The organism is Solirubrobacter phytolaccae (assembly GCF_027587195.1).
GTDB classification, from domain to species: Bacteria; Actinomycetota; Thermoleophilia; order Solirubrobacterales; family Solirubrobacteraceae; genus Solirubrobacter; species Solirubrobacter phytolaccae.
The window spans coordinates 1-54,460 of the sequence record NZ_JAPDDP010000040.1 but is presented as its reverse complement, the minus strand read 5'-3'; the positions used below and the strand labels follow the sequence as shown (position 1 = coordinate 54,460).

Annotated in this window: 59 protein-coding genes (1 of these 59 cut by a window edge); 33 read left to right on the top strand and 26 right to left on the bottom strand. The window is 71.1% G+C overall.

The window, feature by feature from the left end; translation table 11 throughout:
- From OJ997_RS20730 to OJ997_RS20715, 4 genes are all read right to left on the bottom strand, one after another.
- Positions 1-983, bottom strand: the 5' portion of a protein-coding gene (locus OJ997_RS20730; protein ID WP_270027137.1) for a hypothetical protein. It extends 16 nt beyond the left edge of the window; only the first 983 of its 999 coding nucleotides appear in the window; its start codon is at positions 981-983; its stop codon lies beyond the left edge, outside the window.
- A gap of 24 nt (positions 984-1,007) precedes the next feature.
- Complete coding sequence (locus OJ997_RS20725) at positions 1,008-1,427, bottom strand: hypothetical protein (protein WP_270027136.1); 420 nt, start codon at positions 1,425-1,427, stop codon at positions 1,008-1,010.
- A gap of 88 nt (positions 1,428-1,515) precedes the next feature.
- On the bottom strand, positions 1,516-1,959 hold the full coding sequence (locus tag OJ997_RS20720) for an SRPBCC family protein (RefSeq protein ID WP_270027135.1): 444 nt from the start codon (positions 1,957-1,959) through the stop codon (positions 1,516-1,518).
- Positions 1,956-2,867: an NAD(P)H-binding protein gene (locus OJ997_RS20715; RefSeq protein WP_270027134.1), complete on the bottom strand. Its 912-nt coding sequence runs from the start codon at positions 2,865-2,867 to the stop codon at positions 1,956-1,958. Before OJ997_RS20715 ends, OJ997_RS20720 begins: the two co-directional genes overlap by 4 nt.
- A 318-nt stretch (positions 2,868-3,185) precedes the next feature.
- On the opposite strand from OJ997_RS20715, the gene OJ997_RS20710 reads away from it, so the two are divergent.
- Genes OJ997_RS20710 through OJ997_RS20695 form a run of 4 tightly spaced genes read left to right on the top strand, consistent with a single transcriptional unit; the run spans position 3,186 to position 6,274 of the window.
- Positions 3,186-3,341 carry a hypothetical protein gene (locus OJ997_RS20710; protein WP_270027133.1) on the top strand — a complete coding sequence of 52 codons (156 nt, stop codon included), beginning with the start codon at positions 3,186-3,188 and terminating at the stop codon, positions 3,339-3,341.
- A 12-nt stretch (positions 3,342-3,353) separates the two neighbouring features.
- Positions 3,354-4,445 (top strand): Na+/H+ antiporter NhaA, encoded by a 1,092-nt coding sequence (gene nhaA / locus OJ997_RS20705; RefSeq protein ID WP_270027132.1) that lies wholly within the window; start codon positions 3,354-3,356, stop codon positions 4,443-4,445.
- Positions 4,446-4,451: 6 nt separating this feature from the next.
- Positions 4,452-5,216 (top strand): MBL fold metallo-hydrolase, encoded by a 765-nt coding sequence (locus OJ997_RS20700; protein WP_270027131.1) that lies wholly within the window; start codon positions 4,452-4,454, stop codon positions 5,214-5,216.
- 32 nt (positions 5,217-5,248) lie between these two features.
- On the top strand, positions 5,249-6,274 hold the full coding sequence (locus OJ997_RS20695) for an EAL domain-containing protein (protein WP_270027130.1): 1,026 nt from the start codon (positions 5,249-5,251) through the stop codon (positions 6,272-6,274).
- On the opposite strand, the gene OJ997_RS20690 is transcribed toward OJ997_RS20695, so the two are convergent.
- Positions 6,271-7,107: a hypothetical protein gene (locus OJ997_RS20690; protein WP_270027129.1), complete on the bottom strand. Its 837-nt coding sequence runs from the start codon at positions 7,105-7,107 to the stop codon at positions 6,271-6,273. The genes OJ997_RS20695 and OJ997_RS20690 overlap by 4 nt on opposite strands.
- 85 nt (positions 7,108-7,192) lie before the next feature.
- On the opposite strand from OJ997_RS20690, the gene OJ997_RS20685 reads away from it, so the two are divergent.
- The 5 genes from OJ997_RS20685 (at position 7,193) to OJ997_RS20665 (ending at position 11,968) form a co-directional block, all read left to right on the top strand.
- A complete protein-coding gene (locus OJ997_RS20685; protein WP_270027128.1) occupies positions 7,193-7,591 on the top strand; it encodes an Hsp20/alpha crystallin family protein in 399 nt (132 codons plus the stop codon).
- Positions 7,588-9,960, top strand: a complete 2,373-nt coding sequence (lon, locus tag OJ997_RS20680) for an endopeptidase La (protein ID WP_270027127.1) — start codon at positions 7,588-7,590, stop codon at positions 9,958-9,960. Before OJ997_RS20685 ends, lon begins: the two co-directional genes overlap by 4 nt.
- Before the next feature lie 22 nt (positions 9,961-9,982).
- Entirely contained in the window at positions 9,983-10,438 is a 456-nt protein-coding gene (locus tag OJ997_RS20675) for a hypothetical protein (protein WP_270027126.1), read from the top strand.
- A gap of 73 nt (positions 10,439-10,511) precedes the next feature.
- Positions 10,512-11,402, top strand: a complete 891-nt coding sequence (locus OJ997_RS20670; RefSeq protein WP_270027125.1) for an aldo/keto reductase — start codon at positions 10,512-10,514, stop codon at positions 11,400-11,402.
- Positions 11,402-11,968, top strand: coding sequence for an O-methyltransferase (locus OJ997_RS20665; protein ID WP_270027124.1), 567 nt, complete (start codon positions 11,402-11,404; stop codon positions 11,966-11,968). The genes OJ997_RS20670 and OJ997_RS20665 overlap by 1 nt, the downstream gene beginning before the upstream one ends.
- On the opposite strand, the gene OJ997_RS20660 is transcribed toward OJ997_RS20665, so the two are convergent.
- The gene (locus OJ997_RS20660; protein WP_270027123.1) at positions 11,955-12,878 is read right to left on the bottom strand and encodes an AraC family transcriptional regulator; all 924 of its coding nucleotides are present in this window, start codon (positions 12,876-12,878) and stop codon (positions 11,955-11,957) included. The two genes, OJ997_RS20665 and OJ997_RS20660, sit on opposite strands and share 14 nt — an antisense overlap.
- A 75-nt stretch (positions 12,879-12,953) precedes the next feature.
- Here OJ997_RS20660 and OJ997_RS20655 point away from each other — a divergent pair, with 75 nt between their 5' ends.
- Entirely contained in the window at positions 12,954-13,751 is a 798-nt protein-coding gene (locus OJ997_RS20655; RefSeq protein ID WP_270027122.1) for an NAD(P)H-binding protein, read from the top strand.
- A gap of 40 nt (positions 13,752-13,791) precedes the next feature.
- Here OJ997_RS20655 and OJ997_RS20650 read toward each other — a convergent pair whose 3' ends face one another.
- Genes OJ997_RS20650 through OJ997_RS37695 form a run of 3 tightly spaced genes read right to left on the bottom strand, consistent with a single transcriptional unit; the run spans position 13,792 to position 15,974 of the window.
- Complete coding sequence (locus OJ997_RS20650) at positions 13,792-14,346, bottom strand: ester cyclase (RefSeq protein ID WP_270027121.1); 555 nt, start codon at positions 14,344-14,346, stop codon at positions 13,792-13,794.
- Positions 14,347-14,391: 45 nt separating this feature from the next.
- Positions 14,392-14,790, bottom strand: coding sequence for a PGPGW domain-containing protein (locus OJ997_RS20645; RefSeq protein WP_270027120.1), 399 nt, complete (start codon positions 14,788-14,790; stop codon positions 14,392-14,394).
- On the bottom strand, positions 14,787-15,974 hold the full coding sequence (locus tag OJ997_RS37695) for a M23 family metallopeptidase (protein ID WP_270027119.1): 1,188 nt from the start codon (positions 15,972-15,974) through the stop codon (positions 14,787-14,789). Before OJ997_RS37695 ends, OJ997_RS20645 begins: the two co-directional genes overlap by 4 nt.
- 59 nt (positions 15,975-16,033) lie before the next feature.
- On the opposite strand from OJ997_RS37695, the gene OJ997_RS20635 reads away from it, so the two are divergent.
- From OJ997_RS20635 to OJ997_RS20625, 3 genes are all read left to right on the top strand, one after another.
- Entirely contained in the window at positions 16,034-16,978 is a 945-nt protein-coding gene (locus tag OJ997_RS20635; RefSeq protein ID WP_270027118.1) for an ATP-binding cassette domain-containing protein, read from the top strand.
- A 1-nt stretch (position 16,979) separates the two neighbouring features.
- Complete coding sequence (locus OJ997_RS20630; protein ID WP_270027117.1) at positions 16,980-17,732, top strand: ABC transporter permease; 753 nt, start codon at positions 16,980-16,982, stop codon at positions 17,730-17,732.
- Positions 17,733-17,828: 96 nt separating this feature from the next.
- On the top strand, positions 17,829-18,683 hold the full coding sequence (locus OJ997_RS20625) for a trypsin-like serine peptidase (RefSeq protein ID WP_270027116.1): 855 nt from the start codon (positions 17,829-17,831) through the stop codon (positions 18,681-18,683).
- A 49-nt stretch (positions 18,684-18,732) separates the two neighbouring features.
- On the opposite strand, the gene OJ997_RS20620 is transcribed toward OJ997_RS20625, so the two are convergent.
- On the bottom strand, positions 18,733-19,236 hold the full coding sequence (locus OJ997_RS20620; RefSeq protein ID WP_270027115.1) for a cupredoxin domain-containing protein: 504 nt from the start codon (positions 19,234-19,236) through the stop codon (positions 18,733-18,735).
- A gap of 106 nt (positions 19,237-19,342) precedes the next feature.
- Between OJ997_RS20620 and OJ997_RS20615 the strand changes: the two genes are divergently transcribed.
- Entirely contained in the window at positions 19,343-19,912 is a 570-nt protein-coding gene (locus OJ997_RS20615) for an MBL fold metallo-hydrolase (protein WP_270027114.1), read from the top strand.
- Here the strand turns inward: OJ997_RS20615 and OJ997_RS20610 are convergent.
- The 5 genes from OJ997_RS20610 to OJ997_RS20590 are packed head-to-tail and all read right to left on the bottom strand — an operon-like array spanning position 19,878 to position 24,513.
- Positions 19,878-20,633 (bottom strand): ABC transporter permease, encoded by a 756-nt coding sequence (locus OJ997_RS20610; protein ID WP_270027113.1) that lies wholly within the window; start codon positions 20,631-20,633, stop codon positions 19,878-19,880. The genes OJ997_RS20615 and OJ997_RS20610 overlap by 35 nt on opposite strands.
- Positions 20,630-21,385, bottom strand: coding sequence for an ABC transporter permease (locus OJ997_RS20605; RefSeq protein WP_270027112.1), 756 nt, complete (start codon positions 21,383-21,385; stop codon positions 20,630-20,632). The genes OJ997_RS20610 and OJ997_RS20605 overlap by 4 nt, the downstream gene beginning before the upstream one ends.
- Complete coding sequence (locus OJ997_RS20600) at positions 21,382-22,131, bottom strand: ABC transporter ATP-binding protein (RefSeq protein ID WP_270027110.1); 750 nt, start codon at positions 22,129-22,131, stop codon at positions 21,382-21,384. Before OJ997_RS20600 ends, OJ997_RS20605 begins: the two co-directional genes overlap by 4 nt.
- Positions 22,132-23,133 carry an ABC transporter substrate-binding protein gene (locus OJ997_RS20595; RefSeq protein ID WP_270027109.1) on the bottom strand — a complete coding sequence of 334 codons (1,002 nt, stop codon included), beginning with the start codon at positions 23,131-23,133 and terminating at the stop codon, positions 22,132-22,134.
- 42 nt (positions 23,134-23,175) lie between these two features.
- Entirely contained in the window at positions 23,176-24,513 is a 1,338-nt protein-coding gene (locus OJ997_RS20590; protein WP_270027107.1) for a glycine--tRNA ligase, read from the bottom strand.
- A 38-nt stretch (positions 24,514-24,551) separates the two neighbouring features.
- Between OJ997_RS20590 and OJ997_RS20585 the strand changes: the two genes are divergently transcribed.
- The 4 genes from OJ997_RS20585 to OJ997_RS20570 all read left to right on the top strand — a co-directional run bounded on the left by OJ997_RS20585 (position 24,552) and on the right by OJ997_RS20570 (position 27,953).
- The gene (locus OJ997_RS20585) at positions 24,552-24,896 is read left to right on the top strand and encodes an FmdB family zinc ribbon protein (RefSeq protein ID WP_270027106.1); all 345 of its coding nucleotides are present in this window, start codon (positions 24,552-24,554) and stop codon (positions 24,894-24,896) included.
- 73 nt (positions 24,897-24,969) lie between these two features.
- Positions 24,970-25,884 carry a DMT family transporter gene (locus tag OJ997_RS20580; protein WP_270027105.1) on the top strand — a complete coding sequence of 305 codons (915 nt, stop codon included), beginning with the start codon at positions 24,970-24,972 and terminating at the stop codon, positions 25,882-25,884.
- Positions 25,885-25,905: 21 nt separating this feature from the next.
- On the top strand, positions 25,906-27,030 hold the full coding sequence (locus OJ997_RS20575) for an acyl-CoA dehydrogenase family protein (RefSeq protein WP_270027104.1): 1,125 nt from the start codon (positions 25,906-25,908) through the stop codon (positions 27,028-27,030).
- A complete protein-coding gene (locus OJ997_RS20570; RefSeq protein WP_270027103.1) occupies positions 27,027-27,953 on the top strand; it encodes an acyl-CoA dehydrogenase family protein in 927 nt (308 codons plus the stop codon). Before OJ997_RS20575 ends, OJ997_RS20570 begins: the two co-directional genes overlap by 4 nt.
- Before the next feature lies 1 nt (position 27,954).
- On the opposite strand, the gene OJ997_RS20565 is transcribed toward OJ997_RS20570, so the two are convergent.
- From OJ997_RS20565 to OJ997_RS20555, 3 genes are all read right to left on the bottom strand, one after another.
- Positions 27,955-28,110, bottom strand: a complete 156-nt coding sequence (locus OJ997_RS20565) for a hypothetical protein (RefSeq protein ID WP_270027102.1) — start codon at positions 28,108-28,110, stop codon at positions 27,955-27,957.
- Between the two features lie 38 nt (positions 28,111-28,148).
- Complete coding sequence (locus OJ997_RS37690; RefSeq protein WP_270027101.1) at positions 28,149-31,433, bottom strand: BTAD domain-containing putative transcriptional regulator; 3,285 nt, start codon at positions 31,431-31,433, stop codon at positions 28,149-28,151.
- Between the two features lie 118 nt (positions 31,434-31,551).
- Complete coding sequence (locus OJ997_RS20555) at positions 31,552-32,700, bottom strand: LCP family protein (RefSeq protein WP_270027100.1); 1,149 nt, start codon at positions 32,698-32,700, stop codon at positions 31,552-31,554.
- Positions 32,701-32,724: 24 nt separating this feature from the next.
- Here OJ997_RS20555 and OJ997_RS20550 point away from each other — a divergent pair, with 24 nt between their 5' ends.
- Positions 32,725-33,714, top strand: a complete 990-nt coding sequence (locus OJ997_RS20550; protein WP_270027099.1) for an ROK family protein — start codon at positions 32,725-32,727, stop codon at positions 33,712-33,714.
- Complete coding sequence (gene rsmI / locus OJ997_RS20545) at positions 33,711-34,514, top strand: 16S rRNA (cytidine(1402)-2'-O)-methyltransferase (RefSeq protein WP_270027098.1); 804 nt, start codon at positions 33,711-33,713, stop codon at positions 34,512-34,514. Before OJ997_RS20550 ends, rsmI begins: the two co-directional genes overlap by 4 nt.
- On the opposite strand, the gene OJ997_RS20540 is transcribed toward rsmI, so the two are convergent.
- Positions 34,493-35,425, bottom strand: coding sequence for a multicopper oxidase domain-containing protein (locus tag OJ997_RS20540; RefSeq protein ID WP_270027097.1), 933 nt, complete (start codon positions 35,423-35,425; stop codon positions 34,493-34,495). The two genes, rsmI and OJ997_RS20540, sit on opposite strands and share 22 nt — an antisense overlap.
- Positions 35,422-36,477 (bottom strand): cupredoxin domain-containing protein, encoded by a 1,056-nt coding sequence (locus tag OJ997_RS20535; RefSeq protein WP_270027096.1) that lies wholly within the window; start codon positions 36,475-36,477, stop codon positions 35,422-35,424. Before OJ997_RS20535 ends, OJ997_RS20540 begins: the two co-directional genes overlap by 4 nt.
- A 148-nt stretch (positions 36,478-36,625) precedes the next feature.
- Between OJ997_RS20535 and OJ997_RS20530 the strand changes: the two genes are divergently transcribed.
- The 3 genes from OJ997_RS20530 to OJ997_RS20520 are packed head-to-tail and all read left to right on the top strand — an operon-like array spanning position 36,626 to position 39,064.
- The gene (locus OJ997_RS20530; protein WP_270027095.1) at positions 36,626-37,471 is read left to right on the top strand and encodes a plastocyanin/azurin family copper-binding protein; all 846 of its coding nucleotides are present in this window, start codon (positions 36,626-36,628) and stop codon (positions 37,469-37,471) included.
- Positions 37,472-37,475: 4 nt separating this feature from the next.
- Positions 37,476-38,426 carry a ketopantoate reductase family protein gene (locus OJ997_RS20525; RefSeq protein WP_270027094.1) on the top strand — a complete coding sequence of 317 codons (951 nt, stop codon included), beginning with the start codon at positions 37,476-37,478 and terminating at the stop codon, positions 38,424-38,426.
- Positions 38,423-39,064, top strand: coding sequence for a DUF2314 domain-containing protein (locus OJ997_RS20520; protein WP_270027093.1), 642 nt, complete (start codon positions 38,423-38,425; stop codon positions 39,062-39,064). Before OJ997_RS20525 ends, OJ997_RS20520 begins: the two co-directional genes overlap by 4 nt.
- Here the strand turns inward: OJ997_RS20520 and OJ997_RS20515 are convergent.
- Genes OJ997_RS20515 through OJ997_RS20500 form a run of 4 tightly spaced genes read right to left on the bottom strand, consistent with a single transcriptional unit; the run spans position 39,022 to position 41,472 of the window.
- A complete protein-coding gene (locus OJ997_RS20515) occupies positions 39,022-39,438 on the bottom strand; it encodes a DUF350 domain-containing protein (protein ID WP_270027092.1) in 417 nt (138 codons plus the stop codon). The genes OJ997_RS20520 and OJ997_RS20515 overlap by 43 nt on opposite strands.
- 17 nt (positions 39,439-39,455) lie before the next feature.
- A complete protein-coding gene (locus OJ997_RS20510; protein WP_270027091.1) occupies positions 39,456-40,631 on the bottom strand; it encodes a glutathionylspermidine synthase family protein in 1,176 nt (391 codons plus the stop codon).
- A complete protein-coding gene (locus OJ997_RS20505) occupies positions 40,631-41,020 on the bottom strand; it encodes a hypothetical protein (protein ID WP_270027090.1) in 390 nt (129 codons plus the stop codon). The genes OJ997_RS20510 and OJ997_RS20505 overlap by 1 nt, the downstream gene beginning before the upstream one ends.
- Positions 41,017-41,472: a potassium channel family protein gene (locus tag OJ997_RS20500; protein ID WP_270027089.1), complete on the bottom strand. Its 456-nt coding sequence runs from the start codon at positions 41,470-41,472 to the stop codon at positions 41,017-41,019. The genes OJ997_RS20505 and OJ997_RS20500 overlap by 4 nt, the downstream gene beginning before the upstream one ends.
- Before the next feature lie 70 nt (positions 41,473-41,542).
- On the opposite strand from OJ997_RS20500, the gene metG reads away from it, so the two are divergent.
- The 7 genes from metG to OJ997_RS20465 all read left to right on the top strand — a co-directional run bounded on the left by metG (position 41,543) and on the right by OJ997_RS20465 (position 48,520).
- Complete coding sequence (gene metG, locus OJ997_RS20495; RefSeq protein WP_270027088.1) at positions 41,543-43,057, top strand: methionine--tRNA ligase; 1,515 nt, start codon at positions 41,543-41,545, stop codon at positions 43,055-43,057.
- Entirely contained in the window at positions 43,054-43,803 is a 750-nt protein-coding gene (locus OJ997_RS20490) for a TatD family hydrolase (protein WP_270027087.1), read from the top strand. Before metG ends, OJ997_RS20490 begins: the two co-directional genes overlap by 4 nt.
- Positions 43,800-44,621, top strand: coding sequence for a 16S rRNA (adenine(1518)-N(6)/adenine(1519)-N(6))-dimethyltransferase RsmA (rsmA, locus tag OJ997_RS20485; protein ID WP_270027086.1), 822 nt, complete (start codon positions 43,800-43,802; stop codon positions 44,619-44,621). Before OJ997_RS20490 ends, rsmA begins: the two co-directional genes overlap by 4 nt.
- Positions 44,618-45,403, top strand: a complete 786-nt coding sequence (locus OJ997_RS20480) for a 4-(cytidine 5'-diphospho)-2-C-methyl-D-erythritol kinase (protein ID WP_270027085.1) — start codon at positions 44,618-44,620, stop codon at positions 45,401-45,403. The genes rsmA and OJ997_RS20480 overlap by 4 nt, the downstream gene beginning before the upstream one ends.
- A 76-nt stretch (positions 45,404-45,479) precedes the next feature.
- The gene (locus OJ997_RS20475; protein WP_270027084.1) at positions 45,480-47,051 is read left to right on the top strand and encodes a bifunctional DedA family/phosphatase PAP2 family protein; all 1,572 of its coding nucleotides are present in this window, start codon (positions 45,480-45,482) and stop codon (positions 47,049-47,051) included.
- On the top strand, positions 47,048-47,275 hold the full coding sequence (locus tag OJ997_RS20470; protein WP_270027083.1) for a hypothetical protein: 228 nt from the start codon (positions 47,048-47,050) through the stop codon (positions 47,273-47,275). Before OJ997_RS20475 ends, OJ997_RS20470 begins: the two co-directional genes overlap by 4 nt.
- Positions 47,276-47,284: 9 nt before the next feature.
- Entirely contained in the window at positions 47,285-48,520 is a 1,236-nt protein-coding gene (locus OJ997_RS20465) for a PucR family transcriptional regulator (protein WP_270027082.1), read from the top strand.
- Positions 48,521-48,680: 160 nt separating this feature from the next.
- On the opposite strand, the gene OJ997_RS20460 is transcribed toward OJ997_RS20465, so the two are convergent.
- Positions 48,681-51,080 carry a glucosidase family protein gene (locus OJ997_RS20460; RefSeq protein ID WP_270027081.1) on the bottom strand — a complete coding sequence of 800 codons (2,400 nt, stop codon included), beginning with the start codon at positions 51,078-51,080 and terminating at the stop codon, positions 48,681-48,683.
- Positions 51,081-51,152: 72 nt separating this feature from the next.
- On the opposite strand from OJ997_RS20460, the gene OJ997_RS20455 reads away from it, so the two are divergent.
- Together OJ997_RS20455 and OJ997_RS20450 are read left to right on the top strand one after the other, a co-directional pair.
- Entirely contained in the window at positions 51,153-52,181 is a 1,029-nt protein-coding gene (locus OJ997_RS20455; protein WP_270027080.1) for a LacI family DNA-binding transcriptional regulator, read from the top strand.
- A 10-nt stretch (positions 52,182-52,191) separates the two neighbouring features.
- Positions 52,192-52,986: an MTAP family purine nucleoside phosphorylase gene (locus OJ997_RS20450; protein ID WP_270027079.1), complete on the top strand. Its 795-nt coding sequence runs from the start codon at positions 52,192-52,194 to the stop codon at positions 52,984-52,986.
- Between the two features lie 57 nt (positions 52,987-53,043).
- Here the strand turns inward: OJ997_RS20450 and OJ997_RS20445 are convergent, their stop codons facing one another.
- Positions 53,044-54,138 carry a hypothetical protein gene (locus tag OJ997_RS20445; RefSeq protein ID WP_270027078.1) on the bottom strand — a complete coding sequence of 365 codons (1,095 nt, stop codon included), beginning with the start codon at positions 54,136-54,138 and terminating at the stop codon, positions 53,044-53,046.
- Between OJ997_RS20445 and OJ997_RS20440 the strand changes: the two genes are divergently transcribed.
- On the top strand, positions 54,116-54,460 hold a 345-nt coding region (locus tag OJ997_RS20440), incomplete at its 3' end, for a hypothetical protein (RefSeq protein ID WP_270027077.1). The genes OJ997_RS20445 and OJ997_RS20440 overlap by 23 nt on opposite strands.

Here is a 54,460-nt window from a genome sequence, read left to right as displayed (position 1 = left end):
AGGAACACGTTGCCCGGACCGGTCGGGTGGTCGTAGATGTCGCGCTTGACGCTCCACGCCACCCATCGGTCCGTGAGCGCGATCTCGCCCTCGGGCCAGCGGCGCTTGCCATAGCGGTCGAGGCGCTCGAGGACCTTGCCCCTGAGGTCGGTGAGCAGCAGGCGCTCCGGCCCGACGTTCTCGTCGACGGTGATGAACGCGGCGCGGCCATCGGCGGTCGCCACGGTCGAGCTCCAGCTCTTCTTCGCCAGCACGTACCGGCGTGGGTCGGCGAGCGAGAAGGCGACGACGCGCTCACCCTCGGCGGCGACGATGTTGCCGCTCTCGTCAAGGTCGAACACACCCCAGGTGCGTACGCCCTTCGCCGGTGTGAGTGAGGCGACCACCGCGCCACTCACCCGGTCGGCGACCGTGATCGTCGCGCTGCCGCCGCACGGGCTGGTGCGCCAGGCGACGTAGGGACCGGCGATCCGGACCTGGCAGGGCTCCGCCTCGGCGATCTTGCGCCCGTCGACGTACACGCCGCCACACGGTGGCTCGTCGTCGACGCCGAGCACGACGGTGTCACCGTCGATCGCGGTGGTCACATACGCGGCGTCGCAACCGAGTGGGTTGGTGAAGGGCGAGCCGTCGACGGAGACGAGCGGTTGGACGCTCACCGTGCTCGCCCCGGAGTCGCCGTCGCCGCCGGGCAGTTGGCGCGAGTCGTCGAGTGTGTAGGCCATGCGTGTGGGTGAGGCGCTCACGGCACCCGGCGTGCCGCCGAACTGGCGTTTCTCGCCCTTGCCCGTCATGCGCTCGAAGCGCGCGACGATTCGGCCGCCGACCTTCACCGCGCCGCTGCCGTCGCTGTACTCGGTGCCCCACACGACGCTGTCGCCGGAGATCGTCGGCCCGGCGAACGCCATGCCGTTGTAGGTCTTGGCCTGCGCGGGCGACGCGACGATGCACAGCGCGGCGCAGATCAGTGTGAGTCCCCTCATCGCGGGGACTCACATACCCCTACGTCAGCTTGCGACACCCTCGCGCAGGTGCCAGCCGCGGCCGGACTTGGTGACCTTGCCCTCCTCGGCGAGGCCGGGCAGGACGCGGTACAGGTAGTTCTGTTGGATGCCCATCGCCTCGGCGAGCTCCGGGATGGTGATGCCGGGGCGCTCCTTGACCAGGTCCAGCGCCTGCGCGGCGCGCGTGCCGCCGCCGCCCTTGGGCCGGCCGCGACGGCCGGTACCGGCGGCGCCCTTCGGCCGTCCGCGACGCGCCGGTGCCGCCGTGGAGGCGGCGGGCTTGGCCGCCCGGGGGGTCCCGTTGCCGATCCCGCTCAGCGCGCTCTCGGCCGCCTGGAGCAGTTCGTACTCCTCGACGTAGGGCTTGAGCTCCTTCAAGCGCGCCTGGATCTCTTTGCGCTTCTCGTCGAGAAAGTCAGCCATCTGAGTGTGACTCCGAGCTAGGGCATTAACTGGATGTCCCGGAACGGTAGACCACTACCGGGGTTAACGCCGCACGGACCGTTGCCGATCAGCGTTCCAGGAGCGCTTTGAGTTGCTGAAGTGACGCTTTCGCCTCACGTTCAGGTACGCCGCCGACGACCACGCGACTCGCCGCCGCGCCGAGGAATCCCCCCGGTGCCTTGAACTCGTTCTCGTACTCGAAATGCGTGCCTTCACCCTTCGCGACGAGGCGGTAGGCGGTGCGGGCGTAAGAGCCCGCGGGGCCTTTGCCCTCCCAGGTCGCGGCGTGTGGGCGGTCGGCCTGGGTGAGCGTCCAGTGCACCTTGAAGTTCGCATGACGCAGGCACAGCGTCTGGTCCATCTCGTACCCCTTGCGCGGTGTACCGGAATCCGTGCGATTGACCTTGCGGTGAATTGTCACCCACTCATGCAGGCGCTCGGGGTCGAGCATGACCTCATACACCGCCTCCGGGGGTGCATCGATGTCGATCTGCGCACGTACCACGGTCATCGGGGTTGCACCTCCATGTCGCGCAGGGCTCGTTCCACCGCCGCCTCGAAGCGGTGCAGTCTCACCCCGAACGCCTCGGCGGCGCCATCGTCACGGGGGATGAGGTCGTATTCGAGTGATTCCATCAGCGGTTCGATCAGCCCCGGGTCCTCGCCCGCCACCGCCGCGGCGACCACGGACGCCACGGGGGTGAAGTTGAACGCGAGGCCAATCGCGGGTCGGTCGACCATCATCACGTCAGCGATACGGCGCATGAGGTCCTGGTAGCTCATCACGTCCGGGCCGCCGAGGTCCCACGCCCGGCCCGCGTGGCGGGCGTCGAGCATCGCGCCGGCGGCCAGGAACTCGAGCACGTCGCGGCCGTCGATCGGCTGCGTGCGGTGCACACGCCAGGCGGGGAGCGCCAGCACGGGCAGGCGCTCGATCAGCCGCACGAGGAAGCGGAACGAGCGCGAACGCGCGCCGACGACGAGCGAGGCGCGCAGGGCGATCGACTCCGGCACCGCGTCGAGGAGGGCCTGCTCGACGGCCAGCCGCGAGGCGAGGTGGCGCGAGATCGAGCCGTCGTGGGGCACGAGCCCGCCGAGGTAGACGATCCGCCGCACGCCGGCCGCCGCGGCCGCCGCGGCGAACGCCTCGGCCTGCCGGCGCTCGACGTCCACGAACGCGCCGTCCACGCCCTCCATCGAGTGGATCAGGTAGTAGGCGACGTCGACGCCGTCGAGCGCGCGCTCGAGGCCGGCGCCGGTCGTCGCGTCCCCGAGCACGAGATCGTCGAGCTCGGCGCCGGCGGCGCGCACGCGGTCAGCCGAGCGGGCGAAGCCGCGGACGTCATGGCCATCGCGGACGAGGCGCGGCACGAGCGCCGCGCCGACGTATCCCGAGACGCCGGTTACCAGGGTTTGCAAGCCGCCGCCCATCCTCTCCAGCCTGACAGGCGCGAAAACCACGGAGATTGCGGGGTGGCAATCCCGCAAACCGCGCATAAAACCTGCAAAAAGTCCGTATTTGCGGGGTCTTCATGGAATCCTTGCGTTTTGCGGGAGAGCCGCTTGGCAAGGCCTTGAACGACCCCCGTGGCTCCGCTTTGATCGACCACGTCCTGTGACCGAGTCGTGAACGAGGGGTCCTTCCGGGTGTCAGCAGTTGCCACGCCGCCGCGTGCCAAGAGGTCGAAGAAACCGTCGTGCGAGGATTGCTTCTTCGCTCGCAACGGCCTCTGCGCGTTGAACCTCGACGAGGCTTGCCCGACGTACCGCCCCGACCATCCGGACGGGCTGCGGCCCCCGAGCCAGATGCGCTTCGTGTTCCGCCAGGAGCGCCGCCGTCAAGTCGGCTGGGCGTTCCCGTCCGCCCAGGAGCAGGCCGCGCTCCACGAGTAGGGTGGGCGGCTCGTGGTCCGAGCCGTCAAGGAGTTCTTACGCGAGGAGTCGGCGAGTGGGCTCGCGATCCTCGCGGCCACCGTCGTCGCGCTGATCTGGGCCAACGCGGGCCTCGACTACGACGGGTTCTGGAGCACCGAGCTCGGCCCGCTCGACCTGCACCACTGGGTCAACGACGCGCTGATGGCGCTGTTCTTCCTCGTGGTCGGCCTCGAGATCAAGCGTGAGCTCGTCGACGGGCGGCTGCAGAGCCCGCGCACGGCCGCGCTGCCGGCCGTCGCGGCGGTCGGCGGGGTGCTCGCGCCGATCGTCATCTTCGTCGCGCTGATCGGCGGCGGCGAGGGCCTCGACGGCTGGGCGATCGCGTGCGCGACCGACATCGCGTTCGCCGTCGGCCTGGTCACGGTGCTCGGCGACCGCGTGAGCGAGGGCGCGCGCGTCTTCCTGCTGGCGATCGCGATCGTCGACGACATCATCGCGATCGTGATCATCGCCGTCTTCTACGCCGAGGGCGTGTCGGCGTTGTGGCTGCTCGCGGCCGCCGTGCTCGCGATCGCGCTGTGGTGGCAACCGCGCTTGTGGATCCCGCTGGCGATCGCGCTCTGGATCGCCGTGCATGAGTCGGGCATCCACGCGACGATCGCCGGCGTCGTCGTCGGCCTGCTGCTGCCGGTCGCGCGGGGTGAGCACGTGCAGCACGGCCTGCACCCGTGGAGCGCGTTCGTGGTCGTGCCGCTGTTCGCGCTCGCCAACGCCGGGGTCGACTTCGGCGGCGGCGTCCTGAGCGACGCGCTCTCGAGCCGGCTGACGTGGGCGATCGTCGCCGGCCTCGTGGTCGGCAAGCTGCTCGGCATCTCCGGCGCGACGCTCGCGGCGCTGCGGGCCGGCGGCGCGCTGCCGGAGGGCATGCGGCGCTCGGAGCTGGCCGGGATCGCCGCGACGGCGGGCATCGGCTTCACCGTCTCGCTGTTCATCGCCGAGCTCGCGTTCGACGATCGGGCGCTCGTGGACAGCGCCAAGGTCGGCATCTTCGCCGGCTCTGTGATCAGCGGCATCCTCGGTGTGCTGGCGCTCGCTGTAGCCTCTCGGCGCAGGAGGGTCTGACAGAAGGTGCGCATCACGGTCCTGGGCAAGTCCCCGGCCTGGCAGGACGCCGACGGCGCCTGCTCGGGCTATCTCGTCGAAGGCGGCGGGCAGTCCGTGCTGCTCGACTGCGGCCCGGGCGTGTTCGCCAAGCTGCGCACGCGCCTCCCGTACGAGCGGGTCGACGCGGTGGTCATCACCCACCTGCACGCCGACCACGTGATGGACCTCGTGCCCTTCGCGTCCGGCATCCGCTACCGGCCGTGGGAGGGCGCCGCGCCGCGCCCGAAGCTGTACGCGCCGCCTGGGGCGCGGGAGGTCTTCGCGCGCCTGTGCGAGGGCGGCAGCATGAGCGCCGACCACATCGAGCTGGCGTTCGACCTGACGATCTACGACCCCGCGGCGGCGCTGACGCTCGGCGGGCTCGGCGTGCGCTTCCAGCCCGTCCCGCACTACATCCCGGCCAACGCGGTCGAGTTCTCGGACGGCGGCGCGCGGTTCACCTTCGGCGCCGACTGCGGTCCGAGTGAAGACCTGGTCGCGTTCGCCGCCGGCACCGACGTGCTGATGGTCGAGGCGACGCTGCTCGAGCCCGAGCCGCCGGACGACCGCGGGCACCTGACGCCCTTCGAGGCCGGCGAGCACGCGGCGGCCGCCGGCGCGAAACGGCTGGTGTTGACGCACTTCGCCGAGGAGGCCGGCCCGGACTGGGTCATCTCCGAGGCCGCGCGGGCCTACGACGGGCCGATCGAGCCGGCCCGCGAAGGTCTGATCTTCACCGTCGGAAAGTAAAGATTCGCTTACCTGCGGCCGATGAGGTGGTTGTGACCTCTGCCACGGCCGCCATGGACGGCGTGCGACTGCTGTCGCACCGCCCGTCCGTCCTCTACAAGGTCGAGCACCTCGCCACGGAACCCGCGGCGGGGGACATCGCCGTGGAGGGGCTGCTGCTGGCCGGGCCGGGCTGGGACGAGCGCCTGCGGACGCTGATCAAGGCGCTGTCGGTCTCCGAGCGCGCGTGCCTGTTCGCGATCCGCCTCGCGGACGAGCAGAGCCTCCCGGTGCCCGCCGAGACGCTGCTGGACCGCACCCGCACCGACTGGTTCCCGGAGTTCCTCTCGCACGGCCGGATGCGGCCGCACTTCCAGCCGATCGTCGACCTGACGACCGGGCTGGCCTACGGCCGCGAGGCGCTGATGCGCGGGATGCTCGGCGCGGTCGAGCTGCGCGGCGGCGAGCTGCTCGCGGCCGCCGAGGCCCACGACGCGCTCTTCTCCTTCGACTACCGCGCCCGCACCGCGGCGCTCGAGGTCGGGCTGCCGCTGCTGCCGCCCGGCGAGATCCTCTTCGTCAACGTCGACCCGCGTGCGTCGCTCGACGTCGAGTCGACGATGCGCACCACGTGGCCCGTCGTCGGCCGGCTCAACGCCGACCCGTCCCGCATCTGCCTCGAGCTGGTCAAGCCCGAGCGCTGCCTGGACCGCGACCTGCTGCTCGCGATCACGACCGAGCACCGCAAGCGCGGCGCGCTCGTGGCGCTGGACGACCTCTCCGGCGGCCCGGACTCGCTCGCCTGCCTGGAGCTGATCAAGCCCGACGTGGCCAAGATCGACACCGCGCTGACCTCCGGCATCCAGCACTCCGTCGGCCGCCGCGCGCTCGTGAAGGCGCTCGTGGAGTGCGCGCACGAGCTGGGCGCGAAGGTCGTCGCCGAGGGCGTCGAGCGCGTCGACGAGTTCCGCGCGATGGCCGAGCTGGGCGTCGACCTCGGCCAGGGCTTCTACTTCGGCCAGCCGACCGAGAAGCCGATGGCGGTCGACACCCGCCTCGTGCGTCCTTCCGCGTACTAGCGCAGCGTGATGACGACGCCGGGGTAGCCGGCGACCGTGAGCCGCAGCGACTGCGGCTTCTTCTTGAGCGCCGCACGCGCCGCCTTCGTGAGCTTGAGCGTGAGCTTCCCGCTCTTCTTCGAGCCGACCGTCACGCGGCCGGAGCCGTAGCTCTTGCCCGCCCGCGTGAGCGAGACGCGCAGCGAGCACGTCTTCGGCAGCGGGCAGCGCGCGGTCATGGTCAGCGCGCCGACCTTCGACGCGCGCGGGCGCTTCGGGATGCTCAGGAAATCACGGGTCGTGTAGCGCGTGGCCTCGTCGCCGAGGATGCCGATCTCGCCGAGCGGCATCGGGGTCGGCGTGGGCGTCGGAGTCGGGCGGTCGTGGGGCTGCTGCACGGTCGGCGTCGGGGAGGGCGTCGCGGTCTCCTCCGGCGTGACCGTCGCCTCCGGGGTCGGCGTCGGCGTGGGCGTCACGTCGGGGTTGTCGAACGTGATCGACATCCCGTAGGTGAAGCTGCGGTTGCCGTCGGTGTCGGTGACGTGGACGTCGACATCGCGCTCACCGCTGGGGTACTTGGTCGTGTCGATCGAGAGCTTCGCCGTGCACGCGCCGTCGTCGCCACACGTGGTGAACAGCGCGGTCGCGGCCTGCTTGCCGTCGATCGCCGCGACGGCCTCCCCCAAGCCGTTGTCGTCCGTGGCCGTCACCGGAACGGTCACCGTGCCGCTCGCGGGGCTCGTGAACGCGACCGACTTGATGACGGGTGGCTGCGAGCTCAGCTCCTCCGCGTGGATGGGCGCGACGAGCACGAAGAATGGGAGCAGGGCAAGAGCCGCCAACGACCGGAGCATCCGGGCACCGTACAGGGATCAGCGCCCGTTAGCCTTGGACATTCGTATGGCTCAGGAGCGAGATCTCTTTGCGAACTTCGAACGAATGCGCCGTCAGATGGACGAGCTCTTCGATCGTGGCTTCGCGCCGCAGCGACGTGGCGGCTTCTCGCCGGCCGTCGACGTGTACTACGCGAGCGACCCGCCGCGGGCGATCGTGCGCGCCGACCTGGCGGGCATCGACCCGGGCCAGGTCTCGCTCGAGGTGCAGGGCCGTGAGCTGCTCCTGTCGGGCCAGCGGGAGCCGGACACGCCGTCCGACGACCGCGTGTACCAGCAGATGGAGATCGAGCGCGGGCCGTTCCGGCGCGTCGTCGCGCTCGGCGCCGACGTGGACGCCGACGCCGCCGACGCCACCTACGAGGACGGCATCCTCACCGTCGAGCTGCCGTTGAGCCGCCCGTCGAATCCCCGCACCGTCCCGATCCGCGGGACGGAGCGGTGAGCGCCACCGAGGACGAGCTCCCCCAGGGCCTCCCCGACCGGCTGCCGGTGCTGCCGCTCCGGGACACGGTCACCTACCCGGACACCCTGACGCCGCTGGCCGTCGGCCAGGAGCGCTCGATCCAGCTCGTCAACGACGTGCTGGCGGGCGACCGCACGCTCGTGATGCTCGGCTCCAAGGACCCGGACCTGGACACGCCCGGCCCGGACGAGCTGCACACGGTCGGCGTGGCCGGCACCGTCGCGCGGATGCTCAAGGTCCCGGACGGGTCGCTGCGGATCCTCGTCCAGGCGGGCCAGCGCGTGAAGATCGAGTCCTGGGAGGGCGAGGAGCCCTACCTGGTGGCGAAGGTCTCCGAGCTGCCCGACGTGGTCGAGGAAGGCCCGGAGCTGACCGCGCTGATGCGCAACGTCCAGCAGACGTTCACACGCATCATCGACGAGGTCCCGTACCTGCCCGAAGAGCTGCAGATGGCGGTCGCGAACGTCGAGGAGCCGTCCTCGCTCGCGCATTTGATCGCCGGCGCGCTGCGGATCAAGGTCGAGGAGAAGCAGGCGCTGCTGGAGGAGGTCGACGTCGGCAAGCGCCTGCGGATGCTGACCGAGGTCCTGGCTCGCGAGCTCGACATCGTCGCCATCGGCTCCAAGATCCAGAACCAGGTCATGTCGGAGATGGAGAGCTCGCAGCGCGAGTACGTGCTCCGGCAGCAGCTGAAGGCGATCCAGGAGGAGCTGGGGGAGAAGGACCCGGCGGAGGCCGAGGTCGACGACCTGCGCGGCCAGCTCGCCGAGCTCGCGCTGCCCGAGGACGTGCGCAAGCAGGCCGACCGCGAGCTCTCGCGGCTGGAGAAGCTCCCGCAGGCGGCCGCCGAGCACGGCGTCATCCGCACCTACCTGGAGTGGATCGCGTCGCTGCCGTGGGGCGTGCACACCGACGACAACCTCGTGATCGCGCACGCTCGTGAGGTGCTCGACGAGGACCACTACGACATCGCCAAGGTCAAGGAGCGGATTCTCGAGTTCCTGGCGGTGCGCAAGCTCAAGCCCGACGCCACCGGCTCCTCGATCATGTGCTTCGTCGGCCCGCCCGGCGTCGGCAAGACGTCGCTGGGCAAGTCGATCGCGCGGGCGATGGGTCGCAAGTTCGAGCGCATCAGCGCCGGCGGCGTGCGCGACGAGGCCGAGATCCGCGGCCACCGGCGCACCTACATCGGCGCGATGCCGGGCACGATCATCCGCGCGCTGCGCGACGCGGGCGCCGCCAACCCGCTGTTCATGATCGACGAGATCGACAAGATGGGCGCGGACTACCGGGGCGACCCCGCGTCGGCGATGCTCGAGGTGCTCGACCCCGAGCAGAACTCGACGTTCCGCGACCACTACCTCGACGTCCCGTTCGACCTGTCGGGCGTGCTGTTCATCACGACGGCGAACACGCTGGACACGATCCCGGGCCCGCTGCGCGACCGGATGGAGATCATCCAGCTCGCGGGCTACACCGAGGAGGAGAAGCTCCAGATCGCCAAGCGCTACCTGGTGCCGCGCCAGATCGACCGCTCCGGCTTGAAGAAATCGCAGGTGGCGTTCTCGGACACGGGGCTGAAGGCGATCATCAGCGAGTACACGCGGGAGGCCGGGGTGCGCGGGCTCGAGCGCGAGATCGCGTCGGTCTGCCGCAAGGTCGCGCTCAGCGTCGCCGAGGGCAAGCACGCCAAGAAGGTCTCGGTGAGCGCGCCCAAGGTCCGGGAGCTGCTCGGGCGCCCGCGCTTCACCCCCGACGTCAAGCGGCGCACGCAGCCGGCGGGCGTGGCCACGGGCCTCGCGTGGACGCCGGTCGGCGGCGACGTGCTGTTCGTCGAGGCGACCGCGATGCCCGGCAAGGGCAAGTTGACGATCACCGGTCAGCTGGGCGACGTCATGCGGGAGTCCGCGCAGGCGGCGATGTCCTACGTGCGCGGGCACGCCGACGCGCTGCCCGACGGCTGGTTCGCCGAGCACGACGTGCACATCCACGTGCCGGCGGGCGCGATCCCGAAGGACGGACCGTCGGCCGGGATCACGATGGCGACGGCGCTGATGTCGCTCGTCAGCGGGTCTCCGGTGCGCGACGACGTGGCGATGACGGGCGAGCTGACGCTGACCGGCCAGGTGCTGCCGATCGGCGGCCTGAAGGAGAAAGCGCTGGCCGCGCAGCGGGCGGGCGTCAAGCGCGTGCTGGCGCCCAGTCGCAACGAGCGGGACGCCGAGGACTTCCCTCCGGCGCTGCTGGAGAACCTGGAATTCGTGTGGGTGAGTGAGATCGGCGATGTGTTCGACGCCGCACTCGTAAACGGCCGGGCGGGGTATGCTCGGCCCCAAGACTTCAGTTAGAAAGCGAGGCAAGCGAGGAGCCATGGCGAACAAGAAGGTCAAGAAGGCCGGGCAGGCTGCCCAGTCGGCCCGCTCCAACCCGTACGTCCAGCGGCTCATCGACGACGAGGATCTGCGGCAGAGCCTCGTCACGAGCTTCGAGTCCGCTCGTGACGCGTACGGACGGCTGAGCAACGGCAAGAGCCCTGCGAAGCAGCTCTTCGAGGACAAGAAGCTGCAGAAGCACATCCGCGAGACGGCCGGCGGCGTGCGTGATGCAAGCGTGGCCCTCTACGAGGCGCCCAAGAAGCAGAAGAGCGGCGGCGGCTTCGGTCGTGTCCTCCTGCTCGGCGTCGTCGGCGGCGCGGTCGCGCTCGCCCTCTCCGAGGGGCTGCGCAAGAAGGTCCTCGACGCGCTGTTCGGGGCCGAGGAGGAGTTCGAGTACACCTCGACCACCTCGTCGCCGTCGAGCACTCCGACCGCGGGCACCGCGGCGTAGACAGCGTCAAGAAACGAGTGTTGTAAGCGGGCGCCCATCGGGCGCCCGCTTTCGTTTCGTACGCTTGTCGCTAATGGCTCTCGACGTCTACGGACTCTGCCTGGGTGGCAACGTGTTCGGCTGGACCGCGGATCGCGACGAGTCGTGGGCCGTGCTGGACGCCTACGTGGAGGCCGGTGGCAACTTCATCGACACCGCCGACACGTACATGCGCCCGAACATGGGCATCTCGGAGACGATCATCGGCGAGTGGACGGCGGCGCGCGGCAACCGCGACCAGCTCGTCCTCGCCACCAAGGTCGGGTCGGACGGCGGGCTGTCGGCGGAGAACATCGCGGCGCACGTCGACGCGTCCCTGGCACGGCTGCAGACCGATCGCATCGACCTCTACTACGCCCACAAGGACGACGGCTCGGTGGCGGTCGAGGAGACCGTCCGCGCGTTCGACCGGACGGTGCGTGACGGGAAGGTCCTCAACGTGGCGGCGTCCAACGTGCCGCCGGACCGGCTCGTGGAGTCGCTGGAGCTGGCCGAGCGCGAAGGCCTCGCGCCGTACGTGTGGCTGCAGCCGCACTACCACCTGATGGAGCGCGAGGGCTACGAGCGCGACTACGCGCCGATCGTGGCTTCCCGCGGCCTCGCGGTCGCGCCGTACTACGCGCTCGCCGCAGGCTTTCTGACCGGCAAGTACCGCAACGCGTCCGCCGAGGGCGTGGCCCGCGAGGGCATGGTCTCCAAGTACCTGTCCGATCCGCGCGGCGAGCACGTGCTGGACGCGCTGGACGAGATCGCGCTCACGCGCGGCGTCACGGTCGGCGCGGTGGCGATCGAGTGGCTCCGCTCCAAGCCCGGCATCGTCGCCCCGATCGCGAGCGCCCGCACGGTCGAGCAGCTGCGCGGCATCCTCCCGTCCTTCACGCTCGATCCGAGCGAAGTCGCCAAACTCGACGAGGTCTCCGCCTGATGGACGCGAATCGCCAAGCTTTCCTGGACGAGCTCTACGCGCACGGCCGCGACGTGCCCGAGGCCCTGCGCAACGTCGAGCCGGAGGCCGCCGAGCTGCTGGGCGTGCTCGTCCGCACGCTGGGGGCGCGCCGTGTGCTGGAAGTCGGCACCTCGAACGGCTACTCGACGATCTGGCTCGGCGACGCCGCCGAGGCCGTCGGCGGCACGGTCCTCAGCCTCGACATCGACGCCGACCGCACCGCGCTCGCGCAGAAGAACCTCATCGAGGCCGAGGTCGACCGCTGCGTCGAGGTCCGCACGCAGAACGCCGCCGAGGCGCTCGCGGCCTTCGAGGACGGCTCGTTCGACCTGATCTTCCTCGACGCCGAGCGCCGCGAGTACGCGTCCTACTGGCCGGACCTCGTGCGCGTGCTGCGCGACCGCGGCCTGCTCGTCGTCGCCAACACGCTCTCCAACGCCAAGGAGCTCGTCGAGTTCTCCGAGCTCGTCTACTCGGCCGAGGGCGTCACGTCGACGCTGCTGACCGTCGGCGCGGGCGTGCTGCTGATCGTCAAGTCCCCGTAGCCGTTCGATACTGCTGCGGGGAGATGCCCCGCAGCCGCTTGAAGGCCGTGGAGAGCGCGAACGACGAGCCGTAACCGACCTGCGGGGCGACGGAGCCGACCGTCGCGCCCGGCTCGAGCAGCAGGTCGGCGGCGAGCGCGATCCGCCAGCCCGTGAGGAACGCCATCGGCGGCTCGCCCACGAGGTCGTTGAAGCGGCGGGCGAGCGCGGCGCGGGAGACGCCGATGCGGTGCGCGAGCTCCTGGATCGTCCACGGGTGCGCGGGCTCGGAGTGGAGCATCCGGATCGCCGGGCCGACGACCGGGTCGGCGTACGCGCGGTACCAGCCCGGGGCTTCGGGGCGGGCGAAGTACGCGCGCAGGACGGCGATCAGGATCAGGTCGAGCAGGCGGTCCAGCACGGCTTCCTGGCCCTGCTCGTCCTTGACGATCTCGTCGGCCAACAGCGCGATCAGCGGCGAGTCCAGGCGCTGGACGAGCAGCGGCGGGAGCGCGCGCAGCAGGCGGGAGGAGATCTCGCCGGCGGACTCGTAGACACCGGTCATCAGCACGGCGGCGCCGTCCGCGGCGTTGCCCCAGGTGCGCGTGCCGAGCGCCCACGCGAGCTTGAGCTCCTGGCCGTCGGGCGTCTTGCACTCCTGGCCGGGATGGACGATGGCCTGGACGGGCGTCCCGGTGGCGTCGGCGATCGTGTAGGGCCGCGGGCCACGCGCGACGGCCACGTCGCCCGGCTCGAGGCGGATCGGCTCGTCGCCGTCGCCGAAGATCAGCGCCGCGCCGCGCACGACCGAGATGACCGCGATCGGCGACTCGTCCTGGATGCGCACGGACCACGGACCGTCGAACGCGAGCTTCAGCAGGAACGCGCCGCGGGCGCGAGGTCCGTCGAGCAGGCCAGCGATCGCGTCCATGCCGTGGACGATGACGCATGGATACGCGCACTTCAACTATGGATCGTCCAGCGCCAGGCCGGTTCAATCCGGTCCATGACCACGCTGATCACCGGCGCCACCGGCAAGACCGGCACGCGCATCATCGAGCGTCTCACCGCCGCGGGCGTCGCCGTCCGCCCCGCCTCCCGCGCCACCGGATTCGACTGGGAGGACCGCTCCACCTGGGCCGCCGCGCTCGCGGGCGCCGACGCCGCCTACCTCGCCTACTACCCCGACCTCGCGATGCCGGGCGCGGCGGACATCCTCGGCGCGTTCGCCCGTCAGGCGGAGGCGGCGGGCGTCGGCCGGCTCGTGCTGCTGTCCGGTCGCGGCGAGCCGGAGGCCCAGCGCGCGGAGCAGGAGGTGGCGGGCGCGGGCGTGCCGTGGACGATCGTCCGCTGCTCCTGGTTCGCGCAGAACTTCAGCGAGAGCTTCATGCTCGACGGCGTCCTGAGCGGCGACGTGGCGCTGCCGGCCGGCGACACGCCCGAGCCGTTCGTCGACGCCGAGGACATCGCCGACGTCGCGTTCGCCGCCCTGACCGAACACGGCCACGCCGGCCAGGTCTACGAGCTCACCGGCCCGCGTGCGCTGCGCATGGACGAGGCCGTGGCGGAGCTGGCCGCGGCGACCGGCCGCGAGCTGCGCTTCACCCGCATCACGCCCGAGCAGTACCGCGCCGCGGCGCCGCCCGAGCTCGCCGACTTCGTCGTCTTCCTGTTCACCGAGCTGCTCGACGGCCGCAACGCCCAGCCCCAGGACGGCGTCCGCCGCGCGCTCGGCCGCGCGCCGCGCGACTTCGGTGAGTTCGCCCGCCGCACGGCCGCGACGGGCGTCTGGGCGACAACCTAAAGACCCAAGGCCTTAACTTAAACGTCCTGGACGTTTAAGTTCAGGCCTGCCACGGCGCCGTGCCGCGGTCGACCGCGCGCTGGGTGCGGCGCTTGGCCAGCGCCATGCCGACGAGGTACGGCGGCTTGGGCGGGACCCAGCCGAGCTGGACCGCCATGCCGAGGTCGTCGCGCACCGCCCGGTGCTCGAGCGCGAGGCCGTCGCGGATGGTGAACCAGTGCGACTGGAAGATCGTCGCCTCGCGCCCCGTCGGCGGGAAGGCGTCCTTGACCCGGCCGGCCGGGTCGAAGAACGCGAAGTCGCCCGTGTGGTGGACGGTCACCGCGCACCGGAAGGCGACGAGCTCGCCGTCGGTCACGACGTCCAGCGGCTCGATCTCGAAGCGCGAGAAGGCCGCGCGCAGCCAGGCGCGGGTGGCGAGCAGCCCGCGCGGGCCGCGCGCTCGGCACTCCAGCGGCTCGTTGTGGGCCTCGTGGTTGACGTGGTCGGGTGAGACGACCCGCTCGGCGTCGGCGAGCGTGACCGACTCGGCGGTGATGAGCTCGAAGTTGGCGAGCGCGATGTCAGTGGGACTGCTGGTGAGGGGCGACGTCATGTCCCGCAAGACGCCGCCGCGGCGCCCGCGCTTCCCGCCCGCCGCTCAGAGCCAGTCGCCGATGACGGGCACCCAGCCGGGAATGCCCCACACCAGCACGGCCGCGGCGATCGCGCCGACGGCCAGGACGGTCGCGACCGCGACCACGATCCGCTGCGTCTTCGTGGTCTCCTTCGCGCTCTGCTTGGCCTTCTCGGCCTGCTCGAGCGCGACTTCGAGCAGCCGGGCGGCCCAGGCGAACTCCAGCGAGAGGATCGCGAGGCCGATCGGGATGACGGCCAGCGCCGGGCCGGGCAGGACCATCATCGCGATGCCCGCGAGCAGGACCGTGAAGCCGACGATGACGAAGCCGACGCGCACGATCTTCGAGCGGTCGCGGTGGGTCTCACGTTGGTCGCGCAGGCGCTCGATCAGCGACGGCTTGGCGGCGTTCTCGTCGCTCATTGCTCCTCGATGAAATCACGGACCTCGACGAGCGCTCCCGGACGTTCGGCCGTGTCGGGCCGGGACGTCGCGCCGGCCCGCTTCTGCCAGGCGACCAGGAACGCGTTCGGGTCCACGGCGTCGCCGCCGTTGGGGTGGATCTCGAAATGGACGTGGGGTGGGGTCGGCTCCGCGTCGCCGGTGTTGCCGACGTAGCCGAGCACCTCGCCCGCCTCGACGCGGCGGCCGTTGACGGCGTTGGCGGAGAACGCGGACAGGTGCGCGTAGAAGAACTGGTCGCCGCTGTCGGCGTAGACCCACAGGCGGTTGCCGGAGATCGGCAGCGTGCCGACGTTGGCCAGCTCGCCGTCGGCCACGGCGACGACGGGCGTGCCGAAGTCGGCGAAGATGTCGTTGCCCTCGTGCGGGCGACCCGTGCTCGCGCGCGGCGCGCCGAACGGGCCGCCGATGTCCGCCGGCCCGCCGACCGGGAACACGAAGGCGGTGCCCATCAACCGCTGGCGCCACGTCCGCTTGGGCTTGCTGGGCTTCGGGGTGGCCGTCGCCTTCGGCGTGGCGGTGGGGGTGGGCGACGCGGTCGGTGTGGCCGTCGCATCCGGGTCGGGCGTGGACGAGCCACCGCTGCCGGAGGCGCTCGCGGACACGTCGGCCACGACGACCTTCGTCCCCGCGGGGATGCCGTCGACCTCGGTCGTCAGCTCGACGATCAGCCCGGCGCCGCCCTTGTTGGCCGTGATCCGGCCTTCGAGGAATTGGTAGGTCTTCGTGCCCTTGACCTCGTCGATCTCCTCGTCGCCGAAGGTCAGCCCGCGGACGGTGCCGCTGTATTTGACCTTCCCGCCGGTCGTCACCGCCTTGCGTGAGACGATCGAGGCGGTCACGAGGCCGCCGAAGAGCTCGAGGTCGTCGGCTTCCGCCTGCGCTTCCGCGGAGAGCGTCGAGACCGACGTGGAGACGGATACGAAGCCGTCGCCGAGCACGATCCCGTCCGGCGTGTCGGCGGGCACGCTGCTGGACGCCGAGTCCTCGCCGGAGGAGCGCACACGCGCCACGCGGCCGAGGTCGCCGGTGATCACCGCGGCGGTCGCGGTGGCCTTCGCGCTGCCCTGCGCGGGCGCCGACGCGACGGCGACGCCGGCCGCGATCGCGACACCCAGCAACGCGATCAGATAGCGAACCGGCACCCAAAGAGTGTGCCAGACCGTACTCCTTGGCCGACCGGGCTCCGGTACGGTCCGCCGCTGTGCCGGACCCAGCGATCATCGCGGAGGGGTTGCAGAAGTCCTACGGCAAGGTGCACGCGCTGCGTGGCGTGGACCTGCGTGCCGAGGCCGGGTCCGTGCTGGGCCTGCTCGGGCCCAACGGGGCCGGGAAGACAACCGCCGTCCGCATCCTCACCACCCTCCTCGAGGCCGACTCGGGCTCCGCGCGCGTCGCCGGGCTCGACGTCAAGGCCGACGCGAAGGCGCTCCGGGGCCAGATCGGCCTCGCCGGCCAGTACGCGGCCGTCGACGAGAACCTGACGGGCTTCGAGAACCTCGACATGGTCGGGCGCCTCTACCACCTCGGCAAGCCGACCGCGCGTGAGCGCGCGAACGAGCTGCTCGAGCGCTTCGAGCTCACGGACGCCGCCGACCGTCCCGCCAAGACGTACTCCGGCGGCATGCGGCGCCGGCTGGACCTGGCGGCCGCGCTCGTCGCCCACCCGCCGGTCGTGTTCCTCGACGAGCCCACGACGGGGCTGGACCCGCGCTCGCGGATCGGCCTGTGGGAGACGATCGAGGCGCGAGTGGCCGAGGGCACCACGGTGCTGCTGACGACGCAGTACCTGGACGAGGCCGACCGGCTCGCGGATCGGATCGCGGTGATCGACCACGGGCTGGTGATCGCGGAGGGCACGAGCGACGAGCTCAAGGCGCGCATGGGCGGCGAGCGGCTCGAGGTCAAGCTGCGCGACACCGGGGACGAGGCCAAGGCCGTCGAGGCGCTCAGGGGCATCTGCGAGGACGTCCACGCCGAGTTCCCGCTCGTCACCGTGCCGGGACACGTCCCGATCGCCGACGCCGTGCGCGCGCTCGACGACGCGGACGTGACGATCGACGACATCGCCGTCCGGCGGCCCACGCTCGACGACGTGTTCCTCTCTCTCACCGGCAAGCCCGCCGAGGAGGTGACCGACGATGAGTGAGATGGTCGCCGACGCGCTGGTGATCCTCAAGCGCAACCTGATCAAGTTCCGCCGCCAGCCCGAGATGCTGATCGGTTACACGGTGCAGCCCATCATGTTCGTGCTGCTGTTCGTGTACGTGTTCGGCGGTTCGATCCAGACCGGGATGGACTACGAGGACTTCCTGATCCCAGGCATCATCGTCCAGAACATCACCTTCGGCGGCGCGCTGACCGCCGTGGGCCTGGTGGAGGACCTCAACAAGGGCCTCATCGACCGCTTCCGCTCGCTCCCCATGGCGCGCTCCGCGGTGCTCGCGGGCCGCACCCTCGCCGACATGGTCGTGAACCTGTTCGGCGTGATCATCATCATCGCCGTCGGCCTGGTGGTGGGCTTCCGCTTCAACTCGAGCGTGCCCGAGGTCGCCTACGGCATCGTCCTGCTGCTGCTGTTCGGCTACGCGTTCAGCTGGATCTTCGCACTCGTCGGTCTGTATTCCACGAGCGCTGAGAGCGCGCAGCAGATCGGGTTCACCGTCATCTTCCCGCTCACGTTCATCTCGTCCGCGTTCGTGCCGGTGGAGAACATGCCAGGGGCGCTGGAGGCGTTCGCGAAAGTGAACCCGTTCACCATCACCGTGGACGCGATGCGCCATCTCTTCGTCGGCACTCCAGCGGGCAATTCCGTGTGGTTGGCGACGGTGTGGTCGATCGGTCTGGTCGTCGTCTTCGCGCCGCTGGCTGTACTGAAATACCGTCGCGTTTCCGCGCGCTAGTCTGGACTCGTCACTTAAATCACGTGCTCGTGCAGGGGTGCTTGAGCGCGTGGAGACGGGAGGCAGTTCGTTTTGCGACGTTTCACTACGCCGGCGGTGCTGGCATGCCTTTTGCTGACCGCGTCCTCCGCTGAGGCACGCGTCGAGTCCAAGGAGGTCAGCCAGTCGGCGAGCTCGGTGGCCAACTACTGGACACCCGAGCGGATGCAGGCGGCCAAGCCGGCCGAGCAGCGGTTCGGGGGAGCCGCCGCCAGGACCGAAGCCGAGGCCGCCCCGCTGCCGTGGACCTCCGCGGAGGTCACGACGCCCTACACGCAGGCGCCGACATCGACGCACGGCAAGGTGTTCTTCACGCTCGGCGGCGGCGACTACGTGTGCTCCGGCACCGCGCTGCTCAGCGGCAACAAGTCCGTGGTCTGGACCGCGGGCCACTGCGTCAACGAAGGCCCCGGCGCCTTCGCCACCAACTGGGAGTTCGTGCCCGCCTACAAGGACGGCTCGGCCCCGCTCGGCGTCTACGTCGCCGAGAACCTCTTCACCACGTCCGGCTGGGGCAACTCGGGTGACTTCAGCTACGACCTGGGCGCGGCGGTCGTCGCACCCGCGGGCGGCACCGCGTTGACCGACCGCGTCGGCGGGCGCGGGATCGCGTTCAACTACAGCCGTTCGCAGACCTACAACTCCTACGGCTATCCGGCCGCCCCGCCGTTTAGCGGCGAGCGCCTGTGGCGCTGCAACTCGACGTTGCAGACGCAGGACACCGGAGCCAACCCGGCCACGCTCGGCATCGGCTGCGACATGACCGGCGGCTCCTCGGGCGGCGGCTGGATCGTCGGCTCGAGCGTGTACAGCGTCAACTCCTACGGCTACGACAACCAGCCGAACGTGATGTACGGCCCCTACCAGGGCTCGGTCGCGCAGTCGCTCTACAACGCGGCCTCCGCGGGCTAGGGCCGCGCCAACCCGGCGGGCGCGGCTTCGTCGCGCCCGCCGGCCTGCGCTAGGAGACCTTGATCTCGCCCAGCATCCAGGGGTGGATCACGCACACGAACGCGAGCGTCGTGCCCTTCTTGGCGGTGACCTTGAACGTCACCTTGCCCTTGGGCGCGAGGAAGATCGAGTCGCCGGCGGCGTCGAAGCCGTCCGCGCCTGCCTCGACGAGCTCCTTGCCGACCTCCATCGTCTCCGGGTTGGCCTCGTGCGCCTCCATCAGCGGACCGCAGGCCTCGCAGCCCATGATCTGGGCGGGCGTCTTGGGCAGCTTCTTGATCAGCGACAGCGTGTGCGGCTGCTTCTCGGTGGACTTGTCGCGCAGCGTGACGGTCGCGCCGGACTTGACGGTGTACTTGTCCGCGTCCCAGCGCTGATCGTCCTGGACGTAGGCGTTGGACTTGACGTTCATGCCGCCGATGGCGGTGATCGTGTTCGCCTTGGGAGCGGCGAGGGCGGGCGCGGCGAGGGCGAGCGTGCCCAGCGCGGCCAGCGCAGTGATGCGACGGATCATGGGCGCCATCCAAGTCGCGCCGCGGCCCGCGTGCATCAGGGATTCCCCTAGTCGTAGGGCGAAAGGCGGATCGAAAGCGGGCGGGGTCGATCTTACGGTTGACGCCATGCTCAACGGACTTCGACCCACACGTGGCGAGCCGCTTCCGTTCGCCGACACCATCCACATGCGCTCGTTCACGCTCGCGAACGGCTTCGTCGTCTACGCCGCGCCCGGCGCGGAAGGCGCCGCCGCCCCCGCGCAGTACCTCAACCACTGGCACGAGGCCGGCTTCGGCACGGGCTTCGCCGACGCGCCGCTCCACATCCACGCGGACGACGCGAAGTGGGTCGAGCGCCCCGTCACCACGTTCTCGGGGCGTCAGACGGTGGACGACGACTTCGAGCTCATCCCGATCCCGGGGCACACGCCGGGTGCCACCGCGTTCCTGTGGAACGGGTACCTGTTCACCGGCGACTCGATCATCCTCGACGGCGACGAGTGGCGAGCGGCCGTGCTCGGCGACAGCGACCGGGCCGCCTACATCGACAGCCTGGAGCTGCTGAAGACGGTCGAGTTCGACGTGCTCGTGCCGTGGGCGTCGAGCGCCGACGGCCCGTGGCACAGCGACGCCGCCGACCGGGTCGCCCGGCTGGACGCGATCATCGAGCGGCTACGGCGCGGCGAGGACCGCTAGCGGCCTGCTCCCAGCGCAGCAGCAGCGCGTTGACCACGAACGCGATGACCACGAGGGTGGCGACGATCCCGTACATGCGCGGCATGTCGTGCAGCGTGATCGCCTCCACGAGCTCGTAGCCGAAGCCGGCGCGGGAGGCGAACATCTCACCCAGGATCACGCCGAGCAGCGTGAGGCTGAAGCCGAGCCGCAGCCCGGTCAGCAGGGACGGGTAGATGCTCGGGAAGATCACCTGCTTGAAGGTCTGCGTGCGACTCAGCCGCAGCGAGCGCGCGACCTTCAGGTGCACGACGTTCACCTCGCGGGTCGCGTTCATGGCGATGATCAGGATCGGGAAGATCCCGTGGAACATCCCGAAGGCGACCTTCGAGCCCAGCCCGAAGCCGAACACCGTCAGGAAGATCGGGAACAGCGTCACCTTCGGGATCGAGTAGACGCTCAGCGTCACGGGCTCGAGGACCTTGCCCCAGAAGCGGGTGAGGCCGAGCGTGACGCCGATCCACAGCCCGGCGGCCGCGGCGATCAGGAAGCCGACGAACGCCGCGAGGAGCGTCGCGCCGAGGCTGTCGAAGAACCAGTCGCGGTCGAGCGCCGCGAACGCGTCGGCGGGCGTGGCGATGTAGAAGTCGCCGGCGAGCATCGCGCTGACCTGCCAGAGCGCCAGCAGCACGAGCGGGATCGCGGCCTGGCCGATCAGGATCGTCGTGCGCTGCGCGGTCATCCCTGCCGCCCGTAGAGCTTGCGCTCGAGCGCGAGCAGCCCCGAGTTGAGCGCGACGGCGAACACGAGGATCAGCAGGATCGCCGCGTACATGTTCTGGATCGCGAAGTTGTTGTAGGAGAAGCCGACGAAGAAGCCGACGCCCTTCTCGGCCTGGATGAACTCGCTCGCGATCACGCCGATCACCGTGTAGGAGGCGGCGAGCTTGAAGCCCGTGAAGATGTGCGGCGTCGCGGCCGGGAAGTAGATGCGGGTGAACATCCGCCAGCTCGACAGGCGCAGGCTGCGGCCGACCTTGACCAGGACGGGCGGCACCGCGTCCAGCCCGATCACGGTCTGCAGCACGATCGCCACCACCGCCCAGGCCCAGGCGATGATGATCACCGGCATCGAGCCGAGCCCGAAGATCGCGATGAACAGCGGGTAGAAGGCGAAGATCGGGATCGCGTAGTAGGTCGTCAGGTACGGCTGCAGGATCCGGCGCGTCGTCTCCAGCCGCCACAGCGCGACGCCGAGCGGGAGGCCGGTCACCACCGCGAGCGCGCCCGCGGCGACGATCGACGTCAGCGTGCGCAGGATGTGGTCCGCGAGCGTGCCGTCCTTCAGCAGCAGCCACAGCTGCCACACCATCTCGCTCAGCGGCACGAGCGCGATCGGGTTCACGAGGCCGAGCCGCGGGATGATCTCGATCAGCGCGAGGAACGCGAGGACCAGCCCCCAGCGCGTCGCGCGGACCCGTCGCGCCTCGCTCACCGGCCGCGCTCCCCCGCCAGCGCGCGCATCGACTCCTCGCGCAGGAGCTCCCACAGCTCGCCGGACAGCCGGCCGAACTCGGGGTCGGAGACGATCGTCGAGTCGCGCGGGCGCGGCAACGGGTTGACCACGACCTGCTTGATCGTGCCCGGCCGCGCGGTCATCACCACGATGCGGTCGGAGAGCAGCAGCGCCTCGTCGAACGAGTGCGTGATGAACAGGACGGTCGCGTTCGTGGCCTCGCGGATGCGGCTGAGCTCCTCGCCGAGGATCAACCGCGTCTGCTCGTCCAGCGCGCCGAACGGCTCGTCCATCAGGATGATCTTCGGCTCCATCACGAGCGTGCGGGCGATCGCGACGCGCTGGCGCATGCCGCCCGACAGCTCCGTCGGATAGCGGTCCTCGAACCCGCCCAGGCCGACCAGCTCGATCATGTCCCGCGCGCGGGTGAGCCGCTCCGCCTTGCCGACGCCCGTCATCTCCAGCCCGAACGCGACGTTCTCGACCACGGTCCGCCACGGGAACGCCGACTCCTGCTGGAAGACGATCCCTGGCATCCCGCTGACGTCGATCCGGCCGGCGGTGGGCTCGATCAGCCCGCCGACGATCTCCATCAGCGTGCTCTTGCCGCACCCGGACGGGCCGACGATCGAGACGAACTCGCCTTCGTCGACCGCGAGCGACACGTCGCGGACGGCCTCCACGTCGCCGAAGGTCTTGGACAGGTGCTCCACGGTGAGGACCATTCAGCCTCCTGGCAGCTGGATCCGTTGATCGGGCGGGATGAAGTCCTGGACGACGAGCTCGTCCCAGTCGATCCGCTGGCCGCCGGGCAGCAGGTCGATCAGCCGCATCTCCTCCTCGACGGTCTGCAGCGCCTCCGGGCTGTCGAGCCCGACGACCCAGTGCTCGGCCGGGTCGACCAGGTCGAGGGCCTTGCGCGCGCTCTCGGGCTCGATCTCGGCCTCCTTCGCCCACGCCTCGGCGACCGCGTCGGGGTCGCGCTTGAGGAACTCGATCCCGTCCGCGCGCGCCTGGATCGTCTTCTGCACGAGCGAGCGGTCCTCCTCGAGCACCCCCGGCCCGCTGATGATCACGGTCGAGAGGAACTCGGGCACGTAGTCGGAGGCCTTGAAGACGATCTTCCACTCCTCCTCGGCCTGCTCGGAGAACACGGGCTCGAGGATCGCGGCGGCGTCGATGTCACCGGTCTTGAGCGCGGTCAGGCCCTCGGTGAGCCCGCCCATCGTGCGCGTCTCGACGTTGTCGAGGCCGACGCCGGAGCGCTCGAGGGACAGCGCCAGCAGGCCCTGGGTCACGCTGCCCGGGCTCGTGTAGCCGACCGTCTTGCCCTTGAGGTCCTCGATCGAGTCCAGCGGCTCGTCCGGCCGTGTGACCCAGAACGTGTCCCGGCTGGAGGCCACGCCGCCACCGACGATCCGGATGTCCGCGCCGGCCATGAACGCGGACACGGCCGCAGTCGTCGCGACCTCACCGATCGGCAGCCCGCCGCTGACCACGTTGCGCACGGTCGTCCCGCCGCCCTCGGAGCCGACGATCTGCTTGACCTCGAGCCCGTTCTTCGCGAACAGCTTCTGGTCCTGCGCGGCGATCCAGGGCGGCGAGTACAGCAGCGCGGGGTGGTTGGTGACGGTGACGTCACCGCCCTCGGCGCCCTCGGTCAGCCCGGAGTCACCGCAACCGGCGACGACCAGCGCAAGGGCGACTGCTCCTCCCAGCCGCTTCATGCATGGCTCATCCCCAGGGTGGGGCTGAGCCATGCACGCAATCTACGCGTTGATCTTGGCCTCGAGCAGGTCGGCGAGCCCCGCGACCGGGACGCGCTCCTGGGAGAGCGAGTCGCGGTCGCGCAGCGTCACCGTGTCGTCCTCGAACGTCTGGTGGTCGACGGTGATGCCGTACGGCGTGCCGATCTCGTCCTGGCGGCGGTAGCGCTTGCCGATGTTGCCGCCGTCGTCGTACTCGGTGGACATCCGCTTGCGCAGGGCCTCGTAGATCTCGCGCGCCTTCTCGGGGTGGCCGTCCTTGCGCAGGAGCGGGAGCACCGCGACCTTGATCGGCGCCATCGACGGGTGCAGGCGCAGCACGGTGCGCTTCTCGCCGCCGATCTCGTCCTCGTCATAGGCCTCGCAGAGCAGCGCAAGCATCGTGCGGCCGAGGCCTGCGGCGGGCTCGATCACGTGCGGCAGGTAGCCCTTGCCGGTCTGCGGGTCCTTCCACTCGAGCTTCTGGCGCGAGTGCTCGGCGTGCTGGGTGAGGTCGTAGTTGCCGCGGTTGGCGACGCCCTCGAGCTCGGACCAGCCGATCGGGTACAGGTACTCGACGTCGCTCGTGCCGGACGAGTAGAAGCTGAGCTCGTCGGCCTCGTGCGGGCGCAGGCGCAGGCGCTCCGGGTTGATGCCGAGCTTGACGTACCAGTTCAGGCGCTCCTGGCACCAGTACTCGTACCACTGCTCGGCCTCCTCCGGCGGGACGAAGAACTCCATCTCCATCTGCTCGAACTCGAGCGTGCGGAAGATGAAGTTGCCGGGGGTGATCTCGTTGCGGAACGACTTGCCGATCTGCGCGATGCCGAACGGCGGCTTCTTGCGCGCGTAGCTCAGCGTCTGCTTGAAGTCGAGGAAGATGCCCTGCGCGGTCTCGGGGCGCAGGTAGACGGTCGAGCTCTCGTCCTGGACGGGCCCGATGTTCGTCTCGAACATGAGGTTGAACGCGCGCGGCTCCGTGAGGTCGCCGCCGCACTGCGGGCACTTGACCGCCGCGGGGTCCTCACCGTTCTCGACGGCGGCCTCCTGCAGGTGGTCCAGGCGCCAGCGCTTCTTGCACTTGCCGAGGCACTGCACGAGTGGATCGCTGAAGCCCGAGAGGTGCCCGGAGGCCTCCCACGTCTTCGGGTGCTGGATGATCGCCGAGTCCAGGGCGACGATGTCGTCGCGCTCCTGGATCATCGCCTTCCACCACGCATCCGAGACGTTCCGCTTGAGCAGAACGCCGTAGTGCCCGTAGTCGTACGTGTTGGCGATGCCGCCGTAGATCTCGGAGGCGGGGAAGATCAGGCCACGCCGCTTGCAGAGCGCGACGACCTCGTCCATGGTGGCTGCGGGCATAGACCGGCATCTTAGGGCGGCTAAACTCGCCTACCCCGATGCCGATTTACGAGTACCGCTGCGAGAACGGTCACAACTTCGACGTGATGCAGAAGATGACCGATGGTCCGGTCACGGAGTGCGAGGTCTGCGGCGCGCCGGTCCAGCGCGTCTTCCACCCCGTCGCCGTGCACTTCAAGGGCTCCGGCTTCTACAACACGGACTACGGCACGGCCAAGCGCAACCGCCAGTCGGCCGCTTCCGCCGACTCGGGCGCCGACAAGCACGACGCCAAGCAGGCCGAGAAGAAGTCGTCCTCCTCGGACAGCTCGTCCTCGTCGTCGAGCTCGTCCTCTTCGTCTGACTCCTCGTCGTCCTCGTCGACGACCAAGTCAGACGCATAAGCGTTTCTGATCGCCTCCCGCACGGATCTTCATTTGCGCTAAGGGCTGGGCGCCGCGAGACTGACCGGCGTCCATGTCTGCACGCCACGTCACGCTGCTCGCCGCCCTGTCCGCCATCTGGGGCGGCTCCTACCTGCTGATCAAGTACGCGCTCGAGGGCTTCTCGGCCGCGATGATCGTGTCCATGCGGTGCCTGCTGGCGTCGCTCGTGCTGTTCGTGGTGCTGCGCGTCACCGGGCAGGCGTCCCGCGCCTGGGCGGATGTGCGCTCGCGTCCGTGGTGGGCGCTGATCCTGAGCGTGACCGCGGTGGCCGCGCCGTTCCTGCTCATCACCTACGGCGAGCACGTGGTGCCGTCGGGCCTCACGGCCGTGCTCATCTCGCCCGCCTCGCTGTTCATCGCGCTGCTCGCGCCGTTCCTGCTGCCGTCGGAGAAGATCGACCGCCGCCAGGGCATCGGCATGCTGCTGGGCCTCGCGGGCGTGGTGCTGATCGTCGGCGTCGAGTCCGTGCACTCGCTCAAGGAGTTCCTCGGGGCGATGGCGATGATCGGCGCGGCCTTCTTCTACGGGCTCTCGAACTTCGTCGTGAAGGGCAAGTACGGCGGGCTGGCCGCGGTGCAGACGTCGTGGATCAGCGTGACCTTCGCGGGGCTGCTGACGCTGCCGATCGGGATCGCGACGACGCCCGGGCACACGCCGGACGTGGGCGCCGTCGCCGCGCTCGTGGTGCTCGGCGTGCTCGGCACCGCGCTGGCGTTCGTCATCTACTACGAGCTGATCGGGGCGATCGGCGCGGCCCGGGCGGCGCTGGTCTCGTACCTGGCGCCCGGCGTGGCGCTGTTCTACGGCGCGATCTTCCTCGACGAGACGATCACGGTCGCGTCCGTGGTCGGCCTGGTGGCGATCCTCGGCGGCGTGGCGATCGCGTCACGGGCGAAGAAGGTCAAGGCCCCGGCGGCGACGCCGGCCATGGCGCGCGCTTCCTGACAGCGTGTTAGTTTCCGCCGCGTGGACCTGACGCTTTCGCCGGCGGAGGAGGAGTTCCGCGACACGCTGCGCGCGTGGATCGCCGACAACCATCCGGGCAAGGAGCCGGAGGGCGACGAAGCGTCGTTCGCCTTCCGGCGTGACTGGCAGCAGAAGCTGAACGAGCGCGGCTGGGCCGGGCTCACGTGGCCTGAGGAATACGGCGGGGCCGGCGCGACCCAGATCGAGCAGGCGATCCTGTTCGAGGAGTTCGCCCGCTCGCGCGCGCCGCAGATGGCGAACGTGCTCGGGCTGACGATGGGCGGGCCGACCGTGATCGCGCACGGGACGGACGAGCAGAAGGCGCGCTTTCTCTCGCCCATCTTGAGCGCCGACGAGATGTGGTGCCAGGGCTTTTCGGAGCCCGAGTCGGGTTCGGATCTGGCGTCGTTGAAGACGCGCGCCGTGCTCGACGGCGACGCGTACGTGGTCACCGGCCAGAAGGTGTGGACGACGTTCGCGCATCACTCCAAGTGGTGCATGCTGCTCGCGCGCACGAACGCCGAAGCCCCGAAGCACCGCGGGCTCACGTACTTCCTGATGGACATGGAGCAGCCGGGCGTCGAGATCCGGCCGCTGGTGCAGATCACCGGCGAGGCCGAGTTCAACGAGCTGTTCATCGAAGAGGCGCGGATCCCGGTCGAGAACGTCGTCGGCGGGGTCGACAACGGCTGGCGCGTGGCGATCACGACGTTGATGCACGAGCGGGCCGGGCTGGCGTTCGCGCTGCAGGCGCGGGTGCAGGTCGCCTTGGGTGAGCTGGCGGACGAGCTGCGCGGGACGACCGACCCGCTGATCCGGCAGCGGTTCGCGCAGGTCGCGATCGAGGCGCAGGTGCTGCGGCTGCTCGCCTTCCGCGGGCTGACGAGCACGATGAAGGGCGGCGAGCCCGGGCCCGAGGGGTCGCTCGGCAAGTGGCTGTGGGCGGACATCAACCAGGCGCTCACGACCCTGGCGATGGACGCGCGCGGCCCGGCCGCGCAGCTGGTCGACGACACCTGGACCTATCGCTTCCTCCGCGCCCGGGCCAACTCGATCGAGGGCGGGACCACCGAGATCCTGAAGAACATCGTCGCCGAGCGAGTGCTGGGGTTGCCGCGCGCATGAACTTCGACCTGACGGAAGACCAGCGCGAGATCCAGCGCACCGCCCGCGAGTGGCTGGCCTCGCGCTATCCGATCGCTCGCGTGCGGGAGATCGCCCTGGACGGCGGCTCCGACGCGACCTGGGACGAGATCGACGAGCTGGGCTGGCCCGAGATCGCGGACTTCGGCATGGTCGAGCTGGCGGTCGTCGCCGAGCAGCTCGGGTTCTCGCTGGCGCCGACGCCGCTGGCCTCGCACTGGGCCGCACGGCTCCTGCACCCCGAGTTGGAAGGGCGCGGGACGGTCGCGATGTGGGACGGCGAGGACGGCGCGAAGCTCGCGGTCCCGGCGGCGGACGTGGCCGACACGATCATCGTGCAGCGCGGCGACCAGGTGTTCGCGGTGCCGGCCGCGGAGGCGTCGATCGAGCCGGCGAACGCGCTGGATCCGACGCGGCCGCTGTTCACCGTGCGCGCTTCCGGCGGCGAGGAGATCACCGGCGATCACCTCGCGCGGGCATGGCACGCGATCTACGTGGCCGCCGCCGCGGAGTCCGTCGGCGTCGCGGCGCGGGTGACGGCCATGTCGGTCGAGTACGCCAAGGAACGCAAGCAGTTCGGCCGCCCGATCGGCAGCTACCAGGCCGTCTCCCACGCCTGCGCGCAGATGTTCCTCGAGACCGAGGGCGCGCGGAACGTCGTCCTGTGGGCGGCCTGGGCGCTGGACAACGACCCCGACGCCGCGTTCATGGCCGCCAACGCCGCCAAGGCCTACGCCAGCGACGCGGCCGTCAACGTCTGCCGCTCGTCGATGCAGGTCCACGGCGGCATCGGCTTCACCTGGGAGCACGACCTGCACCTGTTCTTCAAGCGCGCCGAGGCGAACGCGCGGGCCTTCGGTGACTCGACCTGGCACCGCGAGCAGGTCGCGGCGACGTACCTCTAGCTCAACCCCAGTTCACGATGGCGACGAGGGTCGCCGTCATGAACGCGATCCACGCGTACGACTCGGCCAGCTCGCGGTACTGACGCCGCCGCACGCGCCAGGCCGTGAGCCCGAGCATGACGAGGGCAAGGGCGATGCTGGGTCCGACGATCTGCATCGTGCGCGCAGTGTCGCCGCGCGCGCAGTGATCGTCAACTACACCGAGCGTCCAGCGAGGACGGCTTCCTGGAGCGCGCGGGTCTCGGCGGACGGCTCGACCCCGAGGCCGTCGACCAGCGCGCGGCGGCAGGTGAGGTACTGGCGCAGCGCGAGCGCGGGGCGGCCCGTGCGCGCGTAGGCCTCGATCAGCAGGCGGTGCGCGCCTTCGTCGAGCGGGTCGTCGGTCGTGAGGCGGCGCGCGGTCTCGATCACGGCCGGCTCGTCGTTCGCGGCGCGTTGCTCGGCGGCGAGCGCGTTCAGGACGCGGTGGTAGGACGCCTGGAGGCGCTCGCGCCAGGTGTCGGCCCAGCCCGCGTAGCGCTCTTCCGGGAGTGGCGGGCCGCCCCACAACTGCGCGGCCTGCTCCAACGCAGGGCGGCGGAGGGACCCGGTCGCGGCGAGCGCGGCCGCGGCGGCCTGCGCGAACGCCTCGGTGTCGACGCGGTCGCGCTCGGGCAGCGCGATCCGGTACGCGCCGTCGGCGAATACGATCGCGGACTCGGCCGCCTCGGGCGTGTCGATCACGGTCCGTGCGCGGGACACCGCGACCTGCAGCTGCGACTTCGCGGAACCCGGGTCGCGGCCGGGCCACAGCGCTTCGAAGATCAGGTCCTGCGGTGCGGGCACGCCCTCTTGGACGAGCAGGAACCGCACGAGCCGTGCGGCGGTCGGCCGGCTCCACGCCTCGACCGGCCACTCGCCACGCCGGACCTCGAACCCGCCGAAGAGCCGGACGTTCAACGGCGGCGTCTCAGGCGCGCCGCCTCGCCGCGCGCGCTCGACGACCGTCGGGTCGGCGTCCTCGCGCAGCACCTTGAGCCGCCCCGCCGCCGCGGGGTGCCCCGACCGTGCGACGACGGGCCCGACCGCCGCGCGCACCGCCGCGGTTGGATGCGCGGCGAGCTCGAGCAACTCCGGCCGCCCGGGGAACGCCGCGTCCACGAGCGCGACGACCGCCTCGGCCTCGAGCTCGCCGCGCTCGAGCGCGTCCCACACGGGTCCGCGCAGCAGCGTCCACTCGGCCCGAACGACGTCGGGCCCCGCGGCAAGGGCGGCGTGCACATCGTCGAGGGCGTCGGCCGCGCCGTCCGCGCCGTCCGCGCCGCTCGCGCCGCCTGCACTGCTCGCGGCGCCCGCGCTGTCTGCGCCGCTCGCGCTGTCCGCGTCGTCCGCGCTGCTCGCGCCGGTCGCGTCGCGGTCGCCCGCCCCGCGCGGCTCGTCGGCCGCTCCCAGCGCGGCTCTCTCCGCGCGCAGCCGGCCGCGCGCGTGGTCGCCGACGACGGCGGCGAGCGTCTCCTCAACCAGGGCTCGCGCTCGCGGCGGGTCGAGCACCGGCGCGAGGTCGCACGCGACGATGCCGCGCAGGAACAGCGGGCCGGTGGCGGCCGAGCGCAGGGCGCGTTCGGCGCGGTCGCGGGCCGTCGTGGTGTCGCCGCGGCCGTGGGCGACGAGCGCCAGGCCGATGTCGACCCAGCACGACGGCCAGCCCTCGAAGCCGCGGTCAGCCAGCGGGGCGAGCGCGGTCTCGGCCTCGTTCAAGCGGCCGGCCGCGGCGAGGGCCCAGGCGAGCTGGACGTGACCGAGCGACTGCCAGTGACGCGTGCCGGCGCGGTCGACCATCCGGCGCGCGTGCTCGACCGCGGCGTCACGGAAGCCGGCATCGGCCTCGACGAACCCACGGATCGAGGCCATCCACTCTGGGAACTCGCCGCCCCGACCGGCCTCGAGCGCCTCCAGCGTGGCCCGGAGCGCGGCGTGCCCGCCGAACGGCACTTCGGCGAACGTGCGCAGCAGCGGCTCGAACTCGCGCGCGAGCTCGCCGCCGTCCTGCGCGAACGCCCGCTCGGCGAGCGCGACGCCGGCCTCGATCTCGCCGTGCGCCGCGAGGTTGATGCCGAACCACGCCGCCGCGAGCAGCCCGAGCGGCCGCCCCGCGAGCGCCTCGGGCGCGCCGAGCAGGTCCCGCACGGGCTCGCCCAGCGCCGGCTCGCCGAGGAAGTACGCGCACTCCATGAGGCCGAACAGGGCGACGTCGCGCCGGTCGTCGTCGAGCACGACAGCGGGGCCGGGCGGCGAGCCTGCGGCGAGGTCGGCCTGCGAGCCCGCAGTGGGGTCGGGCGATGACGAGTCCGCCGCAACGCGGGCGGGCGCCGAGCCGGCCGGCGCGGCCGCGCCCAGTGCGCGCGTGTAGTGCGCGGCGGCCTCACGCATGCGGCCCTCGGACGCGGCCAGGCGGCCCTCGAGCCAGGCCACGTCCGCGCGAGCCGCGGCGGTCTCCGGCAGGGCGTCGAGCCAGGCGCGCACCGTGCCCGGAGCGGCGCGGAGCACTTCGGGCGCGGCTTCGGTCATCGCGGCGATCGCGGCCTCGGGCTGCTCGGCCTCCAGCCAGGCGTCGACGGCATCGGCAGCGCGGCCGGCCGCCAGCAGCTCGCCCGCCACCCGCGCGAGCAGCGCCGCGCGCGCCGCCGCCGGCCGCTCGAGTCGCCACCGCGCACGTAGCGCTTCGCGCACGAGCGGGTGCCACGCGTGCTCGCGCGCAACCGGCGGCAACGAGCCGTCGATCGCCGAGTCCAGCACGGCGGCGCGCGCGGCCGCGTCCAGCGGGTCGAGCAGCTCCTCGACGACGTACTGCTCGAGCTCGTCGCCCGCGCCGACGCCGAGCGCCAGCCCGAGCGGCCAACCATGGGTCGTCGCCAGAGCGGACACGACCGCGTCCTCGGACGGCTCGCGTCCGTCGCGCTCGGCGAGCAGCGCCGCGCACTCGGCGGCGTCGAACCGCAGGTCGTCCTCGTCGAACAGCGTCAACGTACCCGCAGCGGCGCGCCGCGCCAACCGCAGCGAGGGCCGGGTGCGGCTCAGCAACACCGTCCGCAGCACCGCGACGTCCGCGTCGAGCAACGCGGCCAGCGCGTCCGACGCGCTCAGGTGCTCGCCGTCGTCCAGCACCAGCACGACCGGGTCGACGAGCACGGCCAGCTCGTCGAGCAGCGCCTCAACGACCGACAGCGGATCGACCGCCGCGCCCGGCTCCAGCAGCTGCTCGAGCAGGACGTCCGCCGCGCCCGGCACGACGCGCCGCAACGCTCGCAGCACGCCCACGAGCAGCCGGCCGGCATCGGCGTCACGCGGTGTGCAGACGTGCCACACCACGGGTCCGTCCCAGCCGCGCAGCGCGCCCGTCAAGGCCGCGGACTTCCCGGCGCCCGCCGGTGCGACCACGGCGACCGGTCCACGCTCCAACGCCACGCGCAGTCGGTCTTCAACGCGCGGCCGGGCGATCACGCGCCGCAGCCTACCCGCCAGGACCGAGCGGTCCGGTAAGTGAGCGGAAAGCGGCCCCGCTCAGAGTGCGCGGCATGCCTTCACCCCTTCCACCACACCCCGACTATCAGCCCGCGCGCTAACCCAGGAAGCGGTCGACGGCGCGCTGCTTGGTCGCGTCGTCGACCGTCAAGCCCGCGCCGCCGTCCGGCAGCGTCAGGGTCCCGCTCGGCTTGAGCACCTGCGGCTTGGCCGTGCCCGCGCTGAGCTCCGCGCCGACCACGCCCAGCAGCGTCGGCCCGGACATGTCCGACCGGACCGCCTTGGGCGCGGCCCAGGACACCCACGGGAGGCGGACGAACGTCTCGACCGAGGTGACCTTGTCCTTGATCGAGCCGAGGATCTTCTGCTGGCGGCGGGCGCGGGTGAGGTCCGATTCCTTCGGGTTGCACTCGTTCTTGCGCGTACGGGCGAGCGCGAGCGCCTGCTTGCCGTTGATCTCCTGCTCGCCGGCCTTCAGCCGCAGCGTGAAGCCGCCGTTCTTGAAGCCGCCGTTGATGCGTGAGACGACGCAGCCGCCGCGGTAGGTGACGCCGCCGAGCGCGTCGATCAGCTGCGGGAAGTTCTCGAAGTTGACCTCGATCAGGTGGTTGACCTGGATGCCGAGGAAGCTCTCCACGGTGCGGATCGCGAGCGCCGGGCCGCCGATCGCGTACGCCGCGTTGATCTTGTTCTGGCCGTGGCCGGGGATCTCGACCACGGTGTCGCGCGGGATCGAGAGCGTCGCGTTGTGGCCGCCGCCGATCCGCAGCAGCAGGATCGAGTCCGACCGCGAGGCCTGGCCGATCTTGTTCGCCCCGGGCTCCTTGCTGTCCTTGGTGCGCGCGTCCGAGCCGAGCACGAGGATCGTGTTCGGGGACGTCAGCGGGTAGCCGGAGCCGCCGAGCTCGGCGTCGGCGGCGCTGGACACCTGCGACGACTGGATCTGCGCGGAGACCAGGAAGAGCACGAGCGAGATCGCCAGCCAGGCGAACACCCCGGTGGCGACCCAGCGCAGGACCCGCCAGGGGCCGATCCGGCGACGACCGGGGCGGCGACGCGGGCGCGGGAACGGCAGGCGCCGGCGACGGCGCGGCGGCGCTTCCGGCGGTCCCTCGTCCCAGCCGCGGGGCGCGTCTTCGCGCGGGCTGTCGGCCCCGAGCCCGCCGCCGTCGTCGTCACCGCGCCGAAAGAGCTTCGGCTTCGAGCGGTAGACGTTGTACGGACGCTTGTCGTCGGGTTCAGCCATGCGGGAGGCGGTAGGGTGGCCGGCATGGCCGAGGGCTACGTCATCGGCGTCGATCTTGGCGGCACGAAGCTGCTGGCGGGAGCGATCGACGCGGATCTATCGGTGATCCACCGTACCAACCGACTTGTGTACGGGCTAAATCAGGATGAGCTCGTGCAGATGATCGCCGACGCCGTGGATGAGATCCGCGCGTCGGTCGGCGAGATCAGCGCGATCGGGTTCGGGATCCCGTGCACGTTCGACTCGCGGACGGGCATGGCGGTGCAGGCCGTCAACGTCCCGCTCAAGGACATCGCGTTCGGCGAGCTGATGGCGGACCGCCTGAACATGCCGGTCGTCGTCGACAACGACGCGAACTGCCACACGGTCTGCGAGTCGCGGATCGGCATCGCCCAGGGCGCTACGGACGTGGCGCTGCTCACGCTCGGCACCGGCATCGGCGGCGGCCTGCTGCTCAACGGCCAGGTCTACCGCGGCTGGATCATGGGCGGCGCCGAGATGGGGCACATGGTCGTCGAGATGAATGGGCGCCCGTGCCAGGGCAACTGCCCGAACTGGGGCTGCCTGGAGTCGGTCGCGTCCGGCTCCGCGCTCGTGCGCGAGGCGTCGCTGGCGGTCGCCCGTCAGCCCGACACCGCGCTCGGCCACGCGCTCGAGGAAGGCCGTGAGCTCACCGGCCCGCTGATCACCGAGCTCGCGACGGCGGGTGACCCGGTGGCCCGGGGCGCGATCGAGACGATCGGGAGCGCGCTCGGCGTCGGCATCACGAACCTGGTGAACATCTTCAACCCGCAGGTCGTCGTGATCGGCGGCGGCGTGATCGCGGCGGGTGAGCTGCTGCTCGCGCCCGCACGCGAGGTGATGCTGGAGCGCGCGCTCGCGCCGGGCAAGGACGTCGTGCGCGTCGAGGCCGCCCGCTTCGGCCCCGAGGCGGGGATGATCGGCGCCGGTCTGCTGGCCCGCGACGTGCTCGACGGCAAGACCACGGGCGCCATCGAGAACCACCCGCGTTGAGCGGACGTCTCGTCGTCTGCCCGACGCCGATCGGGAACCTCGAGGACATCACGCTGCGCGTGCTGACCACGCTGCGGGAGGCGGACGTCGTCGCCTGCGAGGACACGCGGCACACCGCGGGGCTGCTCAAGCGGCACGGCATCGAGGCCAAGCTCGTCTCCTACCACGAGCACAACGAGCGGGCGCGGGCGGGCGAGCTGGTCGAGCGGATGCGCTCGGGCGAGGTGATCGCGTTGGTCAGCGACGCCGGCATGCCGCTGGTGAACGACCCCGGCTACGACCTCGTCCAGGCGACGGTGGCCGCGGACCTGCGCGTCGAGGTCCTGCCCGGACCGTCCGCGACCATCACCGCGCTGGTGGCCTCCGGCCTCCCCAACGACGTCTGGCGCTTCGCCGGCTTCCTCCCGCGCAAGGCGGGCCCGCTGCGCGAGGTGTTCACGGGGCGCGAGACCGTCGTGGCGTTCGAGTCGCCGCGCCGCGTGGGCGCCTCCCTCAAGGTCCTCGCCGAGCTGGACCCCGAGCGCCCCGTCGCGGTCTGCCGGGAGCTGACGAAGCTGCACGAGGAGATCGTCCGCGGCAGCGCGCAGGCGCTCGCGGAGCGCTACGGGAAGGAAGACCCGCGCGGCGAGATCGTGCTCGTGGTCGGTGCCGCGCCGGCCCCCGAGGGCCTCGACCCGCAGGCGGTCGAGGCCGTGCGCGCGCTGGTCGAGGCGGGCGCCCGTTCGAAGACCGCGGCGAAGGTCGTCTCCGACCTCACCGGCGCGCCGTCGAACGAGCTCTACCGCGCTCTCTTGACCTGATAGGTCCCGATCATCCCGGCCATCATGTGGCTCTCCACGTGGCAGTGGTACATCCACGTGCCGGGGTCGCGTTCCCGCCAGCGGATCCGGGCCGACTCGGCCGGGCCCAGAGTCACGGTGTCCATCGGCACGCCGAGCGGGGTGCGCCAGCGGTGGCCGTGCACGTGGAAGGTGTGGTGCTCGGAGCCGATCACCGCGACGTCCCACTGGACGAGCTCGCCCACGCGTGACTTGAACACCGGCGTGTTGCCGACGAACGCGCGGCCGTTGACGGCCTGGAACTTGCCCATCGGCGAGAACACCACGACGTACTCGCGATCGGGTGCCTTTTCGCGCCGGCCCAGGATCGAGAGCATCCCGAACATCCCGCCCTCGAGCGAGGCGGTCATCTCCTTGCCGTGGTCGTGGTACGGCCACGCGCCCGCGGAGTCCTTGCCCGCGGTGAGCTTGTACGTCCAGGTCTGACCCGGCTTGACGTCCGCATCGCGACCCGAGTAGCCGGGCAGGTAGGAGCCGTCGGAGTCGGGCTTGTACTCGACGCCGTGGAAGTGCATCGAGTGCGGCCGGTTGAAGGCCGTGTCCAGGTTCTTGAAGTGCACGCGGAGCTTGTCACCGACGCGGGCGCGGATCAGCGGGCCGGGGATGAGGTCCGAGTTGCCGGAGCCGGGCGCGGTCACGTTCTCCAAGGGCTTCTTCCAGCCCTTCGTGTAGCGCCGGTAGACGACGGTGCCGAAGACCGTCTCGGCCGGGGTCAACGCCGTGCCGTGGATCGCGTCGCGCTGGTTGGGCGCGATGTTCAGCGTCACGGGCACGGCCGCGACCCAGTACTCCCGGGTCGCGGCCGAGGACGCCGACGGGGCGGCGAGAACACTCGCCGCCCCGAGGACCAGCAGAGCCGTCAGGCGTCTCACTGGACGGTGATCGAACCCTGCATGAAGGGGTGGATCACGCAGAGGTACTTGTACGTCCCGGGCGTGTCGAACTTCACGCTCGCGTCCATCGGCTGCGGCGTCTGGCTGTAGGCGTCGAGCACGCCCGTGCTCCAGAACCCGTTGCCGTGCGTCGTCGGGCTCAGCGAGACCGGGGTGACGTCGCTCGGGTAGAGCCCGCGCGGGTCGATCGCCGGCGACTCGAACGACTTCGCGATCACGCCGACGTAGGAGTTCGGGTCGCTCACGTCCCCGGGGCCGAACGTCGCGGTGTGCGGCTCGAAGCTGCCCTTGGTCATCGTGAACTTGACCGTCGTTCCGCTCTTGACGGTGAGGCTGGCCGGGACCATGCCGAGGTACTCGATCCCGCCCTTGGTGGCGCTGCCGAGCGCGACGGTGTTGGCCGGCTGCGTCTTGGTCTCGAGGCCCTTGGCGGCCTTGACGGTCGCGTCGCCCTCCTTCTTGACGGTCGCCGCGTCCTGCTTGGCGGTCGGCACCTTCGCGCCCTTCTTGGCGACCGTGACGGACGCCTCCATGCCGGGATGGATGTCGCAGTAGACCTTGTAGGTGCCGGTCTTGGAGAACTTGACCGTCATCGGCTTGGCGCCTTCACCCGGCAGACCCGACTGGATCTCGGCGGCGCCGCTGTAGGTGAACTTCTTGCCGAAGCCGGCGGCGGTGAACAGCGCCGGGTTCGGCCCGATCGCGTCCTGGCCGTTGAACCAGAACGGGGCGCCCGCGGCATCGTTGGACCCCGCGACCTTCTGCCCGGTCGGGATCAGGAACGGCGTGACGCCGTCGCCCTTCTTCGGCAGGTGCACGTTGTGGAAGCCGGCCGGCACGAACTTCACCGAGTCACCGACGTTGACCTTGAGCTTGCCGGGATAGAACGCGTTGGCGACGGTCGCCTCCCCGAGCTTCTTCGTCGTCGCGGGGGGCGAGCCCGCGTAGATCTCTTTCGTCTTCGCCTGCGCCATGGCCGGCACGGCGAGCGTGATCGCGGCGGCGGCGACCACGGTGCGGAGGGCAATCATGCGTCTCAAGAAACGCCGCCGCACAGCGGAAGTCAAGCGTTGCGGGAAAGTGTGGTGCTGGCACTGAGGCGAGGTTCGGATATCCCCCGTAAGGACGGCGGAGAACTCCATCGCACCGGTTTCGCGCAGCCGAGATAGTCGCGTACCGATGCGCCGCAGCCTGCTCGCCCTCACCGCCTTCCTGCTCCTGCCCGCCGCCCCGGCCGCGGCCCAGCACGACCACGGCGGCCAGCACGACGGCCCGGCCGTCCCGATCTACAACGCGTCGTTCGCGGTGCCGCACATCGACGTGCTCGCCGGCGACACCGTGACCTGGCACAACGCCTCCCTCCGCGCGCACAACGTGCTCGCCGACGACCGCAGCTTCGCCTCCCCGCGGCTGCTGATGGACGGCCTGTACGAGCATCGCTTCGGCGCGCCCGGCACGTACGCGTACTTCTGCCAGCTGCACCCGTCGATGCGCGGCGACGTCGGCGTCCACCGCCTGCTGCTGGACGCGGCGAAGGAGCCCGCGGCGCCCGGCAAGCCGTACGCGCTGAAGGGGCGCGCCGCGCTGCCCGAGGGCACGACGGTGTCGATCCAGGCCGACGGCGTCGAGCAGACGACGGCGACCGTGGGCGCCGCCGGCGCCTTCTCCGCCACCGTGAGCCCCGCCGCCACCGCGTCCTACACCGCGGTCGCCGGCGGCGAGTCCGCGCCGCCCGTCCAGCTGCTCGTGCTCGACCGCAAGGTCAGCGCCGGCCAGAAGGTCGGCAAGCGCAAGCTCACGATCACCGTGAAGGTCACGCCCGCCTCGGCCGGCTCGACGGTCGTGCTGCAGCTCAAACTCAAGGAGCACTTCGGCTGGTGGCCGGTCAAGGCGACGAAGACGGGCTCCGGCGGCACCGCGCGCTTCACGATCGACCGCGGCCGCAAGGTCCAGGCGCGCGTGCTGCTGACCGCGTCCGACGAGGCGACCGAGCTCGCCCGCAGCGCCACGTTCCGCTTACGCTAAGCGCATGTCCAGGATTCTGGTGGTGGGTGGTGGCGCGATCGGCGGCATCACCGCCGCGGGTGTCGACGCCGACGTGGTCGTGCTCGACGCCAACGAGGCGCACGTCGCCAAGCTGAGCGACCCGGGCCTCGTGATCAACGAGGCGGCGCCGGTCAAGCTCGAAGCGGTGTCGACCGTCGACGCGTTGGACGGCGAGTTCGACTTCGCCCTGATCGCCGTCAAAGCGCCGCTGCACCACGTGGCGATCCCGCCGCTCGTCGAGCGCGGCGGCATCGGCGCGTTCGTCACGCTCGGCAACGGCCTCATCCAGGACCGGATGGTGGAGCTCGTGGGGGAGGGCAACCTGCTCGCGTGCCTCGTCGAGTGGGGCGGGTCGAACGTGGGTCCGGGCGAGCTGATCCGGGACTCCGAGGGCGGCTACGCCGTCGGGGAGCTGGACGGGACGATCACGGACCGGGCGCAGCAGCTGGCCGCGGCGCTCGAGCCCATCGGCCACACGCGCGTGACCGACAACGTGCGCGGGATGATCTGGACCAAGCTGCAGGTCAACTCCACCTTCACCGGCCTGTCGGCGATCTCGGGCCTGCGCTACGGCGGCGTCGCCGAGCAGGGCGCGGACGCGGTCTTCGCGCTGTGGGAGGAGGGCGTCACCGTCGCTCGCGCCCAGGACCTGCGGCTCGAGGAGATGCACCACGTCGACCCTTACGCGTTTGGGCCCGCACCACTCAGGAAAATGATGGAGCACATGGCCAACGTCCGTCCTTCCATGCTGCAGGACCTCGACGCGGGCCGTGAGACCGAGGTCGACGTCGTCAACGGCGGCGTCGCGACCAAGGGCCGCGAGCTCGGCATCCCCACGCCGCACAACGACAAGGTCGTCGAGCTCGTGCACTCGATGGAGCGCGGCGAACGCGCTCCTGATCCCCAGTACCTGCACGAGGTGGCGAAGGCATGAGCGACTGGTATCTCGACAACGCCGAGAAGCTCCACGCGGCGAACCCGCGTTCGTTCTTCATCCCGAGCGAGGAAGCGCGCAACGGGCTCGAGAAGGGCGACGTCGTGCGCATGGTGTTCGCGCTGCACGAAACCCGCGACGACGGCATGAGCGGCGAGCGCATGTGGGTCCAGGTCGAGGGCCGGGATGGCGACGAGTACTACGGCTGGCTGACCAACGAGCCCGCGGCGATCCGGGACATCTCCCGCGAGGACACCGTCCGCTTCAAGGCCGAGCACGTCATCGCGATCTACGACGAGCGCACCGAGCCGTTCGAGGACCTGCTCGCGTACGTCCCCAAGCGGCTGCTCGAGGACGACGACCTGCAGCCCGAGGTCGTCCACCACGACCCGGAGGAGGAAGAGCGGCCGCCGCGCGACGACGGCCAGAAGTCCTCAGGCTGGGATCTCCTCGTCGGCGACGAGACCGAGGAGCAGCTCGACGCCGACAAGCTGACGATGTCCAACCTGCTGTGGCTGATGGAGCGCTACCCGGCGTTCGGCGAGCTCGTCTTCTCCGGCGCCCGCGAGGGCACCTGGGTCCTGAAGGACGGCAGCTACGTCAGCGAGGCGCAGATGATCAGCGCGACCGACAGCTGAATCCCGGCCGTGACGTAGCCCGCGGCGTGCACGCGCTCGGTGCCACCGTCGAAGCAGTGGTCGGCGAGCTTGCCCGGGATCAGCATGTCCAGGATGAGGAAGCCGATCGCCTGCGTGACGACGCCGATGAGCCCGAAGATCGCGGCGTCGTCCAGGCCGTCCCAGCCCGCGCCCGTGAAGTAGATCGAGAACCACAGGATCAGGCCGAGTGAAGCGAGCCCGGTGCCGGCGATCAGGCCGGCGCCGCGGTTGCCTTCCATCACGTGGATGCCGAGGCGGCCGGGGGTGAGCAGGTCGAGCGCGAGGAACCCGACCACGAGCACGACGAGGCCGATGCCGCTGTAGGCAAGGGTCTGCAGGATGAGCTCAAACACGGGTGACGCTCCCTCTCTCAGTCATCAATGACGTGCGGCACGAACCGCGACAAGTTGTTGGTCACGAGCCCATTGGACTCGCGGATGCCGAGCCCGGCGGGCTCCATGTCGACGGTCCACACACCCAACACCGGGTGGTTGCCGTCGTAGTCGCCGAGATCGGTGTACTGCTGGACGACGAAGCCCTCCTCGCCGTAGCCCTGGTCCGGGCCGCGGTCCGCCTCGTCGCCGTCGATCACGATCACCGAGTTCGCGCCCTCTCGCGCGAGCAGCGGCTTCTTGACGTAGCTCTTGAGCTTGTGCTCCTCGCCCTCGAAGAACGCGGGGAGCAGGTTCGGGTGGTCCGGGAACAGCCGCCAGAGCACCGGCAGGATGCCCTTGTTGGACCACAGCATCTTCCAGATCGGCTCGATCCAGAGCGTCTGGCCCTGGTCGTCACCCATCCGCCTGAGCGCCTCTTCGGCGAACTCCTCGTGGACGAGCCACTCCCACGGGTAGAGCTTGAACACGCTGCGCATCGAGCGGCCCTGGCGGTCGACGAAGCCGATGTGCTCGTGCAGCCCCATCGCCTCGATCGACATCAGCTCGCACGTGAAACCGGCCTCGCGCGCGACCTCGACCATGTAACCGGCGGTCATGAAGTCCTCGCCGGAGTTCTCGGCGTTGGTGTGCACGAAGTACACGCGGTCGCCCGGCAGGCGCGGGAGCAGCTCCTTCCAGCGTTGGACGAGCAGCTCGTGGACCATGTTCCACTGGTCGCCGCCGGTGCCGTAGACGTCCTGCACCCAGTGCCACTGGACGGCGGTCTCGACGAGCGACGTCGGCGTGTCCGCGTTGTACTCGAGCATCTTGAAGCCGTCGTTGCCGTACGCGAAGTCGAAGCGCCCGTAGATCATCGGCGGCTCGGACTCCCACGTCTCCTTGATGCGCGGCACCGCCCAGCCCGGGATGCCCATCTGCGAGAAGAGGTTGCTCTCGATGATGTAGTCGCCGGCCTCCACGAGCATCTCGAGCAGCAGCCGCGCGGCGGCCTCCATCTCGTAGACCTCGTCGCTGCCGAGCGTGTAGGCGTTGGACTCGTGCCAGTACGGCATCATCGAGCCGTCCGGAAGCTCGGTCTTCCAGTAGATGAGGCCCTGCTCTTCGATGATCGCGGGCCAGCCCTGCCGGGGCTCGACCTGGATGCGATGCATCAGCCCCCGCCGGAGTGGGAGGCGACGGAGCGACCCACACCGCTGGCGGACGTGCTGCGGCTGGACGAGCCGAACCCGCCGCGGCGCGCGTTCTCGGCCACGTTGGACGCGGCCACGCGGTCGCCGCCGGTGAGCTTGGTGCCTGGGACGTAGCGGTTGCCGCCGACCGCGCTGCCGCCGTAGAACCAGAAGAACGCGCCACCGCCGCCACCGTTGTTGCCCGCGTAGGCCTCGTCGTCGCAGTAACGGTTCTCGACGATCTGGTCGTTGTCGTCCACGCAGTACGCGCTGTCGTCGTCGCCACCGCAGGCGGCGAACGCGATGGCGAGCACGGGCACCGCCATCAGCGGGACGGCGCGGGAGCGGAGTCGGCGGCGTTCTTGGGTCACTTCGTCTCTTCCTTGGAGGCCTCGTTGGCGTGGATGCGGCGCAAGGCATCGACGACTTCAGGGTGCGACACGCGGGCGCGGATCTTGTCCATCTCCGCTTCCATGACGGCCATCACGTGCTCGATGTCGTCGTCGAGCTCGGGCGTCTCGTCACGGCCGTGGATGCGTGCTTCCCGGATCTCGTCCGCGAGCAAACCCGTGAGGATCGCGACCGAGCCGAGCCCGCCGGCCATCACGAACATCGCGACCCACCGGCCGGCGATGGTCTCGGGCGAGTAGTCGCCGTAGCCGACCGTGGTCAGCGTCACGATCGCCCACCACATGCCGTCGATCCAGTCGGCCTGCTCTTCGACGAGGCTGAAGAACGCCCCGCCGAGGACGACGGTGGACACCAGCAGATACAGGCAGGCGCGCCCGGGAAACTGTGCGATGAAGCGCAGGATGCGGTTCAAGGAGACGCAAGGCTAACGGGACTTGGGAAGAACTGCACTGGTTCGAGTCTCGCTAACGTCTCCCGGCGCGATGGCCTACTACGTCACGACGCCGATTTACTACGTCAACGCCGCGCCCCATCTGGGCCACGCGTACACCACGATCGGCGCCGACATCCTCGCGCGGCACATGCGCCAGCGCGGCGAGGAGGTCTTCTTCCTCACGGGCACCGACGAGCACGGCGAGCCGGTCGCGCAGGCCGCCGAGAAACTTGGCGTGTCGCCGAAGGAGCTCGCGGACAAGAACGCGGAGCGCTTCATCGCGCTCGGGCCGCGCCTGAACGTCACGAACGACTTCTTCATCCGCACCTCGGACCCGCGCCACAAGCGCGCCGTCCAGGACGTGATGCAGCGCATCCACGACAACGGCTTCACGTACAAGGGCCAGTACGAGGGCCTGTACTGCCCGCGCTGCGCCGACTTCAAGACCGGGCAGGAGATCGGGCCCGGCGACACCTGCCCGATCCACAAGATCCCGCTCGAGCACAAGAGCGAGGAGAACTGGTTCTTCAAGCTCTCCGCCTTCCAGGAGCGCCTGGAGGCGCTGTACGCCGAGCGGCCCGACTTCGTGACGCCGGGGACGCGCTTCAACGAGGCGCACTCGTTCATCACCGGCGGCCTGAACGACATCAGCCTCAGCCGCTCGCAGCTGACCTGGGGCGTCGAGGTCCCGTGGGACACCGGGCACGTCTTCTACGTCTGGTTCGACGCGCTCCTGAACTACTACACGGCGTTGCAGTTCGCGCGCGAGGGCGAGGACCTGCGGGACACGTTCTGGCCGGCGTTCCACATCATCGGCAAGGACATCCTCAAGTTCCACGCCGTGTTTTGGCCCGCGATGCTGATGGCCGCGGACATCGAGCTCCCGAAGGGCATCTTCATCCACGGCTTCCTGCTGATGAAGGACGAGTCGGGCGCCGAGCACAAGATGTCCAAGTCGCTCGGCAACGTGCTCGACCCGTTCGAGGTCATCGACCGCTTCGGCACCGACGCGCTGCGCTTCTACTGCGCGCGTGAGGTCACGTTCGGGCAGGACGGCGGCGTGTCCGTCGGCGGGTTCGCGGAGCGCTACACGAGCGAGCTGGCCAACGACTTCGGCAACCTCGCGAGCCGCACGACGAACATGGTCGCCCGCTACTGCGACGGCGCCGCGCCGTCCGCGGACCTGGACCCGAAGCTGGGCGAGGACTTCGAGGGGCTGCTCGAGGAGGTCTCGGCGCTGCTCGACAAGGCGGAGATCACGCAGGCGCTCGACCGGATCTGGCAGCGCGTGCGGCGGCTGAACCGGTACGTCGAGGAGCACCAGCCGTGGCAGCTGGCCAAGGACGAGGCGAAGGCCGGCGAGCTGGCGACGGTCCTGCGCTCGCTCGCCGAGGGCCTGCGGGTCGTGACCGTGCTGCTCGTGCCCTACATCCCGGAGGCGACCGAGAAGCTGCTGGCCTCGCTCGGCGCACCGGAGACGGCGTGCGAGACGGCCCGCTACGGCGCGCACCCGGGCGGGCAGCCCGTGGAGAAGATCGCCCCGCTCTTCCCCAAGCCGGAATGATCGACAGCCACACCCACCTCGACCGCGGGCCCGCGCCCGAGGCCGAGCTCGTCGCGCAGGCCCGTGAGGCGGGCGTCACGCGGATCCTCACGATCGGCATGGACGAGGCGTCGTGCGCAGCGGCGATCCGCGCGTCCGAGGAGTACGACGAGGTCTTCTGCGCGGTCGGGCGGCACCCGAACGAGACGACGGGCTACGAGCCGTCGGTGCTGGACGCGCTGCGGGAATACGCGCAGCATCCGAACGTGCGAGCGATCGGCGAGACCGGCCTGGACGACTTCCGCGACTACGCGCCGCGCGCCGACCAGGAGCGCGCGTTCGCCGATCACATCGCGCTGGCGCGGGAGGTCGGCAAGCCTCTCGTCATCCACACGCGCGCGGCCGACGACGACACGATCGCGACGCTGGCGCGCGACGCGGCCGGCCTGGAAGTGATCCTGCACTGCTTCTCGATGCCGACCCGGCTCGAGGAGTGCCTCGATCACGGCTGGTGGATCTCGTTCGCCGGCAACGTCACCTACCCGAAGTCGACGGACCTGGCCGAAGCGGCCGTGCGGGTGCCGCTCGACCGCATCCTGGTGGAGACGGACGCGCCGTACCTGACGCCGCAGGTCGTGCGCAAGGAGCGCAACCGGCCCGCGTACGTCGCCCACACCGCGCGCTTCATCGCCGAGCGCCGCGGCATCGCCTACGAGGAGCTGGACGCTGCCGTGGAAGCGAACGCTGCCAAGCTCTTCCACTGGTGACGGAGCCCACGCAGCCATCGATCCGCCGCATGCGCGAGTTCGGGATCCGCCCGAACCGCGACCTCGGCCAGAACTTCCTCGTCGACTCGAACATCCTCGAGATCATCGGGCGGCTGGCCGATCTGACCCCTGAGGACGTCGTGCTGGAGGTCGGCGGTGGCCTTGGCGTGCTGTCCGAGTACCTGGCCGAGCGGGTGGCGCACGTGCACGTCGTCGAGCTCGACCGCGGGCTCGAGCTGCCGCTGCGGGACGCGCTGGAGCCGTTCGCGAACACCACGCTGCACTTCGCGGACGCGGTCAAGCTGGACCTCGATGCGCTGGACCCCGCGCCCACCAAGGTCGTCGCCAACCTGCCGTACGGCGTCGCCGCGACCGTGATCATCCGGACGATCGAGCTCGAGAGCGTCGTCGCGTGGGTGGCGATGGTGCAGAAGGAGGTCGGGGAGCGGTTCGCCGCCTCGGCGTCCACGTCCGCGTACGGCGTCCCGTCCGTGCTCGCCCAGCTCGCGTGCGACGTGCGCGTGGAGCGCAAGGTCCCGCGCGGCGTCTTCTTCCCGGTCCCGAACGTCGATTCCGTGCTGGTGGGTCTGAAGCGCCACTCGCCCGCGCCGCCGAAGGAGCTCGTCAAGCTGGTGCAGCACGGCTTCAAGCACCGGCGCAAGGCGATGGCGAAGTCGCTCGAGCTCTCCCCGGGTGGCTCGAAGGACCTGCGCGACCGCACCCGTGAAGCGCTGGTCGCGATCGGCAAGCCCGCCGACGCCCGCGCCGAGTCGCTCTCCCCGGCCGACTGGCGCGCCTTCTACGAGCAGATCTCGTGAGGGCGCCGGGCAAGGTCAACCTCTGCCTGCTGGTCGGCGCGCCCCGCCCCGACGGCCTGCACCCGCTCGTCTCACTCGTCCAGCCGACCGACCTGGCCGACACCCTCGAACTTAAAGACCCAGGGCCTTTAGGTTCGGACGAGGTCGTCTGCGCGGGCGTGGACGGCGAGAATCTCGCGCTGCGGGCGCTGCGGGAGTTCCGGGCCGCGACCGGGTGGGACGGGCCGCCGCTGCGGATCGAGATCACCAAGCGCATTCCGATCGCCGCGGGCATGGCGGGCGGGTCGAGCGACGCCGCCGCCGCGCTGCGGCTGATCAGCCAGGCCTCCGGCCTCCCCGTTCCGGACGACGTGCCGATGCGGCTCGGGGCGGACGTGACCGTGATGCTGCGCGGCGAGCGCGCGCTGATGACCGGGGCGGGCGAGCTCGTGGAGCCGCTGCCGGGCGCCAAGCCGCCGCTGATCATCCTGCCGATCGACGCGGCACTGGGCGCGGGCGAGGTCTACCGCGAGTTCGACGCCCACGACACGCCGCGCACGCCCGATGAGCTCGCGGCTGCCGCGGAGGCGCTCCGGCACGGTGTGTTCGAGCCGGTCAACGACCTCGAGCCCGCCGCGCGGCGGCTGTGCCCGCTGATCGACCGCGCGCTGCAGGCGCTGCGCGACGTCGGTGCCGAGCAGCCGATGGTCACCGGCTCCGGCCCGACGGTGTTCGGCATCAGCGACGACCCCGAGGCGCTCGCCTTCCTCCGCCACGCCTACCCGCGAGCCGTCGCCGCATGACTCGCGCTGCGCGCTCGCATGCTCCAGCGGGAACTCGCCCGGGGGCTCGTTCCCGAGGCCTGGTCCGAGGCCGAGCGTGAAGTTCACCTGGCTGCTCGCCGCGGTCGCGCTCGCCGGCTGGCTGATCATCCGCCGCCACAAGCAGCACCGCTGGGTGCAGGTGGCCGAGCTCGTGGTGATCGCCGGCGCGTGCCTGGTCGGGTTCGGCGTCGTGCACCTGCCGAACTTCGAGCACCTGCTCGAGGACGCGGGGCAGATGCTCGGCAAGTGGACGTACCTCGCCGTCGGCCTGCTGGCGTTCCTGGAGACGGGCGCCTTCCTGGGGTTCGTCGCGCCCGGCGAGACCGCGGTGATCGTCGGCGGGCTCGTCGCCGGCCAGGGCGAGATCTCGCTGCTCGTGCTGATCGCGATCGTGTGGGTGTGCTGCGTCCTCGGCGACCTGACGTCGTTCGAGATCGGGCGCCGGCTCGGCCGTGGCTGGCTCCTCAAGCACGGTGCGCGACTGCAGATCACGGAGGAGCGGCTCGGGACGGTCGAGGCGTTCCTGGACAAGCGCGGCGCGGTGTTCATCGTCTTCGGCCGCTTCCTCGGCCTGGTCCGCCCGCTGATCCCCTTCACCGCGGGTGCTTCGCGGATGCCGCTCAGCAAGTTCCTGCCCTACGACATCCTCGCCGCGGGGCTGTGGTCGATCCTGTTCTGCACGCTCGGGTTCCTGTTCTGGCGCTCGATCGACCAGCTCACGACCTACGTCTCGCGCGGGTTGTTCGCGTTCGGGACGCTCGTCGTGGTGATCGGCGGGATCGTCGCGCTGATCCACCTGCGCCGCAGCCCGGAGGCGCGCGCGAAGGTCCGCGACTGGATCGACGAGCGCGACGACCAGCCCGGCTGGAAGCACCTCGCGAAGGCCGCCCGGCCCGTCTGGCACCTCCTGCTCAGCCCCGCCGCGAAGCTCGCCGACGTCGCCGCGCGCTTCACCACGGACCGGATCACGCCCGGCAACCTCGGGCTGGAGCTCACGACGCTGCTGATGCTCGCGCTGATCGGCGGCTTCAACTTCTTCCTGATCGGCGACGCGATCCTCAACAACCCCGAGCCGCGGATCGACCGCTGGGCGTTCGACCTCGCGCAACGGCTGCGCAACGAGACGGTCGTCGACATCGCCCGCGTCGTGACCGAGCTCGGCTCGTCGCCCGTCACCGCCGCGCTCACGCTCGCCACCGCGATCTTCGCCCTGGTCCGGCGGCGCCGCATCGACGCGGTCGCCCTGATCGCCGGCTGGCTGCTGGTGTGGGCCGCCGTCCATACGACCAAGAGCGCCTACGACCGTGAGCGTCCCATCGGCGCGTTCACGGACACGTTCGACGCCGCCTACCCCTCCGGCCACACCGCCTACGCGATCGCGCTGATCGCGATCGCCACCGTGCTCGTGCGCGCGGGCGTCGGCTGGGCGGTGCGGATCGGGGTCGTCACGGTGGCCGTGATCCTCGCCGCGATCGTCGGCGTGACGCGGGTCTACCTGCGCGCGCACTTCCTCACCGACGTGCTTGGAGGAGCCGCGCTGGCGATCGCGATCTGGTCGCTCGTCGGCATCTTCTCGCTGTTCGCCGGCCGCGTTCGCCACAATGTTCCGAGCGAGACGTCTCGATGACCGACGACACGAAGACCTACCTCATCATCGGCGCTGCCGCGCTCGTGAGCCTCGTGGCCTGGCTCGCGCTCGTGGTCATCCCCGCCTGGAAGTCCTACTGGCGCGTGCGCGACCGGATCGTCGCCACCGTGCTGAGCATCTACATCCTCGCCGCGTTCGTGCTCGCGGGGACGGGCGTCGGGCTCGCAGCACTCTGGTATTTCAGCGATCGCGTCGAGCTCTAAACTAAGCCCGTGAGTTCGCCCGCCCGCAAGGAGGCGGCGCCGCCCGATCTGGGTGCTCTCGGGGCCATTTCCGACGCCGTCGAGTCGGGCTTGGGTCTGCCCGAGGTCGTTCGCGCCGCCGCCCGCGCCCTTGATGCGTCGCTCGTCCTGATCGACCGCTCGAGCTCCGTGCTCGCGGTCGCCGCGCGCTCAACGGCGGACGAGCGCCAGCTGATGCGGGACGCCGAAGGCGTCGAGACGCACGAGCTGCGCGTGGGCGACGCGGTCGTCGGCCGGCTGCGCCTGCGGCCCCGCGGCGGTGGAACCTCAGCCGCGGTGCTGCGGATCGCCACGACGATGATCGCGTCCGAGGTCGAGCGCCTGCGCGCGCCCGACCGCGCGTCGGAGGCCGCCCAGTCCGCGTTCCTCACCGCGCTGCTCTCCCGCAAGGTGACCGACCGCGGGGACATCATCGCCCGGGCTTCAGAGCTCGGGGCCGACCTCTCGGAGGGCGGCGCCGTCGTGGTCGTGCGCGCGCACCACTTCGCGCCGGCGGACGACGACTGGCGCGCGCGGGTGCTCGCCGCCGCCGAGCGCGCGGCCCGGTCCGGCGCTCCCGGCGCGCTCGCCGCGAGCATGGAGGACCACGTCACCGTGCTCCTGCCGACGGCGGAGGACGTGGCCCTGCGCCGCGTCGCCGAGGGCATCGCGCGCGAGCTCAACGCGTCCGTCCACGGGTTCACCTTCGCGGTCGGCCACTCGCGCGTCGCACAGGACCCGGTGGACCTCTACCGCGCCGGCAACGAGGCGCTGCTCGCCGCCAACGTCGCGAACGCGGACGGCGCCGGCGACGAGGTGGCGATGCTCGCCTTCGAGGACACCGGCGCCTACCGGCTGCTGCTGCCCGCCATGAGCGAGGACCCCGCCGAGCTGCAGCGCTTCTACGCGGAGACGGTCGCGCCGCTCGTCGCCTACGACGACCAGTACGAGACCGACCTGGTGCAGACGCTGGAGACGTTCCTGGACGCCGACGGCAACGTCGCCGGCACCGCCGCGCGCCTGTTCACGCACCGCCACACGGTGCGCTACCGGCTCGAGCGCGTGAAGGACCTGAGCAGCCTGGACGTCGCCTCCACGGACGGCCGCGAGAAGCTCGGCCTCGGGCTGAAGGCGATGCGCGTGCTCGGCATCGCCGCGCCGCGCGGCCCGGCCTCGGAGGCCGGCGCCGGCGGCGGGCGCGTGCGGCGCGACGTCAAAGACCGCTAGTGCCGCGAGTCGCACGTTCGCGTGCGCATAGCGGGCCCGATCGTCGTGGCTGGGCCCGCTGGTGATTCCAGCGCATGCTGGTGGTACGTGCGGGATCGCCGGCGGCCGCCAGGCGCGGCGAGACGTCCGGTAGGTGCCCGCGAACTTCCGGCTCGGGGCACTAACGTCGTTCGACCGTCACTACGTGGCGGCCCTGCGGGCGCGTGACGCTGACGGTGAATTCGACGCCCCGCTTCGTCACGCGCGGAGTGAGGAAGTACTTCTGGCGCTTGCCGTCCACCCAGACGCGCTGCGGGCGGGTGCCGTGCGGGAGCGTGACACCGATGCGCAGGGTCCGCACATCGTCGCTGCGCAGCGTGACCCGCGTCTCGTACGTCTTGCCGTCGCGGAGGGCGCGGACCGCCACGGTGCCGTCCTCGCCGAGGCGGATCGACCGCCCGCTGATCAGCTCCTGGTCAGGCGGGAGGTTCGGCACGACGTCCAGCCGGCGGCGGCCGAGGTTCGGCTGGACGCCGAGCTGCTGCGCGATCACGGGCCAGGCCGTGCCGTAGTGGCCCCAGGCCTGCATGAACATCGAGCGGCACGTCCAGCAGCGGTCGATGTTCCGGTTCTGGTCAGGTGACGGCAGGATCTCCGGCAGCGCGCCGGGCTGCTCGTCGAGCATCGTCTTCGCGTTCGCGTCGGTGTAGCGGCGCTGCGAGCGGCCGTAGTTGCCGTCGGCGACGGCCTTGATCGCGGTGTTGAGGCTGAACACGGTCCGCTCGCCCTTGCCCTCCGGACCGCCGGTGCAGCCCGTGTGGAAGAGGCCGACGTTGAACGGGGCGGTGCCGCTGAAGCAGTCCGTCTCGCGGACGTCGAGCGCGGTGTTGGCGTGCGCGGCCGGCGCGAGCCCCGTCTCCATCGGGGTGACGCCGATCCAGTGCTGCTGGACGAGCTGCGCGTTGCTGGAGCCGAGTGAGTCGGCGTACTGCTGCGACGCCTCGTTCCACCAGGTGCGGTCGAAGGCGGGGCGCAGCTGTCGCAGCAGGTCATACGCCCACTTCGCCGTCGCTCCGTCGCCCGTGTCGTTCGCCAGCGTGGCCAGGTCGGCGAGCCCGCGGATCAGATAGACGGCGTTGTCGAGCTTCTCCTCGCCCATGCCCTCGCGCTCGACGTTGCCGAGGCCCTCGGGCCAGCCGTCCTTGTCCTTGTCGAGGTTGTCGACGACGTAGCGCATCGCGCGCCGCGAGAAGTCGTAGAGGTCGTTCAGGAAGCGCCGATCGCCGGTCCAACGCCAGACGAGGGCGACGGCGCTCGGGAACTTGACTGACTCGTCCGTGTTGCCGGCGTCCGTGTTCGCGCCGAAGTAGACCGAGCCGTCGGTGACGATCTCGTGCGCGACCTTGCCCGACTTGGCGTTGAGCCGGTCCGACACCTGCTGGAGCGCCTTCAGGTGCGCCTTGATCGGTTCGAACTGGCCGAGAGCGACCGCCGCGAACGCCGTGTACTCGCCGTCGGTGGCGAACAGCCACGGGTAGTCGGGGTAACCCGCGCCGATGAACGTCGCCTCCTTCAGGACGCCGACGGGGCGCGGGTACGCCTTGCCGCGGTCGACGAAGCGGATCTGCAGGTCCTTCGCCGTCTGCGTGAGGTCGGCAAGGTTCTGCTTGCCGTAGTCGACGGCCTTCTGCAGGCTGCGGTCCCCCGGCAGGCTCACGGTGCTGCGCTCGGCGAGCGCGGCGCGGGCGGCGAGCTTGCGGTCGAGCAGCGCCTGCGGGTCCCTGGCGGCCGCGGTCAGGTCGGCGCGGGTGGCGGCGACCGCGAACCACAGCGTCGTCGGCTTGTCTGAGACCCGGACGCTGTAGCGCAGGCGGCCGCCGGCGCCGCGGCCGACCGGTCCGTCGTCGCACTGGCTCGGCGGCTGCTTGCCGTCCGGGCCGCAGATCAGCCCGGCGCGCGGGCCGCGGAAGCCCGGGCCGGTCTGGACGCTCTGCGCGGTGCGGTCCGCACCGGCGAACGCGGTGAGCGCGCCGTCGCGGAACGCGAGCACGCCCTGCTCGCTCGCGGCGGTGTCCTGGCCGTTGTCGGAAGCGGTCGGGTGCCCCTCGCTCGAGCTCCACGGGTAGGCGTTCAGCAGCTCGGAGTGCACGTCGACGTCGATGGCGACCGTCTTCGGCGTGGAGGACGTCAGGGTGAGGCCGAACAGCGCCGCGCGACGGCCGTCGGGGACGAAGTCGGTCCGGCTGAGCGCGACGTCGTCGAGCTTCGGCAGGTCGTAGCGGACGTAGCCCGCGCCACTGGTGAAGCGCGTGGCGGGGCCGACCCACTGGCCGTCGACGCCGAACCAGACGCCGTCCGCGAGCTTGAGCGGGGGCGCCCAGACGCCGCCCATCTCACCCGTGATGTGCCAGCCGTTGGCGTACCAGCCGCCGTCCTGGAAGCCGACCGCGTAGGCGCGATCACCCGCCACGACCTCGCGCCGGTCCGCCAACCGGTCGCTCGTGGAGATCTCCCTCGCGGCTCCCGCAGTCGCCGGGAACAGCGCGAGAACCAGCCCCGCCGTACCGAGTGCACGCATCATCTTGGTGCCTTCCTCTCCCCTGAAGCGCTTCAGGCTTGCTACCCGAGGCGCACGTTCGGGTAACGACGTGGCGTGACCTCGTCCGACCCGCCGCGCCGCCGCCCCACGATCGCTGACGTGGCGCGCCGCGCGGGTGTCTCCGCCGCGGCCGTGTCGTTCGCGGTCAATGACCGGCCGGGCGTGTCCCCGGACACGCGTGAGCGCATCCTCGTCGCGGCCCGTGAGCTCGGCTGGCGGCCGTCGGCGAGCGCCCGCGCGCTGACCGAGGCTCGCACCCGCGCCATCGGGCTGGTGCTCGCGCGCGACACGGAGCAGCTCGAGCTCGACGCGTTCTTCATCCGCTTCCTGTCCGGGATCGAACGGGCGCTGACCGACGCCGACTACGCGCTGCTGCTGCAGCTCGTGCCGGGTGGGGCGGGCGCGGCGCTCCCGGCCTACGAGCGGCTCGCGGCGGCGGGGCGCGTGGACGGGTTCCTGCTGACGGACGTCGAGCTCGACGATCCGCGCTTCGCGTTGCTCGAGGCGTCCGGCGTGCCGGTCGTGCTGGCTGGCCGGCCGGTCGGCGAGTGCCCGTTCACGTGGGTGGAGACGCGCCACGAGGAGGGCATGCGCGGGCCGGTCGAGCACCTCGCGGCGCTGGGGCACGAGCGGGTGTCGTTCTTCGGTGGGCGGGCGGACTACGAGCACGTGCAGGTGCGGCTCTCGCGCTGGCGGGAGGCGATCGACGCGGTCGGCGTCGAAGAGGGGCTGGCGGTGCACGCGGACGATCGCGAGGCCGCGGCCGCGGCGGAGGTCCTGCTCGCCGGGGAGCCGACCGCAGTGGTGTGCGCGAGCGACGTGCTCGCGCTGGCGGTCGTCGGCGCGGCGCGCGAACGCGGGCTCGCCGTGCCCGCGGACCTGTCGGTGACGGGGTTCGACGACTCGCCCTTGGCCGCGTTGGCGTCACCGCCGCTGACGTCGGTGCGCGTGGACTACGGAGAGTTCGGCGAGGCGGCCGCGGGCGCGCTGCTCGCGGCGATCGGTGTCGCCGACGCGCCGGACTATCAGCCGTCCGCGCCGGAGCTCGTCGTGCGCGCGTCCACGGCCGCGCCGCCCGGGTAGGGTGCGCGGCATGGCGATCGGCATCCTCACCGGCTCGGGCACCTACGCGCTTCCGGGCTTCACCACGTCCGGCTCGGAGCCGGTGCTGACGGAGTGGGGCGAGGCGTTCGTCTCACACGGCTCGTGGGCGGGGGTCGATGTGCTGCACGTGTCCCGCCACGGCGTCGGGCATCCGCGGCTGTCGAACCACGTCACGCACCGCGCGAACATCGCGGCGCTGAAGTCGCTGGGTGCGACGGGCGTGCTCGCGGTGACCGTCTGCGGTGCCGTCGAGCCGGACGCGGAGCTCGGGTCGGTCGTGTGCTTCGACGACCTGCACTTCCTCTCGAACCGGCTGCCGGACGGCTCGCTGTGCACGTTCTTCACGGAACCCGGCGCGGCCGACCGCGGGCACTGGATCTACGAAGGCCCGTTCTCGTCCGGGTTGCGCGCCGCGCTGCTGCGGGGTGGCGAGGAGGCGGGCGTGGCCGTGCGTGACGGTGGCTGTTACGGGCACGTCGACGGGCCGCGCTTCAACACGCGCGCCGAGATCCGGTCGCTGGCCGCGGCGGGTGTGACCGCGGTGTCGCAGACGGCCGGCCCGGAGACCGTGCTGTGCGGCGAGCTCGAGCTCCCGTTCGCGCTGCTCGGGTTCCTGACCGACTACGCGAACGGCGTCACCGAGGAGGCGACGCCGGTCTCGACGCTGGTGGAGAACATGGCCGCGTCGACCGAGCTGTTCGCGTCGATCCTGCGCGCCGCCGTCCCGCACGCCGCGGCAGCGACGCCAGACAACGCCGGCGTCGTCTACCGCTTCCACGCCTAGCCCTGCATTCGGCGGGAGTGCGAGCCCTCCGGGCGAGCACTCCCAGCGACGCGAGCGCTAGCGAGCGTCGCGCGTCACGCGCACCGTCGCGTCGGCGGAGCCGGAGATCCGGAACTCGTCGTCGCGGAACGCCTCGAAGCGGCTGCTGCGCCCGACGCGCGCGGTCACGCCGTCGTAGCGAGCCGTGGCCTTGATCTGGGCTTCGAGCTCCTTGAGCGAGGTGGGGCCGGGATCGCCGCCCTCGTCGCGCTCGTCGTCGTCGCCGATGATGATCGTGGTGAAGCCGTCCTCGCCCTGGTCGGCGTCCTGGCCGACGAAGCGCACGCGCTGGCTGCCGCGCGGGGCGTCGCCCGGGATGCGGACCGTGTAGTTGCGGGCGAACGTGCCGCCGCGGACGCGCTGGAGCGACACCCGGGCGCGCACGCGCTGGCCGGGACGGACGCGCGACGGCAGCCGGACGGAGCGGATGAACGCCTGGTCGGCGCCGCGGCGGACCTTCAGCAGCACGTTGATGCCGGTCACCTGCGGCGGCGTGCCCGTGTACGCGTCGATCGAGGAGATCGCGTTCGCGAGGTCGCTCGACGCGCCGCTGAGCACCGCGTTCAGCGACGAGCCGTCGTCGGACTGCGTCGCGGACGTCGACACGTAGCGGTTGCAGAACCGCAGCGGCTTCTCGATCTCCTTGAGCGCGATCTTCGCGCACATGTTCCCCGTGAGCCGCGCCGGCGTGCTGCCGAGTAGGCCGGCCGCGGCCTGCGAGACCGCGAGCGGCGCGATGAACGACGTCCACGACCCGCCGCTCGGCAGATCCACCGCGGCCTCGTCCGCCGCCGACGTATTGATCGCGGCGACCGCGTTGGTGTCGAGGTCGCGCGCGATGACCTGCACCGGCACCGTGTGCGGCAGCGCGCCGGTCCGCCCGGCGACGGCGCTGAACCCGTCCGAGCTGATCGTCCCCAGGTCATGCCCGGAGGACGCGAGCTTGTACGTCGACGCGAGCGCCCCGAGCGCTGTCGGGTTGTTCACGATCCGGAACACGTACGCGTCCTGCAGCAGCAGCGCGCGCCGCCCGACGCCCTCGAGCTGGTGCCCGAAGACCCACACCCGGTCGCCGTCGACGTACGTCACGGTGCCGACCGCGCTCGTCCGCACGTCCCCGGTCGAGTACCCGACCGCGACCGCCGACCCGGGCCGCAACGTCTGCGGCGCGAACGACCCGAGCGGCCCCGGAGGCACCGCGAGCACGGGCCGCCCGGCCTTCGCCGACGCGGCCGTGAGCGCGTTCGCGATCGACGGGCTGAGCCCGCTCACGCTCATCGGCGCCACGATCGGCTTGGCCGACGCGAGCGCCGCCTTCATCCGCGGCGACAGCGTCGTCGCGCCGCTCGCGCTCGCCTCCGCGTCGCCCCCTCCGGCCGCGCCGCTCGCGCTCGCCTTCGCGCCGCTCGCCCCGGCCGCGCCGCTCGCCTTCGCC

What these genes read in the sequence shown, in the direction of transcription:
- OJ997_RS20670 (WP_270027125.1), top strand. Translation starts at nt 10,512, where the DNA reads ATGGCTCTCGACGTCTACGGACTCTGCCTGGGTGGCAACGTGTTCGGC.
- OJ997_RS20690 (WP_270027129.1), bottom strand. Translation starts at nt 7,107, where the DNA reads ATGCTCCGGTCGTTGGCGGCTCTTGCCCTGCTCCCATTCTTCGTGCTC.
- OJ997_RS20650 (WP_270027121.1), bottom strand. Translation starts at nt 14,346, where the DNA reads ATGACGTCGCCCCTCACCAGCAGTCCCACTGACATCGCGCTCGCCAAC.
- OJ997_RS20580 (WP_270027105.1), top strand. Translation starts at nt 24,970, where the DNA reads ATGTCTGCACGCCACGTCACGCTGCTCGCCGCCCTGTCCGCCATCTGG.
- OJ997_RS20595 (WP_270027109.1), bottom strand. Translation starts at nt 23,133, where the DNA reads ATGAAGCGGCTGGGAGGAGCAGTCGCCCTTGCGCTGGTCGTCGCCGGT.
- OJ997_RS20585 (WP_270027106.1), top strand. Translation starts at nt 24,552, where the DNA reads ATGCCGATTTACGAGTACCGCTGCGAGAACGGTCACAACTTCGACGTG.
- OJ997_RS20590 (WP_270027107.1), bottom strand. Translation starts at nt 24,513, where the DNA reads ATGCCCGCAGCCACCATGGACGAGGTCGTCGCGCTCTGCAAGCGGCGT.
- OJ997_RS20565 (WP_270027102.1), bottom strand. Translation starts at nt 28,110, where the DNA reads ATGCAGATCGTCGGACCCAGCATCGCCCTTGCCCTCGTCATGCTCGGG.
- OJ997_RS20520 (WP_270027093.1), top strand. Translation starts at nt 38,423, where the DNA reads ATGAGCGACTGGTATCTCGACAACGCCGAGAAGCTCCACGCGGCGAAC.
- OJ997_RS20530 (WP_270027095.1), top strand. Translation starts at nt 36,626, where the DNA reads ATGCGCCGCAGCCTGCTCGCCCTCACCGCCTTCCTGCTCCTGCCCGCC.
- OJ997_RS20660 (WP_270027123.1), bottom strand. Translation starts at nt 12,878, where the DNA reads ATGGACGCGATCGCTGGCCTGCTCGACGGACCTCGCGCCCGCGGCGCG.
- OJ997_RS20525 (WP_270027094.1), top strand. Translation starts at nt 37,476, where the DNA reads ATGTCCAGGATTCTGGTGGTGGGTGGTGGCGCGATCGGCGGCATCACC.
- OJ997_RS20535 (WP_270027096.1), bottom strand. Translation starts at nt 36,477, where the DNA reads ATGATTGCCCTCCGCACCGTGGTCGCCGCCGCCGCGATCACGCTCGCC.
- OJ997_RS20655 (WP_270027122.1), top strand. Translation starts at nt 12,954, where the DNA reads ATGACCACGCTGATCACCGGCGCCACCGGCAAGACCGGCACGCGCATC.
- OJ997_RS20620 (WP_270027115.1), bottom strand. Translation starts at nt 19,236, where the DNA reads ATGATCCGTCGCATCACTGCGCTGGCCGCGCTGGGCACGCTCGCCCTC.
- OJ997_RS20645 (WP_270027120.1), bottom strand. Translation starts at nt 14,790, where the DNA reads ATGAGCGACGAGAACGCCGCCAAGCCGTCGCTGATCGAGCGCCTGCGC.
- OJ997_RS20610 (WP_270027113.1), bottom strand. Translation starts at nt 20,633, where the DNA reads ATGACCGCGCAGCGCACGACGATCCTGATCGGCCAGGCCGCGATCCCG.
- OJ997_RS20725 (WP_270027136.1), bottom strand. Translation starts at nt 1,427, where the DNA reads ATGGCTGACTTTCTCGACGAGAAGCGCAAAGAGATCCAGGCGCGCTTG.
- OJ997_RS20665 (WP_270027124.1), top strand. Translation starts at nt 11,402, where the DNA reads ATGGACGCGAATCGCCAAGCTTTCCTGGACGAGCTCTACGCGCACGGC.
- OJ997_RS20510 (WP_270027091.1), bottom strand. Translation starts at nt 40,631, where the DNA reads ATGCATCGCATCCAGGTCGAGCCCCGGCAGGGCTGGCCCGCGATCATC.
- OJ997_RS20570 (WP_270027103.1), top strand. Translation starts at nt 27,027, where the DNA reads ATGAACTTCGACCTGACGGAAGACCAGCGCGAGATCCAGCGCACCGCC.
- OJ997_RS20550 (WP_270027099.1), top strand. Translation starts at nt 32,725, where the DNA reads ATGGCCGAGGGCTACGTCATCGGCGTCGATCTTGGCGGCACGAAGCTG.
- OJ997_RS20615 (WP_270027114.1), top strand. Translation starts at nt 19,343, where the DNA reads ATGCTCAACGGACTTCGACCCACACGTGGCGAGCCGCTTCCGTTCGCC.
- OJ997_RS20555 (WP_270027100.1), bottom strand. Translation starts at nt 32,700, where the DNA reads ATGGCTGAACCCGACGACAAGCGTCCGTACAACGTCTACCGCTCGAAG.
- OJ997_RS20600 (WP_270027110.1), bottom strand. Translation starts at nt 22,131, where the DNA reads ATGGTCCTCACCGTGGAGCACCTGTCCAAGACCTTCGGCGACGTGGAG.
- OJ997_RS20685 (WP_270027128.1), top strand. Translation starts at nt 7,193, where the DNA reads ATGCGCCGTCAGATGGACGAGCTCTTCGATCGTGGCTTCGCGCCGCAG.
- OJ997_RS20450 (WP_270027079.1), top strand. Translation starts at nt 52,192, where the DNA reads ATGGCGATCGGCATCCTCACCGGCTCGGGCACCTACGCGCTTCCGGGC.
- OJ997_RS20490 (WP_270027087.1), top strand. Translation starts at nt 43,054, where the DNA reads ATGATCGACAGCCACACCCACCTCGACCGCGGGCCCGCGCCCGAGGCC.
- OJ997_RS20630 (WP_270027117.1), top strand. Translation starts at nt 16,980, where the DNA reads ATGGTCGCCGACGCGCTGGTGATCCTCAAGCGCAACCTGATCAAGTTC.
- OJ997_RS20470 (WP_270027083.1), top strand. Translation starts at nt 47,048, where the DNA reads ATGACCGACGACACGAAGACCTACCTCATCATCGGCGCTGCCGCGCTC.
- OJ997_RS20675 (WP_270027126.1), top strand. Translation starts at nt 9,983, where the DNA reads ATGGCGAACAAGAAGGTCAAGAAGGCCGGGCAGGCTGCCCAGTCGGCC.
- metG (WP_270027088.1), top strand. Translation starts at nt 41,543, where the DNA reads ATGGCCTACTACGTCACGACGCCGATTTACTACGTCAACGCCGCGCCC.
- OJ997_RS20720 (WP_270027135.1), bottom strand. Translation starts at nt 1,959, where the DNA reads ATGACCGTGGTACGTGCGCAGATCGACATCGATGCACCCCCGGAGGCG.
- OJ997_RS20460 (WP_270027081.1), bottom strand. Translation starts at nt 51,080, where the DNA reads ATGATGCGTGCACTCGGTACGGCGGGGCTGGTTCTCGCGCTGTTCCCG.